Below are 57,671 nucleotides of genomic sequence, written 5' to 3' on the forward strand. Positions count from 1 at the left end.
TATTGGATACAGATGGCATTAGCATTGATTCCATTAATGAAAATGGCGGTTTGATTGAAGACGTCAGTGGAAATGATGCGACGCTGACATTGAATAACGTTGCTGATACTTCAGCGGTATTGGTGGATGGTGTAGTCCCTGAAATTACCTCTGTAAATGTTCCGGCCAATGATACTTACATTCTGGGGGAAACCTTAAGCTTCACCGTCAACTTCGATGACTCAGTGGATGTGACAGGAACGCCGTTACTCAATCTCACCTTGGGGGCCAACTCTGAAACGGCGTCTTATATCAGTGGCTCTGGCTCTTCTGCATTGGTATTCACTTATACCGTAGCGTCCGGTGATCAGGACAGTGATGGCATCAGTGTGGATTCTCTGGTGTTAAATTCCGGCACCTTGAAAGACGCTAATTCAAACGATGCGAGTCTGACATTAAACAGCGTAGCAAGCACGGCTGCCGTTTTGGTGGACGGTCAGGTGCCTTCCGTTACGTCTGTCTCGGTTCCATCCAATGCTACTTATGCTTTAGGAGATACATTATCGTTCACGGTGAACTTTGATGAGAACGTTGATGTTACCGGAACGCCTGAATTAGGGATTACCTTGGGAACTTCGGCAGAAACCGCTAACTATGTCAGTGGTACAGGCACCTCTGCCTTAGTCTTCGAATACACGCTTGTCTCTGGTGATCTTGATGAAAACGGCATCGCGGTAGGTAGTTTGACCGTGAACAGTGACACGATTCAGGATGCCGCAGGCAATGATGCCACTCTGACTTTAAACAATGTCGCTGATACCAGTGCGGTGCTTGTCGATGCCGAGATACCCGTGGTGCTGTCGGTTTCAGTCCCCACTTCTGATACTTACAAAGTGGGCGATGTGTTGAGTTTCATTGTGAACTTTAATGACAGTGTTTCTGTATCGGGTGTGCCTGAGTTAAGCCTGACTCTCGGCAGTGATGCCAAGATCGCTGAGTATGTGAGCGGGACTGGCAGCAGTAATTTGGTGTTCCAATATACGGTGGTATCGGATGATCTCGATGAAAACGGTATTGCCGTGAATGGGTTGTCTGCGGGTGGTGGTTCCATTCTTGATAGTGCCGGTAATGCCGCGACGTTAACACTGAATAATATCGGTTCCACAGCATCCATTAACATTGATGGCGTTGCGCCGGTGATTAGTTCCGTCGCAGCGCCTGGCAGTGCGACTTATGCGTTGGGTGAAAGCTTTGAATTAACGGTCAGTTTTGATGACGTCGTGATCGTATCGGGCACGCCAAGTTTGAGTCTCACGATAGGGGCCAATTCGGTGTCCGCAGATTACCAATCAGGCAGTGGCACTACCGATATAGTGTTCAGTTACACAGTGGCTTCTACTGACTTGGATACAGACGGCATCGAACTCAATGCCTTGTCTTTGGGTACAGCCTCGATGTTGGATGTGAATGGTAATTCGGCTTCGACGACGCTTAACGGTGTTGAAAGTCTCGCAGGTGTTCTGGTCGATGGTGTGGTGCCGTCTAACTATCAGGTGGCGTTTGATGAGACAGAATGGACTAAAGACAATGAAGCGTCTGCAAGTATTTCGATTACAGGTGCTGAAGTGGGGGCTGACTATGAGGTCATCATTTCAAGCAGTGTCGGTGATGCTCAGGTGAGTAGTTCAGGAACAATCAGTACGGCCTCAATGCAAGTGTCGAATATTGATTTATCTGGCCTGAGCGACGGCACGTTAACCGCTTCTCTTGTGTTGACCGACAGTGTGGGTAATGAAGGTGCCGCGGCAACAGCCACTTCCTCCAAGGTCAATGATGCGCCAGAGTTTATTGGTACTCCGATTGTTTCGGGAACCCCACAGTTTGGCGCTACCTTGTCTGTTTCTAATGTGAACACAGACGACCATGAAGGCAGTGAGGTGACGGTTAGTTACCAGTGGTTAGCGAATGATGTGGATATTTCCGGGGCAACCAGTGCGGCTTACACCTTGACGGCAGCAGAAGCGATGACCGACATTTCAGTTGAGATCACAGCGAATGATGGCAGTGCTTCCACGACTATTACGGTAGATGCTGGTACCGTTTCGAGTCTCCCTGTATTCGTCGCACCTGAAGATATCGAAGTGAATGCGACTGGTTTGCAGACTTTAGTCGAAGTCGTTCCTCCAAGTGCGGTGGATCAATTTGGGAATGCAATTGATGCAGTGGCTGAAGGGCTGTCCGATTACTTCGAACCAGGGCTTCATGTAATTGAATGGACGGCGGATGATGGACAGGGCAACAGTACGAGTTTTACCCAAGAGGTTCGTGTTCATCCGCTAGTGAATTTCGAGCGTGATAAGTTTGCTGCGGAAGGAAATCAGGCAGGCTTTAATGTCTATCTCAATGGTTCTGCAGTGAGTTATCCATACACCTTGGATTTTGTGGTGGGTGGTACGGCTGATTCATCCGATCATACCTTGGTTGATGGTCGCGTGACATTCGAAGAGGACGAAACCCAAGCCTCAGTGACCTTTGATGTGGTGGACGATGGTCTGGAAGAAAGCGACGAAACAATAGTGATCGAATGGGCTGCATCTACTGTAAATACTGGAGTCTTTGATCAGCAAACGGTGACTATCGTCAACCGTAATGTTGCGCCGCAAGTGACCTTAGCTATCGAGCAAAATGGCAGTTCTGCGTTGCTCATTGGTAAGAATAATGGGAATGTTGTTCTAACTGCCACAGTGGTGGATGTGAATGCAGACGATACCCACTCATATCAATGGTTTGCCCAAGGGCTCATCGATCTTGATGCTGAATCTTCAACGTTTACCTTTAGTCCTCAATCCATTAGCAATGGAGTGCATCGCATACGAGTTGATGTGACTGATTCCGGTGCTCCGCAGGCTATGGCCTCTGCGGCCTTATTATTAAAAGTCGTGGATACCTTACCTGTGCTGACTTCGGCTGATACCGATGCTGATGGTACTGCGGATGATGTGGAAGGATTTGGTGATGACGAGTTTGATGGCATTCCGAATTATCTGGACAGCATTCCGGAGAGTAATGTGATTCCGTTGATGTTATCTAATCAGAGCAGCTTCCTTGCAGAGTGTGAAACGGGCATCACCTGTATGCTTGGTGTTACGTCAGCGGGTGGTTTAACCGGTGGTATTTTGTTGGATGATGTCAGCGGCAACGGCCTTGGAAGTGATTCTGAGTTTGAGATTGAAGGTGGTATTTACGATTTCGAACTGTCAGGTCTTACCCCTGGTGAATCGATTTCAATTGCTATTCCTTTGCAGACAGCAATTCCTGTGAATGCTATTTATCGTAAGTTTGGTTCGGATGGACAATGGCATAGCTTTGTGGAGACCGCCAATAACCAGCTTTCTTCAGCGGCTGGTGGTAATGGTGTGTGTCCTCCACCGGGAAGCGATGCCTGGAATGCTGGTTTAACTGAAGGACACTTCTGTTTGCAGTTAACAATTGAAGATGGTGGACCGAATGACTTCGATGGAGAGGTGAATGGCGTGATTGTGGATCCGGGAGCGATTTCTACGTCTCGACAAGTTGATAATTTTGAAACCAAAGGTGGTGGCGGGGCATTCAATATCTGGATGTTACTGTTGACGGGCTTAGTGGGAGTACTCACTAAAGCTCGATCGGTCGCGATCAAATACGCTGTTGCGATTCTGGCTTTTGCAGGGCTGGTTCAAGTCAGCGTGGTGAAAGCCGATCAAGCGCCGCCACTATTCGGTGTTGAAGACTTTTATGTCGTGGGTTCCTTTGGTTGGGCCTGGAATGAAGACGGTAACCGAGAAGACCTTAACGCCGTCTTTGAAGACAGAGGGTTTAACGCTGAAGCCAGTGAAGTAGAGAATGACCGTAATGTGTGGAGCCTAGGTCTTGGCCTTAATCTTACTGAGCATATTGCTTTTGAAGCGGTTTACCTGAATTTAGGTGAAGTGGATGTAGAGTTTTCAGGCAGTGCGGCAGGACAAGAATCGGCTTTCTCTGAAGCGGTTGCTGACGTTTATCCTGAATCGGGGGATGGCATAGCAACGTCTCTTAGATACAACTGGCAGTTTGTTGAACGTGGTTTTGTTTACGGGCGAGCAGGTGTGTTCTTTTGGGAGAGTGACTATGAGAGCTCTGTTTTGGACGGTGCCCAAATTGCTTCCAGAAGTCGCTCAGGTACTGATTTGTTATTAGGAGCAGGCATTGGCCATAACTTTTCAGATAACTTCAAAGGTAGCCTAGAAGTTCAGCGATATCAGTTGGACGATGACAAGGTTTATCAGTTGTCCGCACAGCTAAATTACGATATCTGGTAAATCGGTCAGTTGTCTCTCTAGCAAGGTTTCTTCAATAAGGTCTCTTTATGAGGCCTTTTTAGTGAACAGGTGTTAGCTATTTCTCAAAACTTGTAAAGAGTTTGTAAAGGCCACAGAGATCAATAGACAGCGTTGCAATACAACGTATAATGCGCTTCCATACAATTTCGCATTTTAAGGTGCTATTTCTTTGATTCGTGTCGTTATTTTTGCATTAGCTTTGACTGTGTTTTGCAAACTCTTTTTAAACCAGGAAGAAGTTCAGCAAACCCAAGTTCAGCCCCAACAGGCGCATTCTGATGATGTTTCTGAACTGAACACACGTGAGCTGGCGAAAGATATACCACCTTCCGCGAAAACCACGCCTCCTAAAAGTTAGTGGTTTATTCTATTTCTTATCTTTAAATACGTTATTTGTACCACTGGTGTTGGATGGTGGAAATTCAATGACTTTCGAGTAATGCGTCAGCAGCTCAATAAGGCTTGTGAATTGACTATCTAATTTGCTTTTAACCAAATAACCAGCAACCTGTTCTTGATAGGCTGAAGCAATATCATTTTGATTGTTTGAGGTTGTTAGTATGAAGACAATGCTAGTGCTTAGATGCTTGTCCATACGTATTTCCTTTAAAAACTCTATTCCATTCATCATTGGCATGTTTATGTCTAGCAGAATGATATAAGGCTGCTCGATCTTACTACTGCGAAGTAACTCCAGAGCTTCAATACCATGTCGGGCCCGAAAGATGGAACTCTTAATGGATGATTTTCGAAAGGCCCGTTGTATGCCTTCTGCCTCAATATCATCGTCATCAATCAGCAAGATGGTGGGGAAAGAGGTTGTATTGTTCATGATCCTGATTTTTCAATCTGCTTTGGCCATGTGAAAACAAAAGCAGTTCCTCGACCCTCTAGAGGGATAATGGTGATGTTTGCTTTATAAAAATCGAGAATTTTTTTAATGATAGCCAGTCCCATGCCGCTGCCTTCAACTTCATCTCTAGGTTTGAGCGTTTGGAATATTTCGAATACTTTTTCATGATGTTGTTGGTCAATCCCAGGACCGTCATCGGAAACGGTGAAAACATAATCCGTTGCGGTTTCCGAGCATGAAATCCGAATGCAGCCAGTGTCTTGGTCATGATGCTTAATGGCATTACTGATGAGATTTCTGAAAATCTGTTCAAACGGCGGTTGCAGTGTTTGGAAAACAGGAAGGGGCTCTTCGCAAAAGAGTTGGAATCCATCCGGTGGGCTAAGTAATGAGAAAATCTCTTTCACCATATCGGAAACATGAACTTCGACGGTGTTACCTTCACTTCTTCCGATTCGAGAATAGGCGAGTAGATCGTCTAATAACCGTTCCAGTCGTTTGGTTCTGCCTTTCAGTAATGTGATGTGCTGTTTACTTTCGTCACCGATTTCATTCCAGGCGTCTTCCTCAATCCAGGATGATAGCTGAATGATGCCTCGTAAAGGCGCTTTAAGGTCATGGGAGGCTACGTATGCAAAGTCGTCCAGTTCCTTGTTGCTTCGTTTCAGCTCTTCCATGATGTTCTGCGTTTCAGAAATATCAACGATCGTTGTAAGCACTTTTTCTCCATCGTTGCTGGTGAAACTCGATAAGCTGACTTGCAATGGCAGTTCAACGTTTGATTGAGTGATGCCTGTGATTTCTCGATAGGAGCAAGACAGTTTGATGTCTTCCTCGTACTGTGATGTATCGGAAGAGGTTGTGTCTCCAGAATAACAATTCGGGATTAACTCATTGATGTTTTTACCGACCAGCTCTGATTTGCTATAGCCAAAGAGTCGCTCTGCTTCAGGGTTGGTTAGCTCAATGATTCCGTTGGCGTCCATTAACAGCAGAGCACATGGCGAATATTGAATGATGTGTCGAAAGTACTCTTCGCTGTCTCTTAATTGTTGTGTCATGTCTTCTGCTAACGAGATGGCCCGGCTGTTAGATTTTGCAAGTGCCAGAAAGAGCAGAAGTAAGGTGGTATCAATAATGATGCCGCCCGCCAGAATCATGGTCGACTGATAGTCGGTAGATGCTTTTCTAAAGGATTGAGAACTTTGAATGGTAAATCGCCAAGGACGGCCATACATATCGATTTCCAATTCTTTTACGTAAAGAGGATTAGGGTCATAGTCGGTATTGGATGGCAGCAGTTCATTAAACAGTTCAAACTCTTGGTCATACAGGCTGAACATCAGTTGCCGGTTGGTTTGCTTGAGAGTGCCCTCGATCAGTTTATGCATGATAAAAGGGGCGTAAACATGCCCGATAAAGTTATCTTGCCGATCTTTCAGCGTGTCTCTTTGATTGTCTTTATAAATGGGAACATATTGAAGAAAACCCGGTGTTTTCTTGGCGTCTTGTACCAAAGTGATAGGCGCAGTGATTTGCGTCATTCCCGTATCCCTGGCTTTTTTGGCAGCAGTATAACGATTGGACTCGAATGCCATGTCTAATCCTACCGCTTTTAAGTTATCCGCGACGGGTTCAATATAGGTGATTGGCCAGTATTCGTTCTTATTGTGTTTAGGATGGATAGTAAAGTCCGGCCGTATCTGGCGTTCTTCTTCCAAAAAGGGTTTTAAGCGTGATGGCTCAACATAATAAATGACGCCAATGCCATTGATGCCTTTGTACTTTTGCTCGATATTAAATGTGGTCGCAAAGCGCTTCCACTCAAGCGAATCTATTCCGTGACTTTGGGAATGAATTGCTGCAACCCCGGCGTGCAATGCATCTTCGTAATGCGACATTCGCTCTTTTACTAGATCAACGAGCTGATTCGCTTGGAACTCAAATTGAAGTTTTACTTTCAATTCCGATTGAGTTTTGGACACATACCAGGCTGTTGCAGTTAAAATTATAGAGCCTACCAATACAGCCCAATGATACCAATGGAGATACTTGAGATTAGAAGTCATAGGTGTCTACTGAGTTATTACATAGCGTTGTTCAATGTCTGATTTGGGTAGCGGTTTAGAATAGTAATAGCCTTGGACTCGACTGATCTTCAACTCCTTGCAGAGCTCTGCATGATGCGGATGCTCGATTCCCTCGGCAACGATGCTCAGGTTTAAGATAGAGACCATAGACGTTAAGCCTCTCACCAGCGCAATATGTTTTGCGTCTTGCTCAGACAAAGGCATCAGGCTTTTGTCTATTTTTACGATAGAAATAGGGAATTCTCTTAGGTGAGAAATGGATGAGTAACCGGTTCCGAAATCATCCAGTGCTAACTTGCAGCCCAAGTTGTGTAATTGGTTGATGGTTGCGCTCACGGTTTCTGTATCATGCAGCAGCGCTGTTTCAGTAATTTCTAACTCAACCAGTTCCGGTTTTAATCCATATTTTTCTAAGCCATCACGAAGCTTTTCGACCAAAACTTCATCCCGTAGTTGTTTAGAGGAAATATTGATGGCAATGGTAAATTCCTTACCATATTTTTGATTCCACTGACTGACTGTTGAGAGTGCGTCTTCTATGATCCTTAGACCTAGGGCATTGATCAGCCCAGACTCTTCTGCGATTGGAATAAAGTCATCCGGCGAGCGAGTAATACCGTTATTATTCCAACGGATCAAGGCTTCAAACCCTTTGACGTCACCTGTGTCGAGGGTAATAACGGGTTGATAAAAGAGTTCCAGCTGATTGGTGTGAATTGCTTCGCGCAGCTCTTGTTCTATGACTACACGAGACATAAACTGCTGCTGCATTTCGTATTCGAAGAAGCTCATTTGGTTTTTGCCTTGCTTCTTGGCTCGGTACATTGCAATGTCTGCATGTTTGAAGAGCTCTTCGCTGGAATTTCCATTATCTGGATGAATAGCAATCCCCATACTGACAGTAACATGAATGTCGGTAGTGCCTATTTGGATAGGTGCTACTAATACATCTATAATTCGCTTAGCGACTTGGCTTGCCGTTTCTATGGAGGTGAGGTTACTTAAGGTGATAGCAAACTCATCCCCACCTAATCGAGCGAATAGTTCATTTCCTCGTAAGCAACTTTGAACTCGACTGACAGTACGTTGAAGTAAGAGATCACCGACATCATGGCCAAAGGTATCGTTTACGTATTTAAAGTTGTCTAAATCAAATAATATGAGTGCCAGCTTGTGGCTGCTTCGACGATTACTGGTTATTGCCTGTTTCAGTGATTCATCAAATAAATATCGATTGGGTAAACCGGTTAGTGTGTCGGTTTCTGCGAGTTGTTTGACTTTTTGGTAGGTGAGATACAGCTGTTTTTCCAGCTCGAAGCGGGTGGTTGCATGAAGAATCGCACGCCTTAACCGAGGTTCCGAGATTTCTGATTTTACTAAAAAGTCTTGCGCCCCGGCTTTAATACATTCCAGAGCCAGTTCCTCATTTTCTGAGGCACTCATCATCACAATAGCGGTACTTTCATCCTTTGGCTCATTTCTGAGTTCGACGATCATTTCAATGCCGTCTCGTCGAGGCATTCGATAATCCAACAGGATAAGATCAAAGACGTTTTCTCTGAAATGAGATAAGCCTTCATCAACGGTCACAGCTTCAACAATATTGACCTCTAAGCTACTTTTTTTCAGAGTGCGCTTAACCAGATCGCGATCGACCTGGTCGTCATCTACGAGCAGAATTTCCACTTCATCAATCCTTGTTTTCCACCTTTCTTCACTTCAGCCTAGTCGATAACTAAGAAAGAGAAAGGAATCTCATAGAAAGCAGTACTTGATAGTTTAGATGTGAATGGTCGCAAACACTTTCTGGGGTGGCTATTGGCGCTAGTGTTGTTTATGCGGACCAGCTTAACCCGGAAATCATTAACCCTTTCTCGGCTTCGCTCTGGCTGTCGCTTCCGCTTCCAGTGGGTTATCTGGCCAGTGATGTTTCGGATAACGACCTTTCATATCCTTCTTCACCAATTCATAGCTTGAGTTCCAAAAGCCCGCTAAATCCTGAGTGACTTGCAGTGGTCGTTGTGCCGGTGAGAGCAAATGCACCAACAGCTTGACCTTGCCGTTGGCGATGCTGGGCGTGTCGGTTTGGCCGAACATTTCTTGAAGTTTTACCGCCAATATCGGCGGGTTCTGTGAGTAATCAATCTTGATGTTTGAGCCAGATGGTACACGAATTCGCTCTGGGGCTTGTTCGTCCAGTTCTTTGGGTAAAGGCCACGGCAGTCGAGCAGCTAGGATGTTTTTGAGGTCTAACTTTTTAAAGTGATTGATATGGCTGATGTCGGTGAGGTAAGGGGCTAGCCAGTCTTGTAGAGAGTCTAACAACCCTTGTTCCGACATATCCGGCCAGCCGGTTTGTTGATTGACTTCTTGATCAATAGAAATAGAGCGAAGCAGTTCAATGCGCTGGCACCAGCTTTTAAGTTCGGGTGTCCAAGTCAGTAGATCCAATCCTTTGCTCTTTACAAAGTTAAGTAACGCTGTTTCTTTTTGATCACTGGGAACCTTAGATAGCGCTTTGCTCTCGCAGATCAGTTTGCCTACGTTCGTTCTTTGTTCGGCTAATAAGCGTTCATCTTTGTTAGACCATTCAACAGCCACTGTTTCTTGGAAAAGTGAAGGCTCAACCTGTTTCAGAGCGTCTAAATTCAAGGGCGCTGCCAAGAAGACTCGGTCAGAGGTTTGGCCGGATTGACCTCCCAACTGAGCCACTGCAAGATACGCTTCCTTGGTTAATGGGTCGGACGCAGGAATTTGAGCTTGTCGGCCATTGCTTAGCTTATAAGAGGTTGATTTGTCAGAAGTGATTTTGTCGGCTAGGTGTTCTTTGGCTCTTTGGGCAATGCGATCGGGGTAGGCCAGCGACGTTAATATGCCTGCTAAGTCGTTTGAATTGACGTGAATCTTAGAGCCGCCGGATGACGGCACGCGCTTCAGTTGTTGTTCAAATTGCTTAGCAAGCTGCTTTATTCGCTTAATCAATGGCGAATTTGGTTGTTTGGATTCGTTGTTGAACAGCGTTAAACGTTGGGCTAATTCACAATTGCCGTTGATGGGATCTCGTTCTGACAGCAGTGCCGCTAATTGGCAGGCTATTTCAGAAGGCGCTTGTGATGAGTCACTGGTAAGAGATCGACTCTTGATTAACATGTGCGCCAATCTCGGGTGCATGGCAAGCTGAACCATAGCTTCACCGTGTGTTGTTAGAGTCGCCCCGTCTTCACTAATCGCTTCCAGTTGGCGAAGTAAGTCCACCGCTTGATTGTAGGCTGAGGTTTTAGGGGGCGTGAGCCAATCCAGTTCCGTCGGTTCACTCAGCCCCCACTGAATCAACTGCAAAGCCACCGGGGCGAGATCAGCCTGATCAATTTCCGGCGCAGCAAAGTTGGCCAGGCTTTGATGTTGCTCTTCCGACCATAAACGATAACAAACGCCAGCTTCCAAGCGGCCCGCACGACCGGCGCGTTGCTTGGCGGAGGCTTTGGATACTCGCTCGGTTTTGAGTCGAGTCATGGCGGTCTTCGGGTCGTATTCCGGTACTCGGGCAAGGCCTGAATCAATCACCACCCGCACGCCTTCGATGGTCAAACTGGTTTCGGCAATGCTGGTGGTCAGTACGATTTTTCGTGTGCTTTGTGGTGCCGGTTCGATGGCCTTTCGTTGTTCTGCGAGTGATAAGGCGCCATAGAGTGGCGTAATCATCAGCGAATTACTTTGGCCGAGATGAGTAACCAGTTGCTCGCGTACACTTTGAATCTCTCGTTGACCGGGTAGAAACACAAGAATGCTGCCGGTTTGGTCCGCCAACGCTTGCTCGACGCATTGGCTTACCTGATCCACTAAGGCTTGATGTTTGGCATGATTACTATGTTGAAAGTGACTTTGTTTAAAACGGCTTGAGTTTGATTGAGTACTCGTTTTTGAAGAAGAGGTTTGCCAGATAACCTCCACCGGATACGCTCGGCCTTCACTTGATAAAATAGGGCAGGTGTCTTCACTGGCGCGTTCGATATAGCTTTGTATCTGTGTGCCATCCAGCGTTGCGGACATCACAAGAACTTTCAGCGGATGTTCTCTTAGTTCACCGAAAAGTTGTCTGCCTTGCAGCGTTAGCGCTAAGCCCAAGTCACCGTCGAGACTGCGTTCGTGAAACTCATCGAAGATGACTGCGGCAATGCCATCCAACGATGGGTCTTCCAACAGCATTCGATTGAGCACGCCTTCGGTGATGACTTCAATTCGGGTTTTGTCTGAGACTTTTTTATCCATCCGAACTCGGTAGCCAACCGTTTCGCCTACCTCTTCATTTAACAGTTGAGCCATGCGTTCTGCGGCTTGGCGAGCGGCAATCCGTCGAGGTTCCAGCATCAAGATTTTGCCTGTTTCAATCCAAGTGTGTCCTACACCTTCTAAGTCGAGCAGTGACAAAGGCACTACCGTAGTTTTACCGGCGCCCGGTGCTGCTTCGATGATGAGTTGATCGTGTGACGTCAGTGCATCTTTGATGGCTGGCAGCAGGGTGCTGATAGGTAGATCAATGGCAGATAAATCAATAGATGATATGGACATGGAGTGATAAACAGTTTGAGGACAATAGTAGGGGGTATATTAATGTCTGGGCTTGGGATTAAAAGCCCTTTGTGGTATTTAGTCCGCTGTATATTGTGGTTGAATTCAAAAGATGAATAAGGATGGTGTGTGAGTAAAGAGATTGAACTTCGTGCGTATCAAGACGGTGATGATATTGTCGCCATTGCGGATTTGTTTTTTGAGAGCATTCATGCCATTGATGATGCGATTTACTCGCCAGAACAAAAGGCGGCTTGGGCACCTAAACCACCGAAGTACGATTATTGGGCCACACATGTGAAGCCGTCTAAAACCTTACTGGCCTTTAACGAAGACAGACTCGTTGGTTTCATGGAGCTTGAGATTAATGCGTTGGATCGAACCGGTTATATCGACTGTTTCTATGTGCACCCTGAGTTTCAAGGGCAAGGAGTAGGTAAAGCCTTGTATGGTGCAACGCTGTCACGGGCTCTGCAACACCAACTGACTACCTTGTTTGTGGATGCATCGTTAGTCGCCAGACCTGTGTTTGAACGACAGGGTTTTCAGGTCACCAAACAAAATGAGGTGATTCGGAAAGGCGTTAGCCTGACGAATTTTTCGATGGAATTGGCTCTGATATAGGCAAAAAAGCCGACCATAGAAGCTATGGTCGGAAACGTACATAAGTACTTAAGGAACTCTTTATATGGGAGATTCTTTATTTAGGGCGCGCTTGTTTCAATAGCTGGCTATAGGTCCCGATAGCCATCCTTACGCTACTGCCAGTTCCAGAATCTCACGGCTTTCTTTCAAGGTAATGGCCTGATGCTCGCCTAAAGCAATCATTTGGTGGCTTTCCAACTGTTGGATGATGGTATCAATCGCCGTGGCCTTATCGCTGTCATGCTCGGTTAATTGGGTGGCGACCTCTAAGTTGTGGTAGAAGGCTTCAATCTCTTGAATAGTGCGCTCTGCCAGATCATTCGCTTCTGAGTTGTCTTCGCTTTCTGTTAGACCAAAGACATTTTTGCCCATTTGCTCCAACTTGGCTTGTTTCACGTCAAGCTGGTTACGCAATAACGACGGCTGAATGATGGCCAAAGAACGACCGTGATCCACACCATACAGAGCCGTTAGCTCATGACCAATCATGTGGGTTGCCCAATCGTGAGTGACGCCCGCACCAATAAGACCGTTCAACGCTTGGTTGGCTGTCCACATCAAGTTGGCGCGCCACTGATCATTGTCTCTCTGGTCAAAGTCATTAGCCAATGTCACCAAATTTTTCAAAAGCGCTTCGGCATAACCGTCTTGCACCATGGCACCCGCTGGGTTGGTCAGGTATTGCTCGCAGATATGAACAAAGGCGTCTACCAATCCGTTGACTAGTTGGCGTTCTGGCAGGGTTTTCATAACATCCGGGTCCATCACTGCGAACTGTGGTTGTACCGCTGCGGCAAAGAAGGGCAGCTTGTCATGAGTTTCCGCTTTAGTAATTACCGCGCCTGCATTGGACTCCGAGCCTGTCGCTGGTAGGGTCAACACTGCGCCTAATGGTAGGGCTTTATTCACTTGATACTGACCAGTGAGGATGTCCCAACCGTCGCCGTTATACAAAGCAGCTGCCACGACGTATTTGGAACCGTCAATCACAGACCCGCCGCCCACGGCCAACACATAGTCTACTTGTTGTTCTTTGGCGATTTGTACCGCTTTGTCCAAGGTTTCTTTGGTTGGGTTGGGTTCTACGCCTGAAAACTCCAACCACTGGTGCTCTTTTAGAGCTTCTTTAACTTGATCGTAAACTCCGTTGTGTTTGATGGAGCCACCACCATAAATAACCAATACCTTTTGATCTTTTGCGATGCTGTTTGCAATGGCTGCGATCTGGCCTTGGCCAAAGTGAATTTGGGTTGGATTAAGATATGAAAACTTCATGCAACATCCCCTCATAAGTTGGATTTAAATTATGGATTGCATAATAGTTGTGATGAATTGTTTTAAAAACAGTAAAAAATGGATAAAAATTGCCTATTTCTATTTTTTTATGTATTTTGTGCATAAATAGTTGTGAGGGCTTATCGTGAACAAGTTAGGCGAATTAATGCAGTCTTATGCCGAGTTAAAAGGCCTAAATACGTTGGAAGGTGCACAGACCACCTCTATTCCTGGTGTGCATTTTTATCGTGCCAGTGAAGGGAACGGACGGGTGCCGCTCTTGTATCAATCCGGCATCATTGTCATGGGGCAAGGGCATAAGCAGATCCATTTGGGGGATCAATGTGTCAGTTATGGGCCGGGGGATTATTTGGTGATTGGCGTACCTTTGCCTCTAGAGTGCGAAGCTTTTGCTGACGAAGGTAAGGCCATTCTGGGGATGTCCATTGATGTTGATCCTCAGTTATTACATAACTTGGTGAATACCTTGTCGCATTCGTTGGAAAGCACGGCTTCCCATGCTCGGAATCCAGCAGCAACGAATGGCGCATTAGAGTTGGGGCTGAAATCATCCTGTATGTGTGATGATTTAGGTGAAGCCTGCAAGCGTTTGCTTAAAGTGTTGCATAGTGATGTTGAAGCGAAAGTGCTTGGGCCAAGCATTGTTGAAGAAATCGTGTTTCGTATCCTAACCGGATCAAACGGACACATCTTGTTTGATTTGGCGCGTCACGATGGTCATTACGCCCGTATTGCAAAGGTATTAAGTCGAATTCACAAAGAATATGCAGAGCCTCTAACGGTTGAAGGCTTGGCTGATCAGGCCAATATGAGTTTGTCCGGTTTTCATCGCGCGTTTCGTCAAGTCACGATGGAATCGCCTCTGCAATATTTGAAAAAGGTACGTCTGAACAAAGCGAGAGAATTGATTCAGACCGAAGGCAAGCGCGCCAACGATGCGGCGATGATGGTGGGGTATACCAGTCCGTCACAGTTCAGCCGGGAATTTAAACGTCATTTTAATGCGACCCCAAGATCCGTTGGTCGATTGAATTGATGGGTGAGCGCTGTCCAGTACACCATAGCCATGGAGCAACCCACGAGTACGGGATACTTTGCAACAAAACGTAATCTTGTGAACGAGTTAGGACTTTCAAGGAAGCGACTTCTTTATACTGCGCGCAGGTTGAGAGGCTCGGGGGTTCGTAAATAACCTGAGAGTGTCTTAAATAACCTGGGAGTTTCTTGAAAGGTATGATTGCAGTTATGGATGATTCGGTTTTTAAAGCACGCGCTGGCATTGCGGATGGCTTTGAGTTTATCAACGGCTATTTGATTTTGGCGATGTGGTCGGTGTGGGGTGTTTCGAGAGCCTTCTTCCCGCAAGCAGAAACCGTGTTTTTTGGCTGGGCCTTTGCCTCGACTTTGATGTATGGGTTTAAGTTTCTTGTGCCTTTGCTGCGGTCAGAATATCAACTGATCTTCAAACAAGACTTCCTGATGTTTCAACAGGGAGAGGCAGTACTTTGGACGCTTCCGTATCAGGAGTTATCTCACATTGGCACTGAAAAGCCGACGGGTACGGGGACTAAATTGGCGCCATTAATCGAAGAGGTTTACGTCTATACCCTCGGTGACGAGAAGTTTCTCATCCCACCTCATGTCTTTGGATTACACGATATTGAAAGCATTCAAAGAGAAATTGAACTACGCCGATTCGGTGGTTTTTCAAGTCTTTGATTTTCTTTTGGATTTTAAAAGTTGAGCAATTCAATTTTTAACTTTTGAGTAGTCGTTACCGCTTTGAGTCAAACTCTCTTTATTTCTTAAATAGCCCATTTTTTATTGCTTTTAGGCGCAATCAAATTGTTTTTATAGGGACAAAATTTACCCATATTTTGTCCTTTCACGTTTTGAGCAGTGCATTTAAGTATTTGCAAATGGGTATTTATTGATCCAGTGATTCTTTTATCTAGTCTGTCTAAACAATGAGCAAACTCATGCGTTATTCGCATCGGGTGGCTTATTCCTTTCCATAACAATAATAAAGACGGGAATCACATGAAAATCCAAAATGCTGCGAAAGGCTTTCTGGCATGCGCCGTAGTGGTAGGTGCACAGTTGGATGCTGACGTGTTACAGGCAAATGTACTGCTTGCCGGAGAACAAGAAAATGCGGTTCATGAATTGGCTCAAGGCTGTTACGCCATTCAATCTCCAACAACAGGGTATTATCTGAAAAAGTTTTACAAAGGCGGGCCGGTCGATAATGGCTTGAGTTATCGATTTGAATCCATAGCGGCTGAAGATGCGACCCACTTCTTCTTTAAGCCGACCTCCTTCTCTAACTATATGTTAACAGACAAAGACGGCCGTTATTTTGCCAGTCATCTGCCTGCACAAATCAGTGCCGGGCGGTATGCCGGTACCTTTGCTGAATGGGAAATGGAAGCGAATGGCGACTCGGTGAATGGCTTTAAATTCAGTTTCCGTGGCAATGCGCTGAACATGTGGTTGCGCCATAACTACAGTGACGGGGGCTTGTATTTCTTTGATTTACTCAACCCAACCAACAGAACAAGCGAGGCGGAATTTAACCTCGTAGCACAGGCGGATTGTACGCCGTTCCCTGAAATTACGGTTAATGTTTCCGGTGATAAAGATGCGCTGAAAGGCGATGCCAGTGCGCCGGTACGAGGCTTTGTTGACCCGCATACACACATTACGTCCTATGAGTTTATGGGCGGCAAGATGATGCATGGTAAGCCGTTCCATCGCTGGGGTGTAGAAACGGCATTGAGCGACAGTAGCTCAATTCACGGGCCAAACGGTTCGTTGGATTTAATCGGAAACCTCTATACCTTTGGTGATCCGAACATGCGTTACGATACTCGTGGCTGGCCTGAGTTCCCTTGGTGGCCGAACCATGAGCAGATGAGCCACTCCGGTTATTACTACAAGTGGATCGAGCGGGCGTACATGTCCGGCTTGCGTCTGATGGTGACGGATCTCGTGGAAAACGAAGTGCTGTGTAAAGTGCAGTCCACAGTGAATCCGGGCAGCTGGATCAACCCGAACAGCTGTAACACCATGGACAGTATACGTTTGCAGGTTCAGCGTTTGAATGAAATGCAAGCTTACATCGATGCCCAATCCGGTGGCCCTGGTAAAGGCTTCTTCCAGTTGGTGCACTCGCCAGAACAAGCGCGTGAAGTGATTGCGAATGGTCAAATGGCGGTATTGATGGGCGTTGAAGCCTCTGAAACCTTCAACTGCGGTAAGAAAGATAAGTGTAATCGCAACGACATCGAAGCCCAGTTGAACGAGCTATACGATCTAGGGGTTCGTACGCTCTATCCTGCGCATAAGTTTGATAACCAACTGAGTGGTTCGCGCGTTGAGCATGGCTTTATCAACGTTGGCCAATTACTCGCCACCGAGAAGTTCTTCGAAACCAAAGAATGTGATGAAGATACCGGCGGTAACTACTTTACCTCTGGCTTCCCGATCATTGGTGATGTGCCATTCATTAAAGAAATTCTCGATGTCGCTGGTTTGAATCCGCAATACGATGAAACCATTCAGCACTGTAATAAGCATGGTTTGAGCGAACTGGGTGTGTATCTGATCAACCGTATGATTGACAAAGGCATGTTGATCGAGCTGGATCACACCAGTAAAGACAGTGCCTCAGCGATTCTGGATATTGTGGAAGCGCGTAACTACAGCGGGGTGATTTCATCGCACAGCTGGATGAGCCCATCACGAAACGGGGCGATTCATAAAAACGTGAAACGCTTGATTCATCAAGGCGGTTTTGTTGCTCCTTACAACTGGCACGCTAATTCTATTGCTAACAGCATCTCCAACTATCTGGATGAAGTAGAAAAAACACCGTATCTGAATGGGGTGAGCTTCGGTACAGACATGAGTGGTTTAGGTTCTCAGCCAGGGCCGCGTGGCGATGTTGATACCAATCCGCTGAACTATCCGTTTACCTCTGAGTTTGGATTTGTGTTCGACAAGCAAGTATCGGGTAATCGCACCTTTGATTTGAATGTCGATGGTATTGCGCATTACGGCATGGTAGCAGATCACATTCAGGATCTACGCGAGCAAGCGCCATCACGTATTTATGAATCGGTCATGAACTCAGCAGAAGCGTACTTGCAGATGTGGGAGCGCGCCGAAGCCAATGCCAATGAAGACTATGTGAATCCATTGCGACCTTATGTCTCTATCTACAACCGTAAAGCTGGTCGTTGTATGGATGTACCAGGGCACGATGATAACTTGTTCAACGGCACCAATGTTCAGATTTGGGATTGTGACGATGACTCTTACGATCAACATTGGTTGTACGACAAAGAACGCCAAATGTTCGTAAACCGTGCTGACCCAACCAAATGTTTGGACAATCGCGGGCAAGCCTACAACAACGGTGAAATCGTGATTTGGGATTGTGTCGATAGCGATAACCTACGTTGGACTTACAACGGCAATGTGTTGGCCAGCAAACACGACAGCAACATCGTCGCGGACGCTTACAGCACAGGTAATGGCGGTAATGTAGGGCAGTGGGAATACCACGGCGCGGATTGGCAGCAATGGGAGCTAAGACCTTTCATGCCTGTTCACCGTTGGGTCGACTTCCGCGACAAGCGTTCAGGCAAATGTTTAGACGTCACCAACAGCCAAGTTGCGAACGGCACGAAAGTTCAACTGCATGACTGTAACGGTACGGCGGCTCAGCAATGGTATTACGATTCCATCAAAGGCACATTGAAGAGCCAGTTAGACGGCAACATGTGTCTGGATGTACCAAACGGTGATGTTTCTGAAGGTGTCCAACTGCAGATTTGGGAATGTCAGGAAGGCAACCTCAATCAACAGTTTGACCGCAGTAACAAGGCCTTTCGTTCTCGCCACAACACCAACCGAGTAGTGGATGCAGCGGGCACGGATAATGGTGCAGCCATCGTGATGTGGGAATACCACGGCGGCGATAACCAAAAATGGCGTCCAAGTTTGAACTAAGCGCGCCGGGATCTAATGAAATAAGAAAGTAATGAAAAGGTGACCTCGGTTGGTCGCCTTTTCTTTTTTTGATGCGCTGAAACTGTTAATACAAGTGCAATAAATACGGAATAAAAATTTAAGAATTCAGACAAGTAACTACAAAAATTAAGGATGATCAAAATGATACATGCTGCGTTTAAAACACTGTTTACCCTCTTGATTCTTATCGCTTCTTTCAACCAAGCCCTTGCCATTGAAATTCTTGCGCATCGTGGTGCCTCCGGTGAATACCCTCAAGGCACGGCGTTGGCATTTCAAAAAGCGCTCGAACAAGGGGCAGACATTCTGGAATTGGATGTTCATCTTTCCAAAGACCAACACGTGATTATTAACCACGATGCTGACCTCAAGAAAAACGTCGGGATCTCTGACAAGATCAAAGACCTGACCTTAGCGGAACTTAAAACACTAGATGCAGGCCATGAGTTCACCATCGACGATGGCGCCAGCTACCCGTTCAGAAACCAAGGCTTACAGTTGTTGGCTCTCAATGAACTGTTCGAGTTATTCCCGTACGAACGATTCAATGTGGAAATCAAAGTCAATGATGAAACGCTGGCGGAACGCGTTTGGAAGCTAATCTCTGATTACCAACTTCAAGACCGTGTCGTGGTTGCCAGCCAACACAGCAAAGCCATGAAACATTTCCGAAACGTGAGTTACGGCGACGTTAAAACCAGTGCCACCATCGCCGAGTTAGTCGAAGCCAGTATCGCATGGAGCACCGGCTTTGGTTGGGCGTTCAAACCCAAATTCGACGTGGCTCAACTACCGTTCTCCATTACCACCAAACCTTACGTTCGCTTCTTCCAAGGCAAAGGCGTCACCGTTGATCTTTGGACAGTAAATGACGTGGACGACATCGAACGCGCAGTTAGCCTAGGCGTTGATGGCATTATTGGGGACTACCCAGGGCGTATTTATGATGTGCTGGAAGACATGGGGCAGAGATAAGCCTGTGTTTCACAGGAAAAGCGGAATTATTCCGTATTTATACAGGGAATAAATCTGTCTTTACTGAAGATGATTGACTACCTCATTGATTTCAGATGGAATTGATTGATTTGAAACTAACCAACCTTCGAGGATGGTAGATATTACGGATTAGTTCCGTCTTTAGATTACGGAATTTTTCCGTCTATTAACTGTTATGGCTAAGGAGAGATATGCTTCAGCACTCAGTACCTGACAACCATCTTAAGAGCATTGGAGATATAACTGTTTCCTTTGCTTTACTGGAATTTCAGTTGCAATCACTTATCAGATCACAATTGAATGAGCGTCAACGAATAGGCCAAATCATAACTGCTGAACTTTCTTTTAAAGGGCTAAAAGCTCTATTGGTCAGCTTGTATATTGAAAGGCACGGAAAAGACGACGCTGACTTTGAGAAATTAAAAACTCTAATTAATCGCGCAGGCCAAGCAGAAGAAAAGCGAAATCAAATCACACACTCCATTTGGGGCGCCGGCAAGGATGCCGACTCGATCACAAGGATAAAAACCACAGCTAAAGAAAAGCATGGAATAAGATCTCAGTTCGAAGATGTATCTTCAGGCGATCTTGAGGCATTTGCAATTGAGATAAAAGAGTTAGCTCACGAAATACAAAATTTTTTGATTTACTTAATTAAGAATGGAAAAGCTATAAACAGCCATGAAACTCATCGTCTGCCATAACAATGCGCTGCTAGGGACAAACCTACGCTGCGCTTCGGTTTGCCCCAGAGCGCGGCGTTAGAGCCCTATCGAGAAAATTCTAATGTACAAAGCTGGATGCATAATTCTAAGTGTTGCGGTTATTACAGTATCAGTTTTGTACTGGCGTGAGAGTAACCATAACGACTACCACAGAAGTAAAATGCACCAGTTCCAATTTATGGATAAGTTAGGGGAGTTCATCGGGAGAGATATAACTGAGTTTCAATCAGTTTATCCTTCTGCTCAATGTGAAAACGACATATGTGTTGTTGATGCAAGGAAAATTAGCTACATCGATGTATTTAAAGATGAATCGGTTTCAGCAATAGATTTCTTTGGTATCGAACTGGTACTCGACAAAGGCAAAATAGTAAATATTAGGCAGCATAAGCCGTGAGCACTAACATCTATATGACCGGAGCAGGTAAAACTACAATAGCATTTCACCATAGAGGTCGAAGCCTAAACACATGTTAGGACGCATGGCAATTCCTTGGATTCTTACGGCACTTCTGGTGTGCTCCCCATCAGCATACGCAACAAGTCAGTGCCCGACTGAGTTCGGACAAAAAGATCCCCTCATTAATGTGCTTGGCTGGATTGTTGTTGCGGTAGGAATCATTATCGGTAGCATACTTTTCACATACATCATCCGACAGTCGCGCTTGATGCGCTTGCGATCTCGTTCTGTTGTCATCGTTCTTGGTTCTTTGGGGATGCTATTTGTATGGGGCGGCGGATTTGTTCTGGCGTTTGTGAATTTTTTCTTCAAATGTTAAGACTGTGTCTAACAACGCCAGTCACGGCGATGTTTTTCGTTGCGGCTTCGTCTTCACTATAAAGTCGCACATACTTGGGAGAGTTACTTCCCCGGTTTAACTGCAAGGCCTGACCCCGAAACGCAAGGATTAGAATCATTAAAGGAATATTGGAAAATGGTAGCTTCTATAACGTTTATACTCGGATTAGCCTATTGTTTGATTGGCATGGGACTCATCGGTTATGTTGGAAATGAGATTTCAACACCGAATGAAGGGGTCTTTAGCGACTATCCTTGGTTATTTTACCTGTTTTCTTCCATTCCCGTCGAAATTGTCACCGCTATCGTTCCTGCAATGATCATCGTCAGGCTAAACCATAAAAATTGTATCGCATTAGCAACTGCGGGTGCGGCAGTTGTCATACCGCTTACCATTTATTATTTATATGTTGATTTCGCTATCACAAACCAGTTGTCTGGAGACAATTTAATAAGCGTTATCATCGCAAGTGCAATTTCAACATTGATTTTTGTTGGCGTACTGCCTCTGGTAATAGCCTGCATGAAACAATTCAGTGTTCTAACCCGCCAAGGTGAAGGACAGTAATAACCGTCCGCTGCATAAGTGAAAAAATGGGAAAGTCATTAAAGCATATGCGCATTATGATCTCTAATCTGTTCTTAACATCTGAACTCTCTGGTCAATAGGTCGTTTGAGCATCTAAATGTTTGAGCGCCATCACCGCTGCTGATGTGCGGTTCTCAACATTGAGTTTCCGAAATACCTGTTCTAAATGTTTGTTTACCGTTCTTGGACTGACGCCTAAAATAATGGCGATTTCAGCATTGCCTTTACCTCGTGCCAGCCACAGTAGCACTTCGGACTCGCGTTCTGTTAAGCCAAAGCGTTCCCTAAGAATGTTTTCTTCACTGTGACGTTCCTGATCGACCAATCGCCATAAGTGCTCGTTGGCGTGGGCATCGCCAATGTAGCAGGCCACCAGCGCTTTGCTGCCAGCTTCAATAACCATGCTTTTATTTTGCAATTGCGCTTGTTTGAATACGGGCGACAGCACTTCATGAAGATGTTCATGCTGCCAACGGTTATCGAGTTCGGCCGATTCAAATAATTCACGAGCTTGCGGTGTGGCCCAGAGTAGTTGGCCTTGGCTGTCAGTAGCGATAAGAAATTGGCCTGCCGAGTCGAGTGCGATGCGTGCACTCTGTGTAAGTCGCGCATTGTTAAGATGGACGCGTATACGGGCAATGAGTTCTTCTCCATTAACTGGTTTTTGAATGTAATCAACACCGCCAGCATGAAATCCTTTAAGGATACTTTCTGTGTCACTTAAGCCAGTCATAAAAATTACCGGTATGTGAGCGAGATGAGGAATGGCTTTAATCTGCTTACAGGTTTCGAAACCGTCCATATTGGGCATGATAGCGTCCATTAGAATAATATCAGGGGGCATGCTCTTGGCTATGGCAAGTGCTTGGTTTCCTTCCAGTGCAATGAGTACCGTGAGACCTTCGGCATCGAGCGTATCATTGATCATGCCAAGTGAATCTGCGGAGTCATCTACAACGAGTACCAGGTCTTTTGGCTTGATGGGCTGCTTCATAGGCTCTCTTCCAAGCGTTCAATTAAGCGGGCAAACTGAAAGCTGTTGGCAAGGCTTTTGAGTTCATCCAGTTCTTTTAGGCAGCTGGCATTGGCGCCATTAAATTCCTGCAGCGAGTTGAGTTTCTGTCGGATGGCGTTGAGGTAGCCAATTTGAGCCAGTCGAATAAGCTCTTGTCGAGTGCCGTGATCTAAGGAAATTACGGCTTTCTTTTCCACCTTTTGTACGTCGTTGGATGCCAATGAGGTTGGTTCTTCACTTTGATATCGCCATTGCAGCTTAGGGTAGTGGCCTAATTGCTCAAACAGTTCAGGCATTCTGATAGGCTTCACGATATAGCCATTACTTGGGTTTTTACGGTAAGGCGTTTCGATATTTGCGTTAGCGGACGTCATTAATATATAGGCTTGAGGCAGTTCTGCTCGGATATGTGTTGCGAGCTCCCAGCCACTCATGCCCGGCATGGATACATCCAAAAGGAATATGTGCGGTGTAAATTGGCAATGCTTGAGCATGCTCAGGCATTCCTGTGGGCCTTGAGCCATGACAATGTTAAAGCCCAATGGCGTTAACATCTCCATTAACAGGCTGCGATGATCGGGGTCATCATCGACAATGAATAGGTTCAATGTTGCGCCATGATAACCACAGATGTGTTCTTGTGTGGTCTCAACTTTCATTGGCGTCACAGAGGAAAGCATCAGTGAAAGAGTAAACTGGCTGCCCTCGTTTTGAGTACTGTTAACTCGAATATCTCCGCCCATTATATCAACCAGAAGGCGAGTTATGGTAAGCCCTAGTCCAGTACCAGAGACATGTGGCTGGTCAGGTTGGTGTATGCGTTCAAAGGGCTTGAAAATACGCTCAATCTCTTTTTCGGCAATACCGACTCCTGTATCGCTTATATTGAACTCCGCTACTTGATTACGATAACTGACGGTAAAACGAACTTCGCCATGGTGCGTGTATTTTATGGCGTTTGAGAGCAGGTTGATTAATACCTGACGTAAACGTTTTTGATCGGCCCGAACAATGTCTGGAATCGGGCTGAGTTTTTCATAACTTAGGGTAATGCCTTTTTCGTGCGCTTGTACTCTGAACATGTTTACCAGTTGGTCCAGTAGACTGTTTAAATGCACATCTGTGCGTTCAAGATCGAGTCGTCCCGCTTCAATCCGTGAAATATCTAGAAGTCCTTCTATTAGGTCTGCAAGGTGTTCACTGCTACGACGGATAATACTGAGTGCGTCACGACGTTCTGCGGGAATATTCGGGTCTTTCTCTAATAGTTGCGCGTAACCCATGATGGCATTTAACGGTGATCGTAATTCATGGCTGATGCCTGTCAGGTAGCGGCTTTTGGCTTGATTCGCCGCTTCAGCCATTTCTATTGCTTTTTGTAGGGCTTTGTCAGTTTGCTTATGCGCCGATATCTCCGTTCGTAGAAGCTTTGTTTGATTTTCGGATTCTTTTTGAGCAACCAACCTTGAGTCATGAGCAAGGGTGAACATCCAAGAAACAACGCCGAAGACAATTAGCAGAATAAAGAAAACATTAACTAAAGCATGAGCAATGGCTTGGTCAGCAATATTGCTATCGGTTGCTAACTGGAAATACACCAGGCTCAGTACACTAGAAATAACAATACTTGTGAGTAGAAATAAACCAATAAAGTGTCCTATTTTAGTGTTCAGTAAACTGACCCATCGGCTAGGGAAAATAACGCCTAAGCCACTGATTAGTTGCTCAGAAAAGCGGGCGTTTGTTTTACACATGTCCTGACATCGGCCGTCGAGGGAGCAGCAAAGTGAGCAAATGTTTCCTGCGTATGCGGGGCAAAGTGTCATGTCTTCGGGTTCAAAACTGTGAGAGCAAATACAGCATTTGATCGGTGTGGTGGTATCAAAAATCACTGGGTCGCGGGCGATGTAATATTTACCTTTGGTTAGCCATGCGAGTAGCGGTGCGCAAATAAACGTTGCACCTAAGGCCACGAAAGAGGAAAGCGCTTGCATTTCTACGCCTAAGACTCCGAAGTGAGACGCAAAACCAATAAACGAAGCAATAGTCATCGAACCGACACCTACCGGATTAATGTCATACAAGTGTGCTCGCTTGAATTCCATGGCTTTAGGGCGCAGGCCTAATGGACGATTGATCACCAAATCGGTGACTATGGTGCCAACCCATGCCAGAGCGATGATCGCGTAGCTACCCAAAATTTCTTCCAGAATACGGTAAATACCAAGCTCCATAAGTAGTAGCGCGATAATGACATTAAATACCAACCAGACCACACGGCCCGGATGATTGTGTGTGATGCGAGAGAAGAAGTTTGACCAGGCAATGGAGCCTGCGTAGGCATTGGTGACGTTAATTTTAAGCTGAGAAATAACCACAAAGATGCCGAGCAGAAGCAACGTTAATTGTTCTGAGTTGGTGATATAACTAAATGCAGTTAAGTACATACGGTTGGGGTCACTGGCTTCATCAACCGGAATACCATGCTGTAATGCCAATACGGCCAGAAAAGAGCCAATGATGATCTTCACGACCCCGGTGATAATCCATCCCGGCCCCGCTGCTATCATGGCAAACCACCAACGTTTGCTGTTTTTTTTCTGCTCTGGAAGGAAACGTAAAAAATCCACTTGTTCTCCAATCTGAGCAATTAGAGAAAAGATCACCGCTGAGGCTGCACCAAAAGCAAGCAAGTTAAATCCATCGGGTGAGTCTGTGCTTGCTAGTGGTTCGTAGTTCTGCCATTTCTCAAAGACCCCTTCAGACTGCCAGGCTATACAAATAAGAGGCACGATTTGAAAGATGATCCAGATGGGTTGTGTCCAAACCTGAAATCGGCTGATGAGGGTGATGCCATGGGTGACCAATGGTATCACCATGAGTGCCGCAATGACGTAGCCAATAGAAAGAGGGATGCCCAACGTTAGTTCTAATGCCAACGCAAGGATGGCCGCTTCAAGGGCAAAAAATATAAAGGTAAAAGAGGCGTAAATCAGCGATGTAATCGTTGAACCAATATAGCCAAAGCCTGCACCTCGGGTGAGTAGATCAATATCAACACCTTGTCGCGCAGCATGATAGCTGATGGGAATCCCAGTTAGGAAAATGATGGCACCCACCACCATGATGGCGGCAATTGCATTATTAAACCCGTAGCTGAGAGTGATGGCACCGCCAATGGCTTCCAACGCCAGAAAAGAAATCGCGCCTAAGGCGGTTTGAGATACACGTGCAGCAGACCATCGTCGGGCTGCTTTGGCCGTAAATCGCAGTGCGTAGTCTTCTAGCGTTTGGTTCGCTACCCACTGGTTGTAATTCCTGCGGACGCGAAACACTTCTTGATGGGCCTTCATAAGATAGTTGTCCTTCGAATACTTCGTGTATGTATCGGCACAGGTAGATGGCTCATATCCCGAGGCATGTACATGCACGATCTACACAATTCCAATTTGATAATGCGGGTGAGTGGACACTGAGTACGGAGCAAAAGCTACGCCATGTTATCGCTGAGGTGGCCAAGTCATTTTGTTCAGTTATAGGCATTCGGTTCAACGTACGCGTCTGACCTTAACCAAGAAGCGGTTGTTGGGATATACGCAAAATGACGTACCCGAGGGGTACGTTTAGCGAATGGTGCGCTTTCGGTATTGAGAGGAAACTGATCGCAAGTCTTACAACATCAGGAGCAAAGACGATGCGTCTAACTAACCCTTCTCAACCTCGGGCTAAATCACCCAGCATGAAACGCCGCTCGCTTTTAAAGTCATTGTGTGCCATTCCAGCCGGTCTTTTACTGGCAACACACATGAACTTTGCAGCAGCGGATGGCGTTAATACAACAGGGCTTGCCGTCACGGATACGGAAGTGACAGTGGGTATTTTGCATTCTTTAACGGGCACTATGGCGATCTCTGAAACCGGAGCTCAAGAAGCAGAGAAACTGGCAATTAAACAGATCAACGATATGGGCGGTATTTTAGGTCGTCAGATCAAGATCATTCAGGAAGATGGCGCCAGTGACTGGCCAACGTTTGCTGAGAAATCCAAAAAGCTATTGGTGAAGGATAAAGTGGCTGCCGTATTTGGTGCTTGGACATCTGCATCACGTAAAGCCGTACTGCCTGTTTTTGAGAAAGAAAATGGCTTGTTGTATTACCCAACATTTTACGAAGGGTTGGAGCAATCCCATAACGTAATTTATACCGGGCAGGAAGCGACACAGCAGATTCTCGCCGGTCTCGACTGGGTAGCCAAAGAGAAAGACGCTAAAACTTTCTATCTGATTGGTTCGGACTATATCTGGCCTCGTACATCGATGAAGATTGCCCGCAAGCACATTGAAAACGTGTTAGGTGGCAAGGTGGTTGGTGAAGAGTACAAGCCACTTGGGAATACTCAGTTTGGTTCGGTGATCAATAAGATTCGCTTGAAAAAGCCGGACGTTATTTATGCCGCGGTGGTAGGTGGCTCTAACGTTGCCTGGTTCAAGCAGTTAAAAGCCGCAGGTATCACTTCTAAGAAACAAACGCTGCTGACTATTTCAGTGACCGAGGATGAAGTATTGGGCATCGGCGGTGAAAACCTCGAAGGTTTCTACTCCATCATGAAGTACTTCCAGAGTCAGGATAACCCTAATAACCAAGCCTTTGTGGAAGCCTTTAAAGAGATGTGGGGCGATGACAGTGTGATCGGTGACGTAACTCAAGCCGCTTATCTTGGCCCTTGGTTATGGAAAGCGGCGGTTGAAAAAGCCGGATCATTCGATGTCGATAAAGTCGTAGCCGCCTCCGAAACAGGCAATATTGAATTAACCACAGCCCCTGAAGGATACGTCAAATTACACCCGAATCATCACTTGTGGAGTAAAGCGCGCGTTGGCCAATGGAAAAAAGACGGCCAGGTGGATGTGGTCTTTGAATCAGGTTTGATCGAGCCGGATCCATTCCCAAAAGGTTATCAATAAGCCGAGTCATTGATCGTTCTTATGTTATGAAACACGCGGGCAGGGACTGTCCGCATTTATCCAGCCCCAAGGCCTGAATGCAAACAACATGGATAGCTCAGGCGTTTCACTTACACGGTTTATCCACCTCTTTGGAACAACTTTGAGGACTTAAAATGGAAGGTTACACACTTAGCGAAATAGGAGCGATTTTTGCCATGCAAGGTTTTGCTGGCATCAGTCTGTTTAGCGTGCTCCTGCTTATGGCTTTGGGCCTGGCCATCATCTTCGGACAGATGGGCGTGATTAATATGGCCCACGGTGAGTTCATGGCGGTAGGTGCTTATGTCACATACTTTTTGTCAGTGCTGACCGAATCATACTTCCCGGCATTTATGCCGTACTACTTTTTATTTGCCATTGTGGTGGCCTTCTTTGTCGCTGGCGTGTTGGGGTATTTTGCCGAATTCATACTGATACGACATTTGTATGCTCGCCCTTTGGATACTTTGCTGGCGACCTGGGGGTTGAGCCTGATCATGCAGCAGGCATTCCGCTCGATGTTTGGTGCTCGAGAAGTGAGTCCTACGTTGCCTGATTGGCTGTTAGGTGCTTATCCAGCTACCGATATGATCGATATCCCGTTGAACGGAATTTTTGTGTTGGTGCTTACCATCATAGTCACTTTGGGTGTGTTTTTACTGATGTATCGCTCTAGCTGGGGATTACGAGTTCGAGCCACGACACAAAATCGCTTGATGAGTGGCGCGGTCGGCATCAACACCAAGAAAGTGGACCGATACACCTTTGCTTTAGGTTGCGGTATTGCGGGCATTGCTGGTGCTGCGTTCACTACAATTGCTTCGACCGGCCCAACCACAGGTAGTTTGTATATCGTAGATACCTTCATGGTGGTGGTATTTGGCGGTGCAGCGAGTTTGTTAGGCACCATTGCCTCAGCGTTCTCGATTGCTCAGGCGCAATCCATTATGGAGTTTTTCATGAGTGGTTCCATGGCCAAGGTGTATACCTTGCTAACCCTGGTGTTGATCCTCATGTTCCGTCCTGAAGGTCTGTTCGCGAGCAAAGTACGTCGATGAGCCGAGCGAGTTTGCGAGGCCTCGACCTCGCAGACTCTTGTAAGAGTTTGGGAGAAAAGTATGAGTTTTGTATACGATAAATTATTGGGCGGTAAGCAGGGCATGGTGGGCCTGCTGATATTAGCTGCCCTTATCTTAGTGGTATTCCCATTATTTCTGGATGCCTTTCGATTAAACCTGGTGGGCAAATACCTGACCTATGCCTTTGCTGCAGTGAGTCTGGTGTTGTTGTGGGGATATGGCGGTACCTTGAGTCTTGGTCAGGGTATTTTCTTCGGTCTTGGCGGATATGCCATGGCGATGTTTTTGAAACTGGAGGCATCGACTCCTGAAAACACTGCCATTCAATCGACACCTGGTATTCCCGATTTTATGGACTGGAACCAGCTGACTGCATTGCCATGGTTCTGGGAACCCTTCAACAGTTTAGCTTTTACCATTGCGGCCATTCTAATTGTCCCAGCAGCGTTTGCTTTCTTAATCGGTGTTGCCATGTTTAAACGCCGTGTAGGTGGTGTGTACTTTGCCATTATTACTCAGGTGATTGCGGTGATACTGACGGTATTGATTGTGGGTCAACAAGGCTATACCGGCGGCATTAACGGCATTACCGATTTACGTACGCTGAATGGTTGGGATATTACCTCTGATTTTGCGAAGTATGTTTTTTACTTCATCAATGCAGGTCTGTTGTTAGCCGTTATTTTGTTAGCGCGTTGGGTACTGACCTCTAAGTTTGGACGTTTGTTATTGGCCATTCGAGATAAGGAAGACCGTGTTCGATTCTCGGGTTATGACGTAGCTAACTTCAAAATCTTCATCTTTTGTCTTGCCGCTGTGATCTCTGCCATTGGGGGTGCCATGTTCACCTTACAAGTGGGTTTCATGTCGCCTTCGTTTGTCGGCATCGTGCCGTCTATTGAGATGGTGATTTTCGCTGCAGTGGGTGGTCGCATGTCATTAATTGGCGCGGTCTACGGCACCTTGGTGATTAACTTTGGTAAAACTGCTTTTTCTGAAAGTTTCCCAGAGTTGTGGTTGTTCCTGATGGGCGGCTTGTTTATTGCCGTGGTGATGTTCTTCCCGAACGGTTTGGCCGGTTTATGGCAGGACTATGGCCATTACCTTACTCGCTACTTCAAATTCAAACGCTTTGGTGCTCAGACTGCGAGTGCCCAGAGCTTGGGTTCCCCGCAAAGTGCAGCTTCTGATTTATCAGATAACAACGACATGGAAAGTTCATCTCAAAACCATGCTAAAGCGGCTGATTCTGGCGCGACGGAGAAAGACAAAATGTCTTCAAAGGGAAGTACTGCTGGCATGGTTCAGCGTTCGAATGAGACGGGATTGGGAGTATAGCTATGAGTGCAAATTCTGATTTTACACTGGCAATTGAAGACCTGACCGTCTCATTCGATGGTTTTAAGGCGGTAGACAGTCTCAACCTCTATATCGATAAAAATGAACTGCATGTGGTTATTGGGCCAAATGGCGCAGGTAAGACCACGGTGCTGGATTTGATATGCGGTAAGACGAAAGCTACCTCAGGCAGCATTAAGTTTCTTAATAAGGAATTAACTGACCTCAGTGAGCACGACATTGTAAGAGCAGGGGTGGGACGTAAGTTCCAGACCCCTTCTATCTACGAAAACCTGACGGTGATGGAAAACCTAGAGGTGTCTTATCCAAAAGGTCGCAGTGTGTTGGGCGCGTTAATGTTCAAACGCTCTGAGCAGGTGATGGCCAAGATCAATGAAATTGCCAAAGAAATCATGCTTGAGGATGAGTTGGATACCGAAGCTGGGTTATTGAGTCATGGTCAGAAGCAGTGGTTAGAGATTGGCATGTTGCTGATTCAAAACCCTCAGTTGTTGATGCTCGATGAACCTGTGGCCGGTATGAGTGTGAAAGAGCGCGAACAGACCGCTGAATTGCTTAACAAAATCAGTTCCGGTCGATCGGTATTGGTGATCGAACATGACATGGAGTTTGTCGAACAGATTGCTCATAAGGTGACAGTACTCCATCAGGGCAAGATTCTGGCGATGGGCGATATGGCGTCGGTACAAAGCGACCCGAAAGTAGTGGAAGTCTACCTCGGGCATTAACCGAATTGACGCTAGATCTTTGCGCTTATAAGCGCACCTATTAACGAATCGATAGACAGGTGGATGTATGTTGAATGTAGCAAATCTCAAAGTGAGTTACGGTCAAAGTGAGGTCATTCATGGCCTGGATTTTAGTGTCCCTAAGAATGAAACCCTAGCCATTATGGGGCGCAATGGAATGGGCAAAACGACCTTGTTTAAATCGCTGATCGGTGTCTTGCCAACCAGTGATGGCAGTATTTCTGTGGATGGCAAAGACGTTACCTCAATGGAAAGTTATCAGCGAGTCGAGAACGGCATCGCGTATGTGCCTCAGGGACGAATGATTTTTCCTAACTTAACGGTACAAGAAAACATTGAGACGGGTATGGAGGTGTCTGGGTTAAAACGCATTCCAGATGATATCTATGCTCTGTTCCCTGTATTACATGAAATGCGCCATCGCAAGGGCGGTAATCTTTCTGGCGGTCAGCAACAGCAGTTAGCCATTGCACGAGCGTTGGTAACGAACCCTAAGGTGTTGTTATTGGATGAGCCCACAGAAGGCATTCAGCCTTCGATCATCAAGGATATTGCGAATGTACTCAATGAAATTAAAAAGATGCGTGACATCACCATCATTGTGTCTGAGCAGGTTCTGAGTTTTACCATGGCTGTGGCCGATCGCATTATCGTGATCGACAAAGGCAATTTTATTCATGAAGACCTGCGAGACGACGTCGATACCGACAAGATTAAAGGATATCTCTCTGTTTGATTTGGGCGATTTAGAGTCGCCCATTTGGCGGCTCATTCGCTCACGTCCAGTGATCAGTAATTTTACTATTCAGTGACCAAGGAGCCTCACATGACTGAGACCATTATTAAAGTAAACTTGAACGAATCCCCTTACGACAATGAAAAGATCCATAACCGCTGGCACCCAGATATTCCTATGGCGGAGATGGTGAAACCCGGTGATGACTTTATCATTGAATGTGTCGATTGGACGGGTGGGCAGATTAAAAATAACGACAGTGCAGACGATGTCCGTGATGTCGATTTAAGTCAGGTGCATTTCTTGTCTGGCCCTGTGGGGGTAGAAGGGGCTGAACCTGGCGATTTATTAGTGGTGGATATTCTGGATATCGGCACCTTTGAAGAAAGCCAGTGGGGCTTTAATGGCTTCTTTTCTAAACAAAATGGTGGCGGCTTCTTAACAGAGCATTTCCCTGAAGCTCAAAAGTCGATCTGGGATTTTAAAGGCATGTTCACCAGTTCCCGTCATATACCGGGCGTTGAATTTGCAGGTCTGATTCATCCGGGGTTGATTGGCTGTTTGCCGTCAAAAGACATGCTTGAAGAGTGGAATACCCGTGAAAAGGGATTGGTGGATACGGATCCCGATCGAGTGCCCGCGCTTGCTACCTTGCCATACGGGGACACTGCTCACATGGGGAAAATGACCGGCGATTCAAGAGATGCAGCAGCGGCTGAAGGTGCTCGTACAGTCCCCCCTCGGGAGCATGGGGGTAACTGTGATATTAAGGATTTATCCCGAGGTTCAAAGGTCTATTTCCCTGTGTATGTGAAAGACGCCGGATTAAGTGTTGGGGATTTACACTTCAGTCAAGGGGATGGTGAGATTACCTTCTGTGGTGCCATTGAAATGGCCGGCTGGATTCACATGCGCGTTAACTTGATAAAAGGCGGTATGCAAAAGTACGGCATTAAAAATCCGATCTTTAAACCAAGTCCTATCACGCCTAAATACGATGATTATCTGATCTTTGAAGGTATCTCAGTGGATGAATGGGGTAAACAGCATTACTTGGATGTTCATGTGGCTTACCGTCAAGCTTGTTTGAATGCCATTGAGTACCTCACAAAGTTTGGTTACTCCAAAGCTCAAGCCTACGCTATTTTGGGATGTGCGCCCGTTCAAGGTCATATCAGTGGGGTGGTGGATATTCCAAATGCCTGTGCGACGCTATGGCTACCCACCGATATCTTTGAGTTTGATGTTCAACCTAATGCAGATGGGCCAGACATTATGCTTGATGGCAGTGTTGATGTGCCGTTATCGAAAGACAAATAGAGGTAATCTTTGAATAAGTCTTTCACTCTCCGGTTGCCACATGTTGTGGCAGCCGACACCTGCTGACATTGAATTTACCATCAGGAGTTAATTATGCCTGTTTACGATTATAAGTGCGCTGAGCACGGCTTGTTTCATGAATTGGCGACCATGGAAGATGCTTCAAAGCCCTGCGCTTGCCCTCAATGTGGTAAAGCAAGTGCCCGTGTAGTGATGATCCCGCCTTCTGTACTGGCCATGGCGCCTGCGAAAAAAACCTCTATGGAGCGCAATGAAGAAGCTAAACATCAACCCATTATTTCAACTGTGGATTCAAGAGCTGAAGCGGCAGATCGCGCTGCATTTGCAGCAAAAAAACAACATCATCATGGGAAGGGCTGTGGCTGTTCTCATGAACATGCGCCAGAAAACAGCGCTTTAAAGCAGCAAGTGGTCTATTTGCCGGATGGCAGTAAAGTGTTTCCTTCACAGCGACCATGGATGATCAGCCACTAAGTGTGTGGGAGTGTTAACATCGGTCAGGAACATAAACCTGAAGCTCAGAGCTCGGTTCAAATTACTTTGATTGTTCCGCTCCCGATGCTTTCATTCCTGCTGTTAGCTCGTAAGAACTGTCGGAGTATCTAAGCCAATAAAGAGTATGCTATCGATTTTCACGGTGCTGATCTTCTTTTATTTACGTTCAAAAATAGAATGACTCTGGCTTAGCTAGCCCACAAATTAGATATCAGCACTCTTTTGTGGGGTGTCATTATGTCTAGGTAGTTCAAGTAATCGAGTATGGATATAGTAAATCAACAGCTTCTTCTTAAGTTTATTTTGAGAGAGGCATTACATAAATCATTGCTAGCTTTAGAAAATGTTGATGCTTTAAATCTAAACAAACTGAGATCGGTATATTCAGTGCAAAGTCGGATTTATATGTGTCAGTGGATGACCAATTAACCTATACAATTCACTTTGCCCCAACTCAACAGGAAAAATTAAACACGCAACTTATATTTGTAATGAGTGATGCTTTCAACAGATCTATAGGAGAGCTACAAAAAGCTAAAGCTATTGATAGGACTGAATTGAATAAGGAATATAAAGGTGTAGGAAGCCGATATTACGAAATTGTAACTAAAGAAATGGAATCGTGTGTTGAGCAGTGGTTTGCGCTGATAGATAAATACAATAGGGGCGAAAATCTAGAGCTTGATAAAATTCAAACGGTCATATAACTCGCCTACCATCTATATCACTGGTGGCTTTCGAGGCGCATAAGCCTGAAGTCTCCTTCTAAGATCAGAACTTAATTCCCAATACTTTTTTGAATTGCCCTATACGGCTTTGTTTCGAGGGCATTTATACACTGTTGTTTTGCTCTTTGGTGTGAAAGAATCCGCTCCTCTTAGATACTAGATGGTCACAGGGTGTGTGATTACTCATTTTGGTCTGAGATTTATAACTAATAAATGGAGAAAAAAGGATGAAGAAAGCTATTTTGAGTTTATTGATTTTGTGTGCTGCGATTGTTCCAAACGTCAGTTTCGCAAAAGGAGCACCGCTGTTTTTCCAAACGGGCGATGAGCTGTTCGAAATTGAAGGTGCGCCACAGCTTGAGGAAGGCTATAGCGTAGGTTATGCGTGTCAGCATGTAGGATTGTTTGGTGCTGATATTTGGACTTGGGATTGTGAAATTATGGCGGTAAATGTCGAAGAGTTTTCGGCAGGCAATCTTGACCCAGAGTTTAAGGCCGAGATGGAAGAGAAGTTCTCTCTAAGTGATCGCTCCAGAAACCCTTGGAACCACTATGGTGTGTTTGGTATGGCGTTACTACTTATCGGCGGTGCAGCGGTAAAACTGCGCAGCAAATAAGATAATTCCAGCAGACTGAGGGTTGTCTCTGTACAGCCCTTAGTTAATGTTTTTCGTCAAAGTGATATCAGTTCTAACCCTCAACCAATTGTCAAAAGTTAGCTCATCTCATGAGCAGGGCAACCACCGTTAAGCAGTTGCCACTCTCTCAAACTATCTAGTTACTCTTAAAACACGCCATTGTCGTTGCGAATATCTCCGCCGTTCATCAAGGAATAGAGGCGCATAAAGCCATCCAGTGCCTGAATTGAATCCCAGTGTTCAACAATTCTGCCGTCTTTAATACGCCAGGTATCAATGATGTTCATGCCTTGTTGATCATTACCTCGGTCTTCTTTGTTTAATGTGGCATGAGAGTGAAAAGTGATGTATTCACCATCTGCATAAATGTGTTTTACGTCATAGGTATACTCTGGGTAATCCTCTACAAACTCTTGTAAAAAACCAACCAAGCCAGTCACTTTGTCAGGAAGATTACGATTGTGCTGTATATAAGCACTGTCGTTATAGTGTTCGAGAACATAGTCAAAGTTGTGGTTGTTCATCAGGTTTTGTACGAAGTCAGTAATGAGTGTGGCGTTTTTTATTTCCTGCTCTGACCAGTTTGGCTTCTGTAACGATTCAAGATCGATGATCAACTTGTCACTGCTTTGAGCAAATAAGGTCATGCTCGTCAAAAGCATTGCTAAGAAAGTGGTTATCTTTTTCATAAGAGGTTCCTCTAAAGTTAATTGTGGTTACTTATGTATACTATGATAAACAATAGTAATCTAATTACAATTAGGCACTTTGATGTGGTATAGGCACATTTTGGTAACCGCTATAAAGAGCCAGTCATTCAAAGTAGAGTCATGGGCTGACACAGATCACGACGAAATAAAACGTGGCCGTCAAGTCTTTGATGGTCGAGCAGAACCTTTTAGAATTGGGTTGATGCGGCCTATGGCAATTTAAAAGTATTGGATCTGTGTAAAGAGTAAAAAATGACCTTAATTAGCTTTGAAGAAATGGAAGAAAAGTTCATCAAAGAAATCCTGAATAAGCAGAACGATTGGCACCCAAAAGCAGACTACAACACCTATTCGTTAGCTGCTGGCTTTGCAATGGGGCATGGCTATAAGCAGGGTAAAGCGTACTCGTTTGCAAAAGGGTTAATGGACAGGGATTTAGTATGGTAATCAGTGAAAAATTTAAAGAGCTAGAAGCTACCTATATCGAAGAAGTGGAAAAGAAACGAGGTGGCTTTGAACCGATGGACAACTATTGCTGGTTTTCCGTTGTGGCTGGCTATGCGTTAGCGCGCGGCTTTACCCAACAAGAGTCTTACGAGTTTGCTGATTACATGCGCAGTAAAGGATTAGCTGATTAGGTTCTTCGGATACTCAGAGTTATATCGGGTTAATTATTTACAGGGTCGGGTTTCTTGCAGAAGCCCGACCAATAATCCTGCTTCAATTCGCGTATTTTTCTAACCACTCTGCTTCCTGACCTGGCTCGGGCATGATGGCGCCGCCTTCGATGGCCCATTTAGCCGGGACATCCTGCAAAACGACACTAACGCGTTCAGGGCCTATAGAATCATTGGTTTGTTTCGTCACTATTGCGTTTACGATCACTTCTTTAAACCCGGTAATGATTTTGTTTTTGGTTGAGGCATCCCGTCCGCTTCGAATCGAGCCGGTCACATAAGCAATCTGCTTTTTGTTAATTTTAATGCCGTGAAAAAATAAGACCTGAACGAATTGCGCCGGAGCGCCTGTAATTTCGCAGTGGGTATCAGTAATGCCCTTGGCGATGATCTGTTTCTTATCCTGAGGAATGGGGTTGAAGGTGCTGACGGTATAAAGCGGCATTGTGAGTCTCCCGTTTGGAATTGAACGAATAGAGAAAATTGTAGTGAGTGATTAAAAGTTGGAGCTGGTTTTTAGATGGCCATGCTTGATTTTGGCGGTGACCAAACGGGCATAGAATTTCATCATTTCCCACCAACGAACGGATTTGGTGATTCGCTCTTGATTCATCGTCAGAAAGGCATCTGCAAGAGACTGGTCTGGGGCGGTCAACACCACTTTGTCTCGCTCACATCCACTGAGGTCGCACCAAGTATCAAGCAAGTCATAGAGGAAAGGCGCGCGTATGTCTTCGGATAAGTGTTCGTTTACAGGGGCCATGACGGTAGGAACCGCAGACTCTCTATATTCGACAAAGGCTTGTCCGGCTTCAAAGGTTAACCAAATGACCTTTACTTTGGCGTTACTTCGAATGTGTTTTTGATAAAGACGGGTAAACGCGTCTTCCATCTGACTCATTTGTTTCGACGAAAGTAAGTCTGCTTGAACATAGCAAATTGCTTTATAGGAGGTTTGCATAATTTTTACCTTTAGTTCTGTTTTGGAACTAATTTAGCTCTACTTGAATCTAAATGGCAAGGAAAAGTTTCAAAACGGAACTTATTGTTTTCCTTTAAGTGCGGATTTTGAACTTAATTATTCACTGTATTTCGAGTAGGCTAGCTTCCTTGAAGTACACTTTGTGGAAATAGAAAATGAGTGACACCGAACAAACACCCAGAACGCACTGCGCCATAGAGGAAGCACTGACTGTCGTTGGTGACAGGTGGAGTCTGTTAGTGATTCGGGATGTGATGCGCGGGGTTAACCGATTCGATTCGTTGCAAGACAGTTTGAACATATCACGTAATATTTTGACGCAGCGCCTGAATCATCTGGAAGAGACCGGCATTTTGGTTAAAAGCCCAATCAGACCGGGCGCAAAACGTATGCTCTATAACCCAACGCCAAAGTGCATTGCGCTTGCGCCTGTGCTGGTGTCATTAATGAATTGGAGTCGACATTGGGCAGAAGATGACTATGGCAAACGTTGGTCCAAAGTCGTTGATAAAAGAACCTCGGAAGAGGTTAAGGTTGAAATAGTCGACAGCAACCAAAATCCGGTTCCTTTAAGTCAGTTAAAGATTGAGTTTTGATACGTGATTCTTTTCCCATCTAATGAGTCGAATATGGAACTACTTACCTTAGTCATAGTGCTGACAGTATTCCTCTGTGTATTTACATTAGAGGTCATCGCTCCGGCCTCAAAAAACCACTGCGACAGACGCTGGATGATTCTTGCTTCTGCTATCAGTTTGTTTCAGTCCGCCATAACGATAGGTGCCGGTTTAGTATTTGTTGAAACCTTTAAGAACATATCAATGTTTGGTTTTAGCGATTTGAACGTTGTTATACAGGGATGTCTTGGCTTTGTATTGACGAGCTTTGTTGCTTATTGGTGGCATCGAGCTATGCATAAATATGATTTACTATGGCGGCTATTTCACCAGCTTCATCATAGCCCGCGACGGATCGAAGCCCTTACGTCCTTTTATCTCCACCCATTTGATGGCATTGCGGCCACTTTTCTAAATGCTCTTTGCTGTTATGTCGTTTTGGGTTTAAGTGCTTATGGTACGGCAATCAGTTTAATCATTGCGGCTTTGTACAATATCTATATTCACGCTGACCTAAAAACACCTCATTGGCTTGGTTTCATCATACAAAGACCTGAAATGCATAGAGTCCACCATAAGTACATGCATCATGCTCAGAACTATGGGTTAGCTATTTGGGATCAATTGTTTGGGACTTTCTCCAACCCAAAGGAATATGTACAGGAGGTTGGTTTTGACAAAGTTCGAGAGGCTCAGATTTATGACATGTTAAAAAATAAAGATGTGTATAAAACTAAAAATGTGTCCTTATCGTGTGATTCTATCCCTAGGCGCTGAATCTCAAAACATAGATTTTACGAGTATCAATTTTATGGATGAAATTAGGTTATTAATTGCCTTGGCATGCTTTATGGTTGGCGTGTATTTGATTTATGACTTGTTCGCGTCAGGCTTCAATGTTGCCGTATTGATAGCCGGGGTTGGCTTGTTGATCGCAGCACATTACATCAAACCTAACAGAAGTGACGAAGAGGATGGATCGCTTCTTTGGGATATTCTTGATTTCTTTATTGATATTCCGTTTAAAACCATCTCTCTTTTGCTCCGAGGCTTGGGCCGAGCGTCAAAAGGGGATGCGGATGGCTTTGATTTATAACATGTGAATGATGTTAACTAAGATAAAGCGCTCAAATCGACCGTAGAATCCGGTTAGTAAAATAAAAAAGGCGATCATCCGATCGCCTTTTTTGTGCTTAATGCGACTTAAGCTTTCTTAACAAACTGCGACTTCAACATCATGTCGCCAGCGCCATCTACTTTACAGTCAATGTCATGGTCGCCATCTACAAAGCGTTTGATGGTTGCTTTGGTACCAATCTTCAAAACGCTTGAGCTGCCTTTAACTTTCAGGTCTTTGATCAGCGTTACTTTGTCGCCTTCACTTAGTAACGTGCCATTCGCGTCTTTAAGCACTAATGCGTCCTCATCCACTGCCGCTTCATTGGGATTCCACTCGTTTGCACATTCCGGGCAAATCAGCATGTCCTGATCCTGATACACATATTCGGACTGACATTTAGGGCAAGGAGGCAAAGTAGACGTCATGATGTTCTCTCTTCATCAGGTTAGAAAGCGGGGCATTATACACCCTTTGAGTAGGGTTTCGGTAAATTTGATGGATTCTAATCAAAGGCTTATTCTGGCTATTGGTAGAGCGAGTTAAAAGGAGGATGAATATGCAAAAGTTATTGATTCTGGCTGTATTAGGTCTGGCTGCGGGATGCAGTTCCAAAGAGGTCTATGAAAATATTCAATACAGCAATCGCCTAGACTGTAATTATTCACCACCGGCTCAATATGATGAGTGTTTGGATAGCACCAACCAATCCTATGAAGAGTATGAGAGGGAACGGCAGGCGGTGGTTGATTAGTGGTTAGGTCAAAGCACCTACCTGAATCCCTTCAAATAGGTGCTTTTCATTCAATAGAGTTTTATCTCTAATCTAAGAGCATCCTACTGAATCCAAACCCATTGCTGGGTTTTTCCACCGTGATAACCCCAGATGTGGGAGTCACTGCCACGGTAGCTCCAGGTATTTCCTCCATCGATGTCCAAGGCTTTACTTGATGCGTGCTTAGGACGGAAGGAGTTGCTGTTACCTCGATCCCAACGTTGGTTGTTGCCTGTGTGGCAGCTCCATAAATGAACGTCTGAACCGTTACCTGTCCCTGACCCTGATACGTCGACACACTTAAAGCGAGCCGCTTTGCTGTGAATTCGGCCTAGGCTGTCCTGATACCATTTCTGGTAATCATCACCTTGGCAACTCCACTGGTGAACGTCGGTGCCGTTTGAAGTGCCTTCGTCTTCAAGATCCAGGCAATAGCCTTTGCCATTTTTAAGGCGCTGATAGTTGAACGCTTTTACTTGGCCGGAAGAGGTCTGTACTTCAAAGTTACCTGATTTGCCCGAGCTGTTGGTTGCTGCAACCAGCATGTACATGCCCGCATTGAGGCTCATCGTGATGCGAGCGTTTGAGCCGTCACCACCGTCGTCGTTAGCGGTGATTTGCTGGCCGTTGACGTCCAGAAGGTAAAGATAGGCGTCTTGGGATGAACGTAGATCTAATGTAACTGGGCCAGATTGGTCAATGATCAGCTCAATCAGAGGGTTGTTTTTGCTGCTGATGCTTTGACCGCCTGAGTTGCTCCAACTGCCTTGTACTAATGTGCCTGCGGCTGGTTCGTCTTCCGGAATCCAGCGATCGTAGATGGATGGTGTCATCCAATACCACATTTGGGTTTTACCGCCGTGGTATGTCCAAAGGTGGCTGTTGCTGCCATTGTTGCTGTTGTCACCGCCACTGATGTCCATGGCGCGATGGGTGGCGTGAGCCGGGCGCAATGAATTGTTGGTGCTACGCAGCCATTGCTGGTTTGCGCCGTCATCGCAGTTGGCAAGGATGATGTCAGTGCCTTCACCTGTGCCTGAGCTTTCTGCTTCAACACAACGGCTTGGGTAAAGCTTGCTGTGAAGACGACCGGTATCGTCCTGATACCAAAGCTGGCTGTCGATATCGGCCGGATCGGAGTGACAGCTCCATTGATGGATAGGAGTGCCTACAGAGGTGCTGCGGCCTTCAAGATCCAAACACTTGCCTTTGCCGTTTCTTAGTTGACGGTATACCACTTGTGAGCTTTCTGTTGGATAGTTGATGGCTGGCGCGTCGCCTTGTTTCCAATCACCTTCAGAAGACTGGTCTGTGTAGTTGATCCAAGCGGATTGATTGCCTTTTGCTTGAGTTAGCAGGTAGTTTTGATAACCGTTCTTAGGTAGACCGAAGCTGCCGTTAAATTCAGATGCGCAGACGTTGTAACCTTCTGACCAAGGGCCTGAAGCAGAAGACACTTGCCATTCACCCGCGGCATCCAAACACACGAACGGACGCGTCTGATCACAGCTCAGGTCGTTAAAGCGGCCATTGCCGTTGTGCTCCGCACAGTCTTCGTTACCAACGTTGTTCGGCTCGTTGGTGTTCCAACTCCAGATTGCAGCCCCGTGACGTGAATCGTCGTGATCCAGCTGATCAAGACCAACCACACCAACACCACAATCAGTAAGCGTCTTCATGTACGCTGCATCGATGGCTTTTGGCGGATCACCAAACCAGTCACTTAATGTCGTGGAATCTTCATAGATGCGAGTCAGAGTCGAAGTTAAGAGATCCGGGTCAAAGCGATCATTCTGGCAATCTGGCGCTGGTGAAAGCTCACTGTTGTTGGTGGTAAACAGATGGCCAAACGCATAGTTCGCATAGGAGGTTCCTGAAGCGGCGCTGCAACTGCTTACGCCGTAAATCACAATTTGCTTGCCTGCATTCAGAATGTCGGCCTTGCTGACATCCATAGGGAAGCTCTCGCCACATTGATTTGGCTGATAGATCTTGTCTGTGAAGTACTTATCGAAGATGTCTGACATTTCGCCGTAGTGATTGTCCATGTGATCTTCGATGTATAGGAACACCACTTGATCATTGTGCGCCGGGTTACGAATCCAGGTGTTAATCTCACCGATACGCTCTTCAATGCGCCCGTCAAATTCACTGCAGCCAGTGTGGTCATTGGTACCATGGCAGGCAATCAGTTCACTACTGAACCAGTGGGTATCCAGTTCCAGTAAACGCACACCCATGTCCAACTGTTCTGTAATCGAATGGATGTGGTTTGGGTCGTAATAACTGCCTAGGTTTGCGTAGTGACTGGCATTGTAGGAGTTATGTGTCATCAGCATGGTCGCTTCAGACATTGGTGTGTGTTTATCAATTTCCGATTGCAGCATTAGGGCTTTGTACTGCCAGCTGTCTAAATAACTTTCGATGGTGGCATCGGCCATTGCTAGGGAGCTGCAAAGCGTCCCCAATGAAATCAGCGCAAGTGATTTCTTTGAACGGGTCAATTTTGACATGATGTTGTCCTGTTATTTTTATAGTTATTTACTAAGAGCCTTCGGCGGATTAACGACCTTTGATGGCTTAGTTGAGTATGTTTGCATGAAATGGATGACGCGAGAGTGGCCAATGTGGCCATTTGTGAGCTCTTTCCACCCGATGTTTCAGAAAGGTTCAGTTATGACAGGGATAGGGGCAGAGATGGTATGTCATTTTGACAAGGCTTCTAGCGCTCGTTGAACTAGAGCGGAGTTGTTTAGGCGTTCCCTAATCTTGGTTCTCTTCTGGTTTCTTCTGACGTTGAGCTTTTTGTTCCTGAACTCTATTGGCTGTCTCAGTGAACCGTTTCATAGCGTCGACACTGAACGTCAGTTCGTCTTCTTTGTTGGGATGCCAAGATGAAAATGGGCGTCGATGACTTTTCGGTGTGCTGCACATGATAGTTATTCCTCGGATGGCTTATTGTTCGGTGACTCACTCTTCGATGACTTATTCTTTGATAAATTCTGATAAACCTCTGAGTCGGGATGGAAGGCTATCCAAGCGAACCAAAAAGCGGTTAAGGTAACAATGGTTTGGCCTTTGCTGTCTTCAATCCGAGCACTTTGTGTCTCGGGGTTGTAATGAACTCTTAGCGCTTTGCCTTGAAAATTATCGTGCAGTGGGTTGGTGGCTTTTTGCAGTTCTGCGAAAGGGTAGGCCTTGTAGTGGCCATTCATTTCAATGCCTATGACAAGGGACTTGGGATGATAACGTCGATCCGTGTGGTTCACCGGAAAATAGGTACGCTTGGTTTTATCGTAATTAGGATAGGGAGTGTTTTGGTAATTGCGCCAATACCCGGTGTCTTCTGATAAAACCAAGGTGTTGGGGTGCCGTTGTTGCCAGTCTTGCCAGAACGTATGTTCGACAGGAAGACGTTCAAGTATTGTTCCTTTTAATGGACCACTGATGGCTCGGCCTTCAATTTGCGACCACAGAGATTCTGTTTCCCTGTCGTACATCAATAAGTCACTGTTATAGAGCAGCCCGGAGACGCCAAAGGTCATGCGCTTTTGGGGAGAGCTGGCATTAAACACAATGCCTGTGCCGCAGAGTGGGCAGAAACTCACGGTAATGGGGTGACCGTCAAGTTCATCGTTTACCAACTCATGATAGTTAAGAATATTGATTGGGTAGGCTTTGGCTTGGTTGTTGAGTGTTACACCGAGTACTTTATCTGTGGCGTTTAAGTTGGATTCTGAACGAGTGATGAATTCAGGATCATCAATGGCAGGAATACCGTCGCGTGGTGGGCCGCCATGCATGATTTCATCCGCTGGGATTAACGGTGATTCAATTTTAAAACCGTTCATCTCCATCATGGCTGAGATGCTTTTCTGTATGAGAGGAAAGCAAAGGATGAGCAATAAGGGATAAATCAACCAGCGGCTGGTTAATACTCTGAAGCTTGCTCGAGCTTTTGGAGCGGCAGCCCATTGGGTAAATCGTAGCTTAATGCGCTGAGATAGAAAGTGCTGAGATAGAAAGTACCGAGACAGAAAGTACCGAGACAGAAAGTACCGAGACAGAAAGTACCGAGATAGAAAGCGGTGGGATAATAAACACTGGATGAACGACATGGTGCCTGTCCCATATTGATTGGTTATTTATTGGACAGGTTGAGTGATAAATAGTTCTTGGCTAACTGAGTGGAAAAATAGCTACGGCCACATATCCATATCGGCATCGTTGGTTTCTGAAGGCTGATTGAGGCTGTTTCGATAAGCTATGATGTCGGACTCGGAGAGGGCTTTTGGAAGCGTGACTTCAAAACAGCAACCGCCATATTTTGAGTCAATGCAACGAATACTACCGGAGAGCGCTTGCGTAACTAGGTTGTAAACAATATTCAGGCCTAAACCCAAACCACCCTGGTTACGTTTGGTGGTGTAGAAGGGTTCAAAGATTCGAGCGTGCTCGTCATGTTTAATCCCGATGCCATCGTCACTGACGGTAATAATGATGGCACTTTGTTTTTCTGAAAGACGTGCTTTGAGATAGATATTACCTGCTTCGTCTTGTTGGAACGCATGCAGAGCCGCATTTTCTACTAATGCCTGGATAACTTTGTGCAAGGAACTTTCAAAGGTTTCAATGGTAAAGCCTGTAGGGCACTCCACATGAATGGTCAGGCCACCTCTGAGGTTGCCTCCTGCCCATTTATTGATGTTCATAAAGCACTCATACAGTTGAACTTCAGCGATACTCTCAATAACCTCTTCTTTCACTGACAGCTCTTTGAAGGTATTGATCATGGCACTGATTCGATCAATGTTGTCTTCACTCATGGTCGCTAATGAGTGAATGCTCTCTAAGTGGGTGTTGAGGGTATCTTTAGTCAGCCTTTGGTTATTGATGTCTTCTCGAATCTGGGTAACGAAGTCGGCTACCGCACTGACCGAGGTTTTACAGACGCCTAGTGGTGTATTGAGCTCGTGCGCTAGACCAACCACCATGCCCCCGGTGGCGAGCATTTTTTCTTTTACAATTAATTCTTTTTGGGTGTTTTGTAATTGCTCGATCATGTTGTTTACGTTATTCAGAGCAATGGACAGTTCATTGTTGGAGCGCTGCAGCTCAGCGGTGCGTTCATTGACTTTGTTTTCGAGTTCTTTATTGAGCGCCGCCAATTGTGAGCGTTCAGACAGGAGTTCAACTTCGATTTGTTTTCGATTCTCAAACTCCATTTTTAAATTAGATTTCATCTTGTTCAGTGCGGTGGTTACTTCGGATAGTTCATCTTCTCTGTGTGGTCTTTTGAGTTGGAAGGGCTCGCTATCCAATGAATCAAAAGAGAGGTTACGGGTGTAATTTGCCAACGTAATAAGATGTCGGGTAATCATCAGATGAACCAGCGACATGATCAAAATCGAAACCATGAAGGTATTGAAAAACTGAATCAATAGAATGTTGAAGGCTTTGTCTTTGATGCGTTCGTAGACGTAGTTGTAATCCACTTGCACAAACAGTGTGCCTAATTCCTTTTGTTTGTAGAGCAACGGGTAGTCTTTGACTTCGGAGAATTCATTTCGTTTAGGGTTGCCTTCGGAGACCCGCTCGCCGCCATTCAGAACCACATAGGCATAGCTGATTTCGGGGTAGTTCAGCAGGCCTTTTAATTTGAGTTCAACCTTGGGCCAGTCGAACTCCCATAAATCCAGTGTAAGTTCTTTTAAATCAACGTTTTGAATGCGAGTTTGGTGATCGTTGATCGCTTCTAGATCTTTTTTGTAGTCGGAATAGAGCAGAATGCAGGACGTAACAAGAGTAATACCTGTACTAATAACCAAAACAATAAGCAAAAGCCGTATGCTTAGTCTGGAAGGCATATAGCGTTTTAAGTTTTGCAAACTTGCTGGCTCCTTGTACTTTGATCCTTCAACATACTTTTATCAGAAAGGTATTATATTTTTCAAAGTGTAGATGACTTATTAACTTTTAGTGTAAAAAAATCCTCTATTGATACATCCTTTGTGCTCGTTAAGTTCTTGGATTCTTTGTCTTTCTTTTGAACATTGGCTTTTTTCAGTTGAACTCTGATATTTTTCTTTTGAATCTTTGCATTGGAATATTATGGAAACTCGTTATTCGACCTTAGCTTCTTGGTCTTTGGCAATTGTAAAAACGCTTGAAAAGTCGGGCGTGGATGGTGAAGCCTTGATGAAACAGGCCGAAATGGATATTCAAAGTGTTAAGGAGAATCCGGAAGCCCGTATCCCCATTGAGAAGATGACTCACCTCTGGACGTTGGCTGAAGAGGCAACTCAGAATCCTGCCTTTGGTTTGAGTGTCAGCGACAATGTGAATCCTCTTCACTTCAGGGCGCTTGGCATGTTGATGATGACCAGCAACAGCATTGCCGAAACCTTTGAGAAAGTGGTGAAGTATTACTCGTTGATCAGTAACACTGGGCTGGTGGAGCTTGAGCGAACGCCAGAACTGATCGGTTTTAAGATTTTGCCGTTGGAGGGCGTTGAAATCAGTACGTTGGCCATTGATGCGTTCTTTGCCAGTGTAGTGGTTTTGTGTGAGCAGGTGTTGCACAGTCGCGCTTTTGTGGATTCTGTCGAGTTCATCAAATCAGAGCCGAAAAACAAAGAGCCATGGAATGCATTCTTTGAGTCTCAGGTGCGATTTGGGTCAGCCATAAATTGTCTCTGGATGAAACGAGACATACTGGAAGCCCATTCGGCGTTTGGGGATTCCCGAATGGCACTTTATTCAGAGTCAGTGATTCAGGATTACCTGGAAAACATGCAGCAGGGCAGTTGGCGGGATCGTGTCTACCAAGCCATTCATGCTGCGTTTACTCATGGTGAACCGAGCCTTTCGGAGATCGCAGCGCAGTTGAATATTGGTGAGCGTTCCTTAAGTCGACGGCTGAAAGAAGAGAGCACCAGTTTCCGATCTCTATTGGCTGAAAAGCGTAAAGAGCTGGCGGGCTTCTATCTTCGTAACAGCGATCTGTCAGTCACTGAAGTTGCCTTCAAATTAGGTTTCAGTGATGTCAGTAATTTCAATCGCGCCTGTCAGAACTGGTTTGGTTGTTCGCCATCCGCCTACCGAAACGCCTGAAATGACAGTTCATTGGCAGGTCATGACCAGCCAAAACATTCGATCTTACTTACTATAGGCTTATCTTGGCTAATAGTTCTTGAGTTATAGCCCTTGAATAATAGCTCCTTGAGTAGGTGAGGTAGATTTTGAATTCAGTCAGTAAAACGGTATTAAGTTTAGGCTTGGTTGCGTCTCTTTTCGGGTGCGATCAAAGCGGCGTCGGCAGCTCTCAAATGCCGCTTTCTAAGGAACAGCCAGATGAACATGGTTTTTCGCCTGCGTCTTCTTTTACAAAAGAACATCAAGCCTCGGTTATCGACGAGTTACCTTTTGAAGATACCGAAGATTTTGAGCAGTCGAATCGCGGTTTTATCGCTAAGATTCCTGGTCTTCAGGTAAAGAATCAGCAAGGCCGTGTGATTTGGGATACTCAGGCCTATGAGTTTATCGGTAGCTCTGTGGATGAGACAGACGCGCCTGCATCGGTCAATCCAAGTTTATGGCGTCAGGCTAAGTTAAATAACTTGCATGGCCTTTATCATATTTCTGAAAACATCTATCAGGTTCGTGGGTTTGACTTGGCCAATATGACCATCATCCAAGGTCAAACCGGTTGGATTGTTGTTGACCCGTTAACTACGGCGGAAACGGCCAAAGTCGCGTTAGACTTTGTGAATGAGAAGCTCGGTGAACGCCCGGTGTCAGCAATTCTCTTTACCCATTCTCATATCGATCATTTTGGTGGTGCCTTAGGTATTGTTTCAAACGATGAATTGGCGCAACGGCCCATTCCGATTGTGGCGCCTGCCGGGTTTATGGAAGAAGCAACCAGTGAGAACGTGGTGGCGGGTATGGCCATGGGGCGTCGTTCGATGTTTATGTACGGTAAGCGTTTGCCTAAGTCGGAGCGAGGCCATATAGGTTCTGGTTTAGGGAAAGAGCCAGCCTTTGGTTCCTTCGGTATTTTTGAGCCGAACCTGACCATTTCAGAACCCACAGAAACGCATGTTATTGATGGCGTTGATTTTGAGTTTCAAGTGGTATCAGGTTCTGAAGCGCCTTCGGAATTTACTTTCTATATCCCGAAATATAAGGCGTGGTGTGGCGCAGAAATGGTTTCACGAACCATGCATAACCTATACACCTTGCGAGGTGCCAAGGTTCGGGATGCGCTTAAGTGGAGCGGTTATATCAATGATGCCATTGAATATGCTGAAAAAAGTGACTTGTACTTTGGCAGCCACCATTGGCCTATTTGGAAATCCGACAAGATTATTAATTTCCTGAAAGCCCAAAGAGATACTTACAAATACATTCATGATCAAAGTGTTCGTATGTTGAATGCGGGTTTAACTCCGGAAGAGATCGCAGAGACGCTGACGTTACCTCCGAGTTTGGCCAAGAACTTCTCCAATCGTGGGTATTACGGCACCGTGAAACATAATGCGAAAGCCATCTATCAAGGTTATATGGGGTGGTTTAATGGTAACCCTGCGTACCTTGATCCATTACCACACACTGTGTCTGCGGAAAAATACATTGTCTTGATGGGCGGTGCAGATCAGGTGCTTAGCAACGCTCAAAAATCCTTCGATCAGGGCGAATATCGTTGGGTGGCTGAGTTACTGAATCATCTGGTGTTTGCTGAACCGGATAACCAAGCAGCGAGAACCTTGCTGGCCAATACCTATGATCAGTTAGGCTACCAAGCAGAATCTGGCCCGTGGCGCGACGTTTATCTGACCGGAGCATATGAATTACGTCATGGTGCACCTGAGGTCGGTGTGGATATTGCCATGATGAAAGGGGTGTTGCGTGAAGCGCCGGTTGAGAATTTCTTTATCTCCATGGCATCGCGATTGATTGGACCGGACGCCTTTGATGAAGATTATAAGATCAATATCACCTTCACTGATCTTAATGAAAATTATGTATTGTGGATTGAAAATGCTGTGCTTCATCATCAAAAAGCGGATGTGGCTGGCGATGCCAATGCAACCTTGAAAGTGACCCATGAACTGTTCCTGAATATGGCCATTGGCGAAGCAGGCATCAAAGACACCTTGTTCTCGGACGATCTTGAAGTGGACGGCAGTAAACTGGATTTGGTGAATTTCTTCCGGCTCTTCGATAAACCAAAAGGGATTTTCAATATAGTTGAACCTTAATTTGTTACTCATGTAGTACTATGCTGTGACCCGTTGTCATTGGTGGCTTGTTAGACTGAGCGAACATTGAATCAGTCAAGTTAAATCAGTCAATCATAGGAGCAAACAATGGCACGGGTATTAATGATCACTGGCGATTTTGTTGAAGATTACGAAAACATGGTGCCGTTCCAGGCACTAATCGCGATGGGGCATCAGGTGGATGCGGTATGTCCTGACAAGAAAGCCGGTGAATCCATCGCGACCGCCATTCATGATTTTGAAGGCGACCAAACCTACACAGAAAAGCGCGGGCACAACTTTGTACTGAACGCGGACTTTTCTTCTATCGACCTTTCTGACTACGATGCGCTTTACTTGCCGGGTGGTCGGGCACCGGAATACCTTCGTTTGAATTCCAAAGTCATTGAAATCATTCAAAGCTTTTCAGCAAACAACCTGCCGATTGCGGCGATTTGTCATGGCGCTCAGTTATTAACGGCAGCCGGTGTGATTGAAGGTAAGAAAGTCTCCGCGTATCCTGCGTGTGCGCCTGAAGTGACTTTGGCCGGTGGTGAGTACGTTTCACTGGAAATGGATCAAGCCATCACCGACGGTCAGTTAGTGACAGCCCCGGCATGGCCTGCGCATCCTGAATTCTTGAAGCAATTCACGGCGCTGTTTTAATCGCTCGTTTTTCATGTAAGAGGAAGAGAATGTGTGTCAGTTGTTCATTAATGCCGATGAGTCATTATGGGTGAGTAAAACCCGTTCGCTGCGAGTGGATGGTGTTGTTACCTCAGTACGTCTTGAAAACTTTTTCTGGGACGTCTTGGAAGAGTTGGCGAGCCGAGACGGCATGACCGTGACTCAGATGATTTCGAAACTCTATTTGGAATCGATGGATGCGGAACATGACATCAGCAATTTCTCTTCCTTTTTACGTGTCTGTTGTGGGCGTTATCTGTCGATGACGTCCGATGGGCTGTTGCAACGAGATCTTAACGAACCTCTGGAATCAGTCGATTCTTCTCGCTTGCTGAAGGAAGAGCAAGCCCACTCCGAATTACGTCAAACCAGACGGCAAAAACAGGGGCAGACATTGAACTAATCTTTGTCTTTTTTTCTTGCACACCCCCTTAGAATAAGCTGTTAAGTACTTATGATGGAATCGCGCAAAATTCTCGTTACAAAGCTAGTTGAGTATAAAGCTCCAATTGGTGATATTTTGGAAGATCTCAAGTCATACGGCTGGGATTCAGAAATTAACTTGGTAACTCTAACGCCATTTCATCTAATAAATGTACTAGAACGTTTTATCTCTAATGAACTAAGTGATGTCCAAGTTAGAAATTGGGCAAATGCGATCGAGCATCGAGAGGATATTGGGCTTCTTAGTGAGTACAAGGATACGTTGGATGAAATGATATTTTGGTTAGCTAATCCAGTCATCAATTATCCAATAAATAAAGACTTAGCTATACGAGTCATTAAAAATCTAAAGTCAAATAATGTGCAGTAAGCACTTAACAAGAACTTGTAATCAAATTTCAGGCTGCTATCACCTTTTTGTACTGCGCACAAAAGGTGACGGTTATTATCATTAGTTGAGACGAACTGTTAGATAGGCATCGATCAATCATTGGTTCTTGATTCAAGAAAGCCTATGATGCTGAGTCTCTTTTCCTAACTTCAAAAGGCATTTCTTCATGGCGGTTGAGCTGGTCCAAACCGATAACGTGGTTGAGTTAATCCAATTGGCGTTGGCGCCGGTATTTTTGATTGTTGGTATTGGTCAGATTCTGAATGCGGTGACAGGCCGCTTGGCTCGAATTATTGACCGTGCTCGTTTTATTGATCAGAAATTAATGGCCAAAGAATTAACCGCCAATAAACTGGTGAGGCGGGAACTGTCTTCATTAAAGCGCCGCATGAGTTTCGCTAACTGGGCTATTACCTTCTTAACGGGCGCAGCCGTGATTATCTGTCTGGACGTCGTTTTGCTGTTGTTGAACGGCTTGATTGACTATGACCTGAGATCCGAAATTATCATCTTGTTTATGCTAACGATGTTTGGAATCACCGGCGGTTTGTTGTCGTTTTTCTGTGAAGTGAGCGTAGCCACTGCGACACTTAAGATTGAGACGTATGAGTCTGAGGATGATAAGTAGCCTTCCTGAAGATACTTTCTAAAACAAACTCATCTGGTTATCGACCAAGCTGTCAAAGTCCATTCCAATAAACGGCAGAATGGCGTCGGCAATGGGTTTGAGTTGTTTTTCAATGTACAGCTGATAATCGGGTTCCGAGGTTAAATAATCGACCGGCTCGGGGCCAACTAAGGTCATCACATAGTTGATCCAGCCTTTGTTTTGGTACTGTAACGGCTTGCCCAGTGCTTTGTTCTTCTCGTCGGCTATCTTGGCGGCTCTTGCGTGCGGAGGCACATTCTTGGTGTATTCCCGAAGGGGGCGTCTCAATCGTTTTCGATAAACAAGTTTGTGGTCCAGCTCTCCATTTAGCGTTGACGCTACAATACTCTGAATATAGGCGGTTGGATCAGTGTCATTAAAGATGGTTTGATAGAGGGTGTGCTGGAATTCTCGCGCGAGTTCTGTCCAGTCTGTACGAACGGCTTCTAAGCCTTTGAAGACCACTTTGGGTTGATCGTTGACTCGGGTAAGGCCCGCATAGCGTTTTTTACTGCCTGCTTCCGAACCGCGAATGGTCGGCATTAGGAAGCGTTCAAAGTGCGTTTCAAATTCGATTTCTAAGAAACATTCCAGTTGGTGATCTTGAATTAGCTTTTCTTTCCAGGCGGCATTAATGACGTTAGCCAGTTGTTGACCCACTTGTTGACATTGTTCGCTTGAAAGCTGTTCGTCTAACAAAACGAAGGTGGAATCTGTATCGCCGTAGATGACCTGGCAAGGTTTACCAAAGAAGCTTTGTTGTTCAATCCAGGCGGCGGTTTGTTGCATGATTTGGTGGCCGCGCATGGTGATCGAGCTTGCCAAGCGGGTATCGTAAAAGCGGCAGCCGCCGGAACCTAAGACACCATAAAAGGAGTTCATGATGATCTTAATGGCCTGTGAACGCGGGGCGTCTTTGTCGCGCTTGGCTTGATCACGTTGTTGCCAAAGCTCGGTAATGATGTCCGGCAGGAAGTGTTTGTCTCGGGAGAACCACGCGCCTTTGAAGCCAGGGATGGCTGACTCCGGGTCTTTTAGCCCTTCAATCAAGCCCATCGGGTCGATTTTGAAGGTGCGAATGATGGACGGGTAAAGCGACTTAAAATCTAGCACCAGCACGTTTTTATAGAAGCCGGGTTTGGAGTTCATCACGTAGCCTCCAGGGGAGGCTAAGCCACCGTCGGGTGGCAAGTTCGGAGCAATGTATCCGGCTCTGTGAAGCTTAGGCAGGTAGAGGTTGGTAAAGGCCGCAACAGATCCCCCAACTTTGTCCAGTTCCAGGCCAGTGAGCTGACTTCTTAGGATCATGAAATCCATGATTTGGGTGTGTTCAAAAATGTCCCAGACGAGCTTACAGTCTTCCAGGTTGTATTGAGCCAGCTTTAGCTTGTTATGGTGGAAGTCGTAAGTGATTTGCTCGGCTCGCTGATCCACATGGTCGGTTTTTTTACCGCGCTGTAATAACTCTTGGGCAACGTTTTCCAAACTGAAACTTTCAAAAAAGTAGGTGGCGGTTCTGAGAGCGTCGATGCCGTCGATGACTACACGGCCGGGAAGGGTGATGAAGCCCTGGTTGGCTTCGGTACGTGAGTCGCGCCAATGGGCCAAGGTTAAGCCTCGCCCTAGTCGCAAGCTGATGTCTTGCTTTTTTGCCCGTTCGATAAGGAGTTTGAAATCGAAGTTAATGACGTTCCAGCCGATAATTACGTCCGGATCATGACATTGAACGTGGTGTTCAAGGGCTAGTAACAGTTGATATTCGTCTTTCACCCAGACCATGGTTAGGTCGAGTGTGCTTTCTTCGCTTCTTATTTCAGTCGTCGGCTCGCCAATCATGATGATGGTTTTGTCGACCATTCCGGGTTCTGACGCACTTAGATTATGGCCGTACAAGCCTACGGAGTAGAGGTCGCCTTCCATCGAACATTCAATGTCTAAGGAAAGCACACGAAATTCAGGGTGGAGCTTCGCGGGTTTGAGGCGAACATCCCGATATTCCATGTAGCCGGGTTGAGGATGGGCAGACCCGATAAACTCGACGCCGCCACGAATGCTGCGTTCGATAAGATACTTATCCTGCAGTCTCAGGTCGTGTTCGAAGGTTTCGATATCGCGATGTTTGATGGCTTGTTGTGCTCGGTAAAGCTCATCCAACGTATAGAAATAAAAAATAGTAACTGGCTGATGGTCAAAGGTCTGATGATCTAATGGCTGACATTTAAAGCGAATCGCCAATGTATTCAGAATGCGTTCGGCTTGAGGTGCTTTACTCTGCTCGACAAACAGTAGTGGTGTTTCGTGATGGATGACAAAGCGTGCTGGGCCATGTTCTGTCCAACCCCAATAAACGAGCTCGCTATCTGCTTTGGGTTTGAAAGGTGCTTTCGGTTTTATAGACTTTGACGGTGTTTCTTGATCATTGTTTTCTGCAGCAGTAATACTTTCAGGTGTTGGCTGTTTTCCTGATCGGCGCAGATCTTTTTGATGACGAGTGAGCAGAAATGCCTGACCAGTAGTTAGTGACATGGAATCGAATCAGAACTTGAATGTAAGAGAGTGGAAGACGCTCTATCATATAGACTTTATAAAACCTTGTCTTCAAGGAGGGGACGGGATGAATCTGCACAAGGATAAAATAAAACCCAGTAAGAAGGCGATCAAGCCAGGCAAGGGTGAAGTAACCGCAGGTAAACAGGGAATGTCCTGGCCGAACGCTGTGTTAGTGGCGATTGATCAGTTAGGGAATGCCATTGCTGGTGGCAATCCGGATGCCACAGTGTCGGCTCGAGTAGGGTTCTTTTCCATTCATGCCAAGAAGCCCTATATTTGGTATTGGAAGGCGTTAGCTGAGATTATCGACTTTGCGTTTTACCCGGTAGATGGGCCAAACCATTGCGTGGATTCGTATCGGGCAGATAAAGACGAGTTATATCAGCAGGGCAGTGATTTCTTCCGAGCCATGCTCGGGCTGATTGTTATTGTATTTTGCCTGCCCACGTCTTTGGTACTTCGATTGGCGGTACTAATTTATCCCAACTGGCATTTCTCTAACCGATAAGTTTTTGGAGAGGGCTTAGCCTTTCGCAACTTTGTCCGTCTGGTCATCTGTCTCGTTCTCGGAGGCAATGGAGCCTTCCATAATCTTCTCAACCAGATTTTTGGTGTTCGACATCATAGCTTCGGTTTGAACTTGCGAATAACAGAACCGATCTCGGCCGGATTCTTTGGCTTCATAGAGTGCCAAGTCTGCGGCTTTGAGAAGGCTTTCACCTTTGTCGCCTTGCATTGGATAAGATGAAATACCGATTGAAACGGTCAGTTGACCAAGGGGTTGGCCGTTCAGTTCCAGATGCATCTGGCGCACGTTTTCACAGAGTTTGGCGGCGACAATACCTGCATTTTCGCCGCCCGTTTCAGGAAGGATGATGGCAAGTTCTTCACCACCAACGCGACAGACAATGTCTTCACCTCGCACACTTTCGGTCAATAAGCTGCCGAGTGATTTCAACACGTAATCGCCGGCATCATGACCGAAGGTATCGTTGAAGCGTTTGAAGTGATCCATATCGAGCATAAGTACAGACAAACATTGATTCCGTCTGCGTGCTCGCATGATTTCGTGATCAAGACTTTCTTCCAAGTAGCGACGGTTATAGAGACCGGTAAGTGGATCACGAATCGCTTGCTCTCTGAGTTTGTCTTGCAGGTTAAGGTTTGCGAGCGCTAAGCCTAAGTGCTCTCCGATGGTGAAGGCGAGCTGCATTTTCTCATGAGACAGTTCTTGGTCAGCTAAATACAAATGAAGAATGCCGATGGTGTTGCCATGAGCAATCAAAGGAATGCAGATACTTTGATTGTTGCCCACTTTTGCCATGTGCTTGCAAGGAAGGGACGTGTGTTCGTCGTTGGCTAAGTGATATTTACCTTTTCTTAGTGCCCAACATTCGTGAGGTGCGTAGGTCGATTCGCCAGGCCATTTTCCACCCCAGTCGAGCTTGATTTCCAGTTGATTGCGAGAAGATCGAATCAGGGCGATGGCGCCGTTTAAGTTGCCGATCAAGCGCGGGACAATATCTTCTACCACCTGTTGTGCTTCGTCCATGGTGTTACACGCGGCGAGCATGTTTGCCAGTCGGTGCAGTAGCTCAATTTCTTTGGTACGTTCGGCTACGTTGGCTTCGAGGGCTTCTTGGGAAGATACTATGTGTTGGTTTAGTAGCTTTTGAGAAGCGACAATCAGCAGCGCCACCAGAATACACATCCCTAACACAATGAACGCCATGATGGTTCTTAGGCCCCATAATGCTTCGGTCATATGCTCTGTTGATGTGGAAACCCGGATGACTCCGTCAAAGTTGTCGTCGTGAAAATATTCTGCCAGATAGATTAAATCCTCCTGAATGGTTTCACTGAAACGCTTGGCGTGACCAATACCATCAGTGAGAGCTTCTCTGATTTCTTCGCGCTCCAGATGGTTTTCCTGATTGGTAATTTGAGAGGGAGTCAGTTCTGAATCACCAACGACACTGCCGTCTTTACGTAAGAGTGTAATTCGCACATTGGGTTTAAGTTGATTGGTATCATCGGTGATTCGGTCGAGACGGATGATCTGATTATCGTGGTAGGTCTTGTTGAGCGCCGTTTTTACAGAGGAGGCTACAGAGGACAATTCTTCGTCGGTGTGATCTAAAAACCAGGCCTGGAAAGCGCGTTCCATGATGAAACCGGACAAAATAGTCAGCGCCAGTAAACCAATGCAGGGCCAAAACAAGAGGTGTTTTTTCATTAATTGTTATCCAGCTTGTCGTCTGTATAACAATTAAGTGTATGTGAGGCGGTAAGGGATTCCAATGGTGTTGATCGGATAAACTGTGACCAAGTCGAGATATTAAGCTTAGGGAGTCAGAATGACTCCCCTAGCGTAAGGCGGTTGTACTCTAACTGACGGTTACTGCAGGTGAGGGCTTTTCAGGAAATGAGTATTTAAAAATGCGTTTAAGTACAGTTAAATACTGGGCTCCAAAGCTGCCAGTGTTGTAGGGAATACCGTATTTACTGGCAATCTCTCGCACTTTGGGGGCCATATCAACATAGCGATGTGCTGGAATATCAGGGAACAAATGGTGTTCAATCTGACAGCTTAAATGGCCTGATAGAATGTGGAACCAACGCTTGCCTTCAAAGTTTGAAGAACCGAGCATTTGTCGGTAATACCATTGGCCTTTGGTTTCGTTCTTACAATCTTCTTCTTTAAAAGTGTGAATGTCTTCAGTGAAATGACCGCAAAAGATGACGGTCGATGTCCAAAGATTACGGATCAGATTTGCCAATAAATTCCCTAATAGTACGGGTAGGAACATTGGGCCGGAGATGATCGGAAAGAAAATGTAATCCTTAAATATTTGTCTGCCTGCCTTGCTAAAAAAGGCTTTCCTTATACCGGCTTTGGTCAAACGTGGTCGACGGTTTTTGCCTGGTGTTTTCTTACTGAACGCCCGGTCGCCGGCAAGCTCGTGATAGGCCACGCCCCATTCAAACAATAAACTCAATATGGCATAGGTGAAAATCTGCCAGGTGTTTTTCAGTCGCCAAGGTAAGTCATTACTAAGTCTGAGCAGTCCGTAACCAAAGTCACGATCCTTGCCAATGATGTTGGTGTAGGTGTGGTGCTCGTAGTTGTGTACTTGTTTCCAAGAGTCGGTATCGCCAACGATGTTCCAGTCGAAGGTTTTGGAATTGATGTAGGGGTCGTTCATCCAATCGTATTGACCATGAAGAACGTTATGGCCTACTTCCATGTTGTTAAGAATCTTTGATAACGCCAGAAGTGCTACGCCTGCTACCCAGAATAGGGGATGGAAGAATCCCAAGACCATGGTGATTCGTCCTGCAATGCCGCTCCAGCGTTCGATGCGGATCATACGGCGGATGTAGTCGGCGTCTTCTTGACCTACTTTGGCCCAGGTTGCCTCTTTTAACGCATCTAAGTCTTTTTCCAGTCCTGCATAGTCTTCGTCTGATAACTTAGGGGCGGTTTCGATCTGTGGCACAGTTTGTGACGTCATCAATGATACGTTTTTTGATGCCTCTTTAGAGGAGGCGGGATCAGCGGATGAATACTTTGAAGTGACGTGATTTTTCATAGCGCGTCCTTCTGTGGAGTGCTTCGCTATCGGCTCTTCTGTAATCATAATCTTTGTAATTCCGTGCTAGCTGGTTGGGTTATTTAAATGTTTTAGGCGTTTTGAATGTTCTAAAGCTCGATTTCTACATCGCTTAAAGGAATTGAAACGCACAAC

52 protein-coding genes (2 of these 52 only partly in view) are annotated in these 57,671 nt (G+C 45.7%); 33 read left to right on the top strand and 19 right to left on the bottom strand.

Annotation, left to right across the window (positions count from 1 at the left end):
• On the top strand, positions 1-4,316 hold the 3' portion of the coding sequence (locus ACFOEK_RS09565; protein WP_386719724.1) for a hypothetical protein. Its footprint begins 3,754 nt before the window's first position; the window shows 4,316 of its 8,070 coding nt (coding positions 3,755-8,070); its start codon lies beyond the left edge, outside the window; the stop codon is at positions 4,314-4,316.
• 190 nt (positions 4,317-4,506) lie between these two features.
• On the top strand, positions 4,507-4,695 hold the full coding sequence (locus ACFOEK_RS09570) for a hypothetical protein (RefSeq protein ID WP_386719727.1): 189 nt from the start codon (positions 4,507-4,509) through the stop codon (positions 4,693-4,695).
• 9 nt (positions 4,696-4,704) lie between these two features.
• Here the strand turns inward: ACFOEK_RS09570 and ACFOEK_RS09575 are convergent, their stop codons facing one another.
• The 4 genes from ACFOEK_RS09575 to hrpB all read right to left on the bottom strand — a co-directional run bounded on the left by ACFOEK_RS09575 (position 4,705) and on the right by hrpB (position 11,849).
• On the bottom strand, positions 4,705-5,169 hold the full coding sequence (locus ACFOEK_RS09575) for a response regulator (RefSeq protein WP_386719730.1): 465 nt from the start codon (positions 5,167-5,169) through the stop codon (positions 4,705-4,707).
• Entirely contained in the window at positions 5,166-7,259 is a 2,094-nt protein-coding gene (locus tag ACFOEK_RS09580) for a CHASE domain-containing protein (protein ID WP_386719733.1), read from the bottom strand. The genes ACFOEK_RS09575 and ACFOEK_RS09580 overlap by 4 nt, the downstream gene beginning before the upstream one ends.
• Positions 7,260-7,265: 6 nt before the next feature.
• Entirely contained in the window at positions 7,266-8,966 is a 1,701-nt protein-coding gene (locus ACFOEK_RS09585) for a putative bifunctional diguanylate cyclase/phosphodiesterase (RefSeq protein ID WP_386719736.1), read from the bottom strand.
• A gap of 177 nt (positions 8,967-9,143) precedes the next feature.
• On the bottom strand, positions 9,144-11,849 hold the full coding sequence (gene hrpB, locus ACFOEK_RS09590; protein ID WP_386719738.1) for an ATP-dependent helicase HrpB: 2,706 nt from the start codon (positions 11,847-11,849) through the stop codon (positions 9,144-9,146).
• A gap of 129 nt (positions 11,850-11,978) precedes the next feature.
• On the opposite strand from hrpB, the gene ACFOEK_RS09595 reads away from it, so the two are divergent.
• Complete coding sequence (locus ACFOEK_RS09595) at positions 11,979-12,473, top strand: GNAT family N-acetyltransferase (protein WP_386719741.1); 495 nt, start codon at positions 11,979-11,981, stop codon at positions 12,471-12,473.
• A 129-nt stretch (positions 12,474-12,602) separates the two neighbouring features.
• On the opposite strand, the gene ACFOEK_RS09600 is transcribed toward ACFOEK_RS09595, so the two are convergent.
• Positions 12,603-13,769, bottom strand: a complete 1,167-nt coding sequence (locus tag ACFOEK_RS09600; protein WP_386719744.1) for an iron-containing alcohol dehydrogenase — start codon at positions 13,767-13,769, stop codon at positions 12,603-12,605.
• 145 nt (positions 13,770-13,914) lie between these two features.
• On the opposite strand from ACFOEK_RS09600, the gene ACFOEK_RS09605 reads away from it, so the two are divergent.
• The 8 genes from ACFOEK_RS09605 (at position 13,915) to ACFOEK_RS09640 (ending at position 21,915) form a co-directional block, all read left to right on the top strand.
• Positions 13,915-14,826, top strand: a complete 912-nt coding sequence (locus ACFOEK_RS09605; protein ID WP_386719747.1) for an AraC family transcriptional regulator — start codon at positions 13,915-13,917, stop codon at positions 14,824-14,826.
• Between the two features lie 209 nt (positions 14,827-15,035).
• Positions 15,036-15,509 carry a hypothetical protein gene (locus ACFOEK_RS09610; RefSeq protein ID WP_386719750.1) on the top strand — a complete coding sequence of 158 codons (474 nt, stop codon included), beginning with the start codon at positions 15,036-15,038 and terminating at the stop codon, positions 15,507-15,509.
• Positions 15,510-15,830: 321 nt separating this feature from the next.
• On the top strand, positions 15,831-18,806 hold the full coding sequence (locus tag ACFOEK_RS09615; protein WP_386719752.1) for a ricin-type beta-trefoil lectin domain protein: 2,976 nt from the start codon (positions 15,831-15,833) through the stop codon (positions 18,804-18,806).
• Between the two features lie 162 nt (positions 18,807-18,968).
• Entirely contained in the window at positions 18,969-19,802 is an 834-nt protein-coding gene (locus ACFOEK_RS09620) for a glycerophosphodiester phosphodiesterase (protein WP_386719755.1), read from the top strand.
• Positions 19,803-20,014: 212 nt separating this feature from the next.
• Positions 20,015-20,527, top strand: coding sequence for a hypothetical protein (locus ACFOEK_RS09625; protein WP_386719758.1), 513 nt, complete (start codon positions 20,015-20,017; stop codon positions 20,525-20,527).
• 82 nt (positions 20,528-20,609) lie between these two features.
• A complete protein-coding gene (locus ACFOEK_RS09630) occupies positions 20,610-20,945 on the top strand; it encodes a hypothetical protein (protein WP_386719760.1) in 336 nt (111 codons plus the stop codon).
• A gap of 73 nt (positions 20,946-21,018) precedes the next feature.
• Complete coding sequence (locus ACFOEK_RS09635) at positions 21,019-21,327, top strand: hypothetical protein (protein ID WP_386719763.1); 309 nt, start codon at positions 21,019-21,021, stop codon at positions 21,325-21,327.
• Positions 21,328-21,483: 156 nt separating this feature from the next.
• A complete protein-coding gene (locus ACFOEK_RS09640; RefSeq protein WP_386719766.1) occupies positions 21,484-21,915 on the top strand; it encodes a hypothetical protein in 432 nt (143 codons plus the stop codon).
• A 94-nt stretch (positions 21,916-22,009) separates the two neighbouring features.
• Here the strand turns inward: ACFOEK_RS09640 and ACFOEK_RS09645 are convergent, their stop codons facing one another.
• Positions 22,010-22,930, bottom strand: coding sequence for a response regulator (locus ACFOEK_RS09645; RefSeq protein ID WP_386719769.1), 921 nt, complete (start codon positions 22,928-22,930; stop codon positions 22,010-22,012).
• Positions 22,927-26,304, bottom strand: coding sequence for a hybrid sensor histidine kinase/response regulator (locus ACFOEK_RS09650; protein WP_386719772.1), 3,378 nt, complete (start codon positions 26,302-26,304; stop codon positions 22,927-22,929). The genes ACFOEK_RS09645 and ACFOEK_RS09650 overlap by 4 nt, the downstream gene beginning before the upstream one ends.
• Positions 26,305-26,645: 341 nt before the next feature.
• On the opposite strand from ACFOEK_RS09650, the gene urtA reads away from it, so the two are divergent.
• The 9 genes from urtA (at position 26,646) to ACFOEK_RS09695 (ending at position 35,039) form a co-directional block, all read left to right on the top strand.
• Positions 26,646-27,914 (top strand): urea ABC transporter substrate-binding protein, encoded by a 1,269-nt coding sequence (urtA, locus tag ACFOEK_RS09655; protein WP_386719775.1) that lies wholly within the window; start codon positions 26,646-26,648, stop codon positions 27,912-27,914.
• Positions 27,915-28,069: 155 nt separating this feature from the next.
• Complete coding sequence (gene urtB / locus ACFOEK_RS09660; protein WP_386719778.1) at positions 28,070-28,993, top strand: urea ABC transporter permease subunit UrtB; 924 nt, start codon at positions 28,070-28,072, stop codon at positions 28,991-28,993.
• Between the two features lie 60 nt (positions 28,994-29,053).
• Positions 29,054-30,352, top strand: coding sequence for an urea ABC transporter permease subunit UrtC (gene urtC, locus ACFOEK_RS09665; protein WP_386719781.1), 1,299 nt, complete (start codon positions 29,054-29,056; stop codon positions 30,350-30,352).
• Positions 30,353-30,354: 2 nt separating this feature from the next.
• Positions 30,355-31,101 (top strand): urea ABC transporter ATP-binding protein UrtD, encoded by a 747-nt coding sequence (urtD, locus tag ACFOEK_RS09670; protein ID WP_386719784.1) that lies wholly within the window; start codon positions 30,355-30,357, stop codon positions 31,099-31,101.
• A gap of 67 nt (positions 31,102-31,168) precedes the next feature.
• Positions 31,169-31,858, top strand: coding sequence for an urea ABC transporter ATP-binding subunit UrtE (gene urtE, locus ACFOEK_RS09675; protein ID WP_386719787.1), 690 nt, complete (start codon positions 31,169-31,171; stop codon positions 31,856-31,858).
• A gap of 90 nt (positions 31,859-31,948) precedes the next feature.
• A complete protein-coding gene (gene fmdA / locus ACFOEK_RS09680; protein ID WP_386719790.1) occupies positions 31,949-33,178 on the top strand; it encodes a formamidase in 1,230 nt (409 codons plus the stop codon).
• Between the two features lie 93 nt (positions 33,179-33,271).
• Positions 33,272-33,673, top strand: coding sequence for an FmdB family zinc ribbon protein (locus ACFOEK_RS09685; protein ID WP_386719793.1), 402 nt, complete (start codon positions 33,272-33,274; stop codon positions 33,671-33,673).
• Positions 33,674-34,101: 428 nt separating this feature from the next.
• Positions 34,102-34,401, top strand: coding sequence for a hypothetical protein (locus ACFOEK_RS09690; protein ID WP_386719796.1), 300 nt, complete (start codon positions 34,102-34,104; stop codon positions 34,399-34,401).
• A 248-nt stretch (positions 34,402-34,649) separates the two neighbouring features.
• Positions 34,650-35,039, top strand: a complete 390-nt coding sequence (locus ACFOEK_RS09695; protein ID WP_386719799.1) for a hypothetical protein — start codon at positions 34,650-34,652, stop codon at positions 35,037-35,039.
• A 167-nt stretch (positions 35,040-35,206) separates the two neighbouring features.
• Here the strand turns inward: ACFOEK_RS09695 and ACFOEK_RS09700 are convergent, their stop codons facing one another.
• On the bottom strand, positions 35,207-35,749 hold the full coding sequence (locus tag ACFOEK_RS09700; RefSeq protein ID WP_386719802.1) for a nuclear transport factor 2 family protein: 543 nt from the start codon (positions 35,747-35,749) through the stop codon (positions 35,207-35,209).
• Positions 35,750-36,022: 273 nt separating this feature from the next.
• On the opposite strand from ACFOEK_RS09700, the gene ACFOEK_RS09705 reads away from it, so the two are divergent.
• Both ACFOEK_RS09705 and ACFOEK_RS09710 read left to right on the top strand, forming a co-directional pair.
• Positions 36,023-36,217 (top strand): hypothetical protein, encoded by a 195-nt coding sequence (locus tag ACFOEK_RS09705; RefSeq protein WP_386719805.1) that lies wholly within the window; start codon positions 36,023-36,025, stop codon positions 36,215-36,217.
• Positions 36,211-36,408 carry a hypothetical protein gene (locus ACFOEK_RS09710; protein WP_386719807.1) on the top strand — a complete coding sequence of 66 codons (198 nt, stop codon included), beginning with the start codon at positions 36,211-36,213 and terminating at the stop codon, positions 36,406-36,408. The genes ACFOEK_RS09705 and ACFOEK_RS09710 overlap by 7 nt, the downstream gene beginning before the upstream one ends.
• Positions 36,409-36,490: 82 nt before the next feature.
• Here ACFOEK_RS09710 and ACFOEK_RS09715 read toward each other — a convergent pair whose 3' ends face one another.
• Positions 36,491-36,892 (bottom strand): tautomerase family protein, encoded by a 402-nt coding sequence (locus ACFOEK_RS09715; RefSeq protein WP_386719809.1) that lies wholly within the window; start codon positions 36,890-36,892, stop codon positions 36,491-36,493.
• A 51-nt stretch (positions 36,893-36,943) separates the two neighbouring features.
• A complete protein-coding gene (locus tag ACFOEK_RS09720; RefSeq protein ID WP_386719812.1) occupies positions 36,944-37,408 on the bottom strand; it encodes a hypothetical protein in 465 nt (154 codons plus the stop codon).
• A 176-nt stretch (positions 37,409-37,584) separates the two neighbouring features.
• Here ACFOEK_RS09720 and ACFOEK_RS09725 point away from each other — a divergent pair, with 176 nt between their 5' ends.
• Genes ACFOEK_RS09725 through ACFOEK_RS09735 form a run of 3 tightly spaced genes read left to right on the top strand, consistent with a single transcriptional unit; the run spans position 37,585 to position 39,142 of the window.
• Positions 37,585-38,025, top strand: a complete 441-nt coding sequence (locus tag ACFOEK_RS09725; RefSeq protein WP_386719815.1) for a winged helix-turn-helix transcriptional regulator — start codon at positions 37,585-37,587, stop codon at positions 38,023-38,025.
• A 33-nt stretch (positions 38,026-38,058) separates the two neighbouring features.
• Positions 38,059-38,823, top strand: a complete 765-nt coding sequence (locus ACFOEK_RS09730) for a sterol desaturase family protein (protein ID WP_386719818.1) — start codon at positions 38,059-38,061, stop codon at positions 38,821-38,823.
• A 34-nt stretch (positions 38,824-38,857) separates the two neighbouring features.
• The gene (locus ACFOEK_RS09735; RefSeq protein WP_386719820.1) at positions 38,858-39,142 is read left to right on the top strand and encodes a hypothetical protein; all 285 of its coding nucleotides are present in this window, start codon (positions 38,858-38,860) and stop codon (positions 39,140-39,142) included.
• A gap of 107 nt (positions 39,143-39,249) precedes the next feature.
• On the opposite strand, the gene ACFOEK_RS09740 is transcribed toward ACFOEK_RS09735, so the two are convergent.
• On the bottom strand, positions 39,250-39,591 hold the full coding sequence (locus ACFOEK_RS09740; RefSeq protein ID WP_386719823.1) for a zinc ribbon domain-containing protein YjdM: 342 nt from the start codon (positions 39,589-39,591) through the stop codon (positions 39,250-39,252).
• Between the two features lie 131 nt (positions 39,592-39,722).
• Here ACFOEK_RS09740 and ACFOEK_RS09745 point away from each other — a divergent pair, with 131 nt between their 5' ends.
• A complete protein-coding gene (locus ACFOEK_RS09745) occupies positions 39,723-39,917 on the top strand; it encodes a hypothetical protein (RefSeq protein ID WP_386719825.1) in 195 nt (64 codons plus the stop codon).
• 83 nt (positions 39,918-40,000) lie between these two features.
• On the opposite strand, the gene ACFOEK_RS09750 is transcribed toward ACFOEK_RS09745, so the two are convergent.
• The 4 genes from ACFOEK_RS09750 to ACFOEK_RS09765 all read right to left on the bottom strand — a co-directional run bounded on the left by ACFOEK_RS09750 (position 40,001) and on the right by ACFOEK_RS09765 (position 45,826).
• Positions 40,001-42,451: a phosphatidylinositol-specific phospholipase C domain-containing protein gene (locus ACFOEK_RS09750; protein ID WP_386719828.1), complete on the bottom strand. Its 2,451-nt coding sequence runs from the start codon at positions 42,449-42,451 to the stop codon at positions 40,001-40,003.
• 250 nt (positions 42,452-42,701) lie between these two features.
• Positions 42,702-42,872 carry a hypothetical protein gene (locus tag ACFOEK_RS09755; protein WP_386719831.1) on the bottom strand — a complete coding sequence of 57 codons (171 nt, stop codon included), beginning with the start codon at positions 42,870-42,872 and terminating at the stop codon, positions 42,702-42,704.
• 5 nt (positions 42,873-42,877) lie between these two features.
• Complete coding sequence (locus ACFOEK_RS09760) at positions 42,878-43,798, bottom strand: DUF3179 domain-containing protein (protein ID WP_386719834.1); 921 nt, start codon at positions 43,796-43,798, stop codon at positions 42,878-42,880.
• Positions 43,799-44,137: 339 nt separating this feature from the next.
• On the bottom strand, positions 44,138-45,826 hold the full coding sequence (locus ACFOEK_RS09765; RefSeq protein WP_386719837.1) for a sensor histidine kinase: 1,689 nt from the start codon (positions 45,824-45,826) through the stop codon (positions 44,138-44,140).
• 223 nt (positions 45,827-46,049) lie between these two features.
• Here ACFOEK_RS09765 and ACFOEK_RS09770 point away from each other — a divergent pair, with 223 nt between their 5' ends.
• The 6 genes from ACFOEK_RS09770 to ACFOEK_RS09795 all read left to right on the top strand — a co-directional run bounded on the left by ACFOEK_RS09770 (position 46,050) and on the right by ACFOEK_RS09795 (position 51,351).
• On the top strand, positions 46,050-47,051 hold the full coding sequence (locus tag ACFOEK_RS09770) for an AraC family transcriptional regulator (protein ID WP_386719840.1): 1,002 nt from the start codon (positions 46,050-46,052) through the stop codon (positions 47,049-47,051).
• Positions 47,052-47,179: 128 nt separating this feature from the next.
• A complete protein-coding gene (locus tag ACFOEK_RS09775) occupies positions 47,180-49,201 on the top strand; it encodes an alkyl/aryl-sulfatase (RefSeq protein WP_386719843.1) in 2,022 nt (673 codons plus the stop codon).
• A 108-nt stretch (positions 49,202-49,309) separates the two neighbouring features.
• Entirely contained in the window at positions 49,310-49,867 is a 558-nt protein-coding gene (locus tag ACFOEK_RS09780; RefSeq protein WP_386719846.1) for a DJ-1/PfpI family protein, read from the top strand.
• A 31-nt stretch (positions 49,868-49,898) separates the two neighbouring features.
• Positions 49,899-50,291, top strand: a complete 393-nt coding sequence (locus ACFOEK_RS09785) for a ribbon-helix-helix domain-containing protein (RefSeq protein WP_386719849.1) — start codon at positions 49,899-49,901, stop codon at positions 50,289-50,291.
• A gap of 51 nt (positions 50,292-50,342) precedes the next feature.
• Positions 50,343-50,702, top strand: a complete 360-nt coding sequence (locus tag ACFOEK_RS09790; protein WP_386719851.1) for a hypothetical protein — start codon at positions 50,343-50,345, stop codon at positions 50,700-50,702.
• A 187-nt stretch (positions 50,703-50,889) separates the two neighbouring features.
• Positions 50,890-51,351, top strand: a complete 462-nt coding sequence (locus ACFOEK_RS09795) for a DUF2721 domain-containing protein (protein ID WP_386719854.1) — start codon at positions 50,890-50,892, stop codon at positions 51,349-51,351.
• A gap of 18 nt (positions 51,352-51,369) precedes the next feature.
• Here ACFOEK_RS09795 and ACFOEK_RS09800 read toward each other — a convergent pair whose 3' ends face one another.
• Positions 51,370-53,898, bottom strand: coding sequence for a DNA polymerase II (locus ACFOEK_RS09800; protein ID WP_386719856.1), 2,529 nt, complete (start codon positions 53,896-53,898; stop codon positions 51,370-51,372).
• Positions 53,899-53,986: 88 nt separating this feature from the next.
• On the opposite strand from ACFOEK_RS09800, the gene ACFOEK_RS09805 reads away from it, so the two are divergent.
• Positions 53,987-54,430: a hypothetical protein gene (locus ACFOEK_RS09805; RefSeq protein WP_386719859.1), complete on the top strand. Its 444-nt coding sequence runs from the start codon at positions 53,987-53,989 to the stop codon at positions 54,428-54,430.
• Between the two features lie 15 nt (positions 54,431-54,445).
• Here the strand turns inward: ACFOEK_RS09805 and ACFOEK_RS09810 are convergent, their stop codons facing one another.
• The 3 genes from ACFOEK_RS09810 to ACFOEK_RS09820 form a co-directional block, all read right to left on the bottom strand.
• Positions 54,446-56,158 (bottom strand): sensor domain-containing diguanylate cyclase, encoded by a 1,713-nt coding sequence (locus ACFOEK_RS09810; protein WP_386719862.1) that lies wholly within the window; start codon positions 56,156-56,158, stop codon positions 54,446-54,448.
• Positions 56,159-56,309: 151 nt separating this feature from the next.
• Positions 56,310-57,515, bottom strand: coding sequence for a fatty acid desaturase family protein (locus ACFOEK_RS09815; protein ID WP_386719865.1), 1,206 nt, complete (start codon positions 57,513-57,515; stop codon positions 56,310-56,312).
• Between the two features lie 110 nt (positions 57,516-57,625).
• Positions 57,626-57,671, bottom strand: partial view of a flavin reductase family protein gene (locus tag ACFOEK_RS09820; protein WP_386719868.1) — the 3' end only. Its footprint extends 1,079 nt past the window's final position; the window shows 46 of its 1,125 coding nt (coding positions 1,080-1,125); its start codon lies off the right edge, out of view — the gene reads right to left on this strand; it ends in the stop codon at positions 57,626-57,628.

Source organism: Litoribrevibacter euphylliae (assembly GCF_042646085.1).
Classification (GTDB): domain Bacteria; phylum Pseudomonadota; class Gammaproteobacteria; order Pseudomonadales; family Litoribrevibacteraceae; genus Litoribrevibacter; species Litoribrevibacter euphylliae.

What these genes read in the sequence shown, in the direction of transcription:
- ACFOEK_RS09575 (WP_386719730.1), bottom strand. Translation starts at nt 5,169, where the DNA reads ATGAACAATACAACCTCTTTCCCCACCATCTTGCTGATTGATGACGAT.
- ACFOEK_RS09580 (WP_386719733.1), bottom strand. Translation starts at nt 7,259, where the DNA reads ATGACTTCTAATCTCAAGTATCTCCATTGGTATCATTGGGCTGTATTG.
- hrpB (WP_386719738.1), bottom strand. Translation starts at nt 11,849, where the DNA reads ATGTCCATATCATCTATTGATTTATCTGCCATTGATCTACCTATCAGC.
- ACFOEK_RS09600 (WP_386719744.1), bottom strand. Translation starts at nt 13,769, where the DNA reads ATGAAGTTTTCATATCTTAATCCAACCCAAATTCACTTTGGCCAAGGC.
- ACFOEK_RS09610 (WP_386719750.1), top strand. Translation starts at nt 15,036, where the DNA reads ATGGATGATTCGGTTTTTAAAGCACGCGCTGGCATTGCGGATGGCTTT.
- ACFOEK_RS09615 (WP_386719752.1), top strand. Translation starts at nt 15,831, where the DNA reads ATGAAAATCCAAAATGCTGCGAAAGGCTTTCTGGCATGCGCCGTAGTG.
- ACFOEK_RS09620 (WP_386719755.1), top strand. Translation starts at nt 18,969, where the DNA reads ATGATACATGCTGCGTTTAAAACACTGTTTACCCTCTTGATTCTTATC.
- ACFOEK_RS09625 (WP_386719758.1), top strand. Translation starts at nt 20,015, where the DNA reads ATGCTTCAGCACTCAGTACCTGACAACCATCTTAAGAGCATTGGAGAT.
- ACFOEK_RS09630 (WP_386719760.1), top strand. Translation starts at nt 20,610, where the DNA reads ATGTACAAAGCTGGATGCATAATTCTAAGTGTTGCGGTTATTACAGTA.
- ACFOEK_RS09635 (WP_386719763.1), top strand. Translation starts at nt 21,019, where the DNA reads ATGTTAGGACGCATGGCAATTCCTTGGATTCTTACGGCACTTCTGGTG.
- ACFOEK_RS09640 (WP_386719766.1), top strand. Translation starts at nt 21,484, where the DNA reads ATGGTAGCTTCTATAACGTTTATACTCGGATTAGCCTATTGTTTGATT.
- ACFOEK_RS09645 (WP_386719769.1), bottom strand. Translation starts at nt 22,930, where the DNA reads ATGAAGCAGCCCATCAAGCCAAAAGACCTGGTACTCGTTGTAGATGAC.
- ACFOEK_RS09650 (WP_386719772.1), bottom strand. Translation starts at nt 26,304, where the DNA reads ATGAAGGCCCATCAAGAAGTGTTTCGCGTCCGCAGGAATTACAACCAG.
- urtA (WP_386719775.1), top strand. Translation starts at nt 26,646, where the DNA reads ATGCGTCTAACTAACCCTTCTCAACCTCGGGCTAAATCACCCAGCATG.
- urtB (WP_386719778.1), top strand. Translation starts at nt 28,070, where the DNA reads ATGGAAGGTTACACACTTAGCGAAATAGGAGCGATTTTTGCCATGCAA.
- urtC (WP_386719781.1), top strand. Translation starts at nt 29,054, where the DNA reads ATGAGTTTTGTATACGATAAATTATTGGGCGGTAAGCAGGGCATGGTG.
- urtD (WP_386719784.1), top strand. Translation starts at nt 30,355, where the DNA reads ATGAGTGCAAATTCTGATTTTACACTGGCAATTGAAGACCTGACCGTC.
- urtE (WP_386719787.1), top strand. Translation starts at nt 31,169, where the DNA reads ATGTTGAATGTAGCAAATCTCAAAGTGAGTTACGGTCAAAGTGAGGTC.
- fmdA (WP_386719790.1), top strand. Translation starts at nt 31,949, where the DNA reads ATGACTGAGACCATTATTAAAGTAAACTTGAACGAATCCCCTTACGAC.
- ACFOEK_RS09685 (WP_386719793.1), top strand. Translation starts at nt 33,272, where the DNA reads ATGCCTGTTTACGATTATAAGTGCGCTGAGCACGGCTTGTTTCATGAA.
- ACFOEK_RS09695 (WP_386719799.1), top strand. Translation starts at nt 34,650, where the DNA reads ATGAAGAAAGCTATTTTGAGTTTATTGATTTTGTGTGCTGCGATTGTT.
- ACFOEK_RS09700 (WP_386719802.1), bottom strand. Translation starts at nt 35,749, where the DNA reads ATGAAAAAGATAACCACTTTCTTAGCAATGCTTTTGACGAGCATGACC.
- ACFOEK_RS09705 (WP_386719805.1), top strand. Translation starts at nt 36,023, where the DNA reads ATGACCTTAATTAGCTTTGAAGAAATGGAAGAAAAGTTCATCAAAGAA.
- ACFOEK_RS09710 (WP_386719807.1), top strand. Translation starts at nt 36,211, where the DNA reads ATGGTAATCAGTGAAAAATTTAAAGAGCTAGAAGCTACCTATATCGAA.
- ACFOEK_RS09715 (WP_386719809.1), bottom strand. Translation starts at nt 36,892, where the DNA reads ATGCCGCTTTATACCGTCAGCACCTTCAACCCCATTCCTCAGGATAAG.
- ACFOEK_RS09720 (WP_386719812.1), bottom strand. Translation starts at nt 37,408, where the DNA reads ATGCAAACCTCCTATAAAGCAATTTGCTATGTTCAAGCAGACTTACTT.
- ACFOEK_RS09725 (WP_386719815.1), top strand. Translation starts at nt 37,585, where the DNA reads ATGAGTGACACCGAACAAACACCCAGAACGCACTGCGCCATAGAGGAA.
- ACFOEK_RS09730 (WP_386719818.1), top strand. Translation starts at nt 38,059, where the DNA reads ATGGAACTACTTACCTTAGTCATAGTGCTGACAGTATTCCTCTGTGTA.
- ACFOEK_RS09735 (WP_386719820.1), top strand. Translation starts at nt 38,858, where the DNA reads ATGGATGAAATTAGGTTATTAATTGCCTTGGCATGCTTTATGGTTGGC.
- ACFOEK_RS09740 (WP_386719823.1), bottom strand. Translation starts at nt 39,591, where the DNA reads ATGACGTCTACTTTGCCTCCTTGCCCTAAATGTCAGTCCGAATATGTG.
- ACFOEK_RS09745 (WP_386719825.1), top strand. Translation starts at nt 39,723, where the DNA reads ATGCAAAAGTTATTGATTCTGGCTGTATTAGGTCTGGCTGCGGGATGC.
- ACFOEK_RS09750 (WP_386719828.1), bottom strand. Translation starts at nt 42,451, where the DNA reads ATGTCAAAATTGACCCGTTCAAAGAAATCACTTGCGCTGATTTCATTG.
- ACFOEK_RS09755 (WP_386719831.1), bottom strand. Translation starts at nt 42,872, where the DNA reads ATGTGCAGCACACCGAAAAGTCATCGACGCCCATTTTCATCTTGGCAT.
- ACFOEK_RS09760 (WP_386719834.1), bottom strand. Translation starts at nt 43,798, where the DNA reads ATGATGGAGATGAACGGTTTTAAAATTGAATCACCGTTAATCCCAGCG.
- ACFOEK_RS09770 (WP_386719840.1), top strand. Translation starts at nt 46,050, where the DNA reads ATGGAAACTCGTTATTCGACCTTAGCTTCTTGGTCTTTGGCAATTGTA.
- ACFOEK_RS09780 (WP_386719846.1), top strand. Translation starts at nt 49,310, where the DNA reads ATGGCACGGGTATTAATGATCACTGGCGATTTTGTTGAAGATTACGAA.
- ACFOEK_RS09790 (WP_386719851.1), top strand. Translation starts at nt 50,343, where the DNA reads ATGATGGAATCGCGCAAAATTCTCGTTACAAAGCTAGTTGAGTATAAA.
- ACFOEK_RS09795 (WP_386719854.1), top strand. Translation starts at nt 50,890, where the DNA reads ATGGCGGTTGAGCTGGTCCAAACCGATAACGTGGTTGAGTTAATCCAA.
- ACFOEK_RS09800 (WP_386719856.1), bottom strand. Translation starts at nt 53,898, where the DNA reads ATGTCACTAACTACTGGTCAGGCATTTCTGCTCACTCGTCATCAAAAA.
- ACFOEK_RS09805 (WP_386719859.1), top strand. Translation starts at nt 53,987, where the DNA reads ATGAATCTGCACAAGGATAAAATAAAACCCAGTAAGAAGGCGATCAAG.
- ACFOEK_RS09810 (WP_386719862.1), bottom strand. Translation starts at nt 56,158, where the DNA reads ATGAAAAAACACCTCTTGTTTTGGCCCTGCATTGGTTTACTGGCGCTG.
- ACFOEK_RS09815 (WP_386719865.1), bottom strand. Translation starts at nt 57,515, where the DNA reads ATGAAAAATCACGTCACTTCAAAGTATTCATCCGCTGATCCCGCCTCC.